The 57,671-nt window shown below is 44.5% G+C and carries 47 protein-coding genes and 3 tRNA genes (1 of these 50 running past the window's edge); 5 read left to right on the top strand and 45 right to left on the bottom strand.

Annotated features, from left to right (window positions below; genetic code table 11):
* The 25 genes from HED67_RS15585 to HED67_RS15460 form a co-directional block, all read right to left on the bottom strand.
* Positions 1 to 2,791: the 5' portion of an SNF2-related protein gene (locus tag HED67_RS15585; protein ID WP_330656595.1), read on the bottom strand. The gene continues 5,378 nt to the left of window position 1, outside the view; 2,791 of the gene's 8,169 nt are visible here — the first part of the coding sequence; it begins with the start codon at positions 2,789 to 2,791; its stop codon lies beyond the left edge, outside the window.
* A 19-nt stretch (positions 2,792 to 2,810) separates the two neighbouring features.
* Positions 2,811 to 4,901: a type IA DNA topoisomerase gene (locus HED67_RS15575; protein WP_173726139.1), complete on the bottom strand. Its 2,091-nt coding sequence runs from the start codon at positions 4,899 to 4,901 to the stop codon at positions 2,811 to 2,813.
* A 92-nt stretch (positions 4,902 to 4,993) separates the two neighbouring features.
* Positions 4,994 to 5,674, bottom strand: coding sequence for a CD1107 family mobile element protein (locus HED67_RS15570; protein ID WP_118198037.1), 681 nt, complete (start codon positions 5,672 to 5,674; stop codon positions 4,994 to 4,996).
* Positions 5,664 to 6,002, bottom strand: coding sequence for a DUF4315 family protein (locus HED67_RS15565; RefSeq protein ID WP_004612754.1), 339 nt, complete (start codon positions 6,000 to 6,002; stop codon positions 5,664 to 5,666). The genes HED67_RS15570 and HED67_RS15565 overlap by 11 nt, the downstream gene beginning before the upstream one ends.
* 17 nt (positions 6,003 to 6,019) lie before the next feature.
* A complete protein-coding gene (locus HED67_RS15560) occupies positions 6,020 to 8,491 on the bottom strand; it encodes a C40 family peptidase (protein WP_221718842.1) in 2,472 nt (823 codons plus the stop codon).
* A gap of 32 nt (positions 8,492 to 8,523) precedes the next feature.
* A complete protein-coding gene (locus HED67_RS15555) occupies positions 8,524 to 8,835 on the bottom strand; it encodes a hypothetical protein (protein ID WP_096241066.1) in 312 nt (103 codons plus the stop codon).
* Between the two features lie 95 nt (positions 8,836 to 8,930).
* Complete coding sequence (locus tag HED67_RS15550; RefSeq protein WP_118198038.1) at positions 8,931 to 11,750, bottom strand: VirB4-like conjugal transfer ATPase, CD1110 family; 2,820 nt, start codon at positions 11,748 to 11,750, stop codon at positions 8,931 to 8,933.
* Positions 11,728 to 12,102 (bottom strand): PrgI family protein, encoded by a 375-nt coding sequence (locus HED67_RS15545; protein WP_118198039.1) that lies wholly within the window; start codon positions 12,100 to 12,102, stop codon positions 11,728 to 11,730. Before HED67_RS15545 ends, HED67_RS15550 begins: the two co-directional genes overlap by 23 nt.
* A 17-nt stretch (positions 12,103 to 12,119) precedes the next feature.
* Complete coding sequence (locus tag HED67_RS15540; protein WP_004612759.1) at positions 12,120 to 12,989, bottom strand: VirB6/TrbL-like conjugal transfer protein, CD1112 family; 870 nt, start codon at positions 12,987 to 12,989, stop codon at positions 12,120 to 12,122.
* Positions 12,990 to 13,012: 23 nt separating this feature from the next.
* A complete protein-coding gene (locus tag HED67_RS15535; protein WP_005338487.1) occupies positions 13,013 to 13,228 on the bottom strand; it encodes a Maff2 family mobile element protein in 216 nt (71 codons plus the stop codon).
* Between the two features lie 140 nt (positions 13,229 to 13,368).
* Positions 13,369 to 15,264 carry a VirD4-like conjugal transfer protein, CD1115 family gene (locus HED67_RS15530; RefSeq protein ID WP_173700021.1) on the bottom strand — a complete coding sequence of 632 codons (1,896 nt, stop codon included), beginning with the start codon at positions 15,262 to 15,264 and terminating at the stop codon, positions 13,369 to 13,371.
* A complete protein-coding gene (locus HED67_RS15525) occupies positions 15,261 to 15,788 on the bottom strand; it encodes a PcfB family protein (protein WP_004612793.1) in 528 nt (175 codons plus the stop codon). Before HED67_RS15525 ends, HED67_RS15530 begins: the two co-directional genes overlap by 4 nt.
* Before the next feature lie 39 nt (positions 15,789 to 15,827).
* The gene (locus HED67_RS15520) at positions 15,828 to 15,980 is read right to left on the bottom strand and encodes a hypothetical protein (RefSeq protein ID WP_004612794.1); all 153 of its coding nucleotides are present in this window, start codon (positions 15,978 to 15,980) and stop codon (positions 15,828 to 15,830) included.
* 92 nt (positions 15,981 to 16,072) lie between these two features.
* On the bottom strand, positions 16,073 to 22,063 hold the full coding sequence (locus HED67_RS15515) for a SpaA isopeptide-forming pilin-related protein (RefSeq protein ID WP_096241079.1): 5,991 nt from the start codon (positions 22,061 to 22,063) through the stop codon (positions 16,073 to 16,075).
* 409 nt (positions 22,064 to 22,472) lie between these two features.
* A complete protein-coding gene (locus HED67_RS15510; protein ID WP_096241080.1) occupies positions 22,473 to 22,895 on the bottom strand; it encodes an RNA polymerase sigma factor in 423 nt (140 codons plus the stop codon).
* A gap of 3 nt (positions 22,896 to 22,898) precedes the next feature.
* A complete protein-coding gene (locus HED67_RS15505; RefSeq protein WP_096241081.1) occupies positions 22,899 to 23,534 on the bottom strand; it encodes a sigma-70 family RNA polymerase sigma factor in 636 nt (211 codons plus the stop codon).
* A 445-nt stretch (positions 23,535 to 23,979) separates the two neighbouring features.
* Positions 23,980 to 24,336, bottom strand: a complete 357-nt coding sequence (locus HED67_RS15500; protein ID WP_096241082.1) for a helix-turn-helix domain-containing protein — start codon at positions 24,334 to 24,336, stop codon at positions 23,980 to 23,982.
* A 109-nt stretch (positions 24,337 to 24,445) separates the two neighbouring features.
* Positions 24,446 to 24,784: a DUF6050 family protein gene (locus tag HED67_RS15495; RefSeq protein ID WP_096241083.1), complete on the bottom strand. Its 339-nt coding sequence runs from the start codon at positions 24,782 to 24,784 to the stop codon at positions 24,446 to 24,448.
* Positions 24,785 to 24,790: 6 nt separating this feature from the next.
* Positions 24,791 to 25,960: a DUF6017 domain-containing protein gene (locus HED67_RS15490; protein ID WP_221718841.1), complete on the bottom strand. Its 1,170-nt coding sequence runs from the start codon at positions 25,958 to 25,960 to the stop codon at positions 24,791 to 24,793.
* The gene (locus HED67_RS15485; RefSeq protein WP_221718840.1) at positions 25,941 to 26,846 is read right to left on the bottom strand and encodes a ParB/RepB/Spo0J family partition protein; all 906 of its coding nucleotides are present in this window, start codon (positions 26,844 to 26,846) and stop codon (positions 25,941 to 25,943) included. The genes HED67_RS15490 and HED67_RS15485 overlap by 20 nt, the downstream gene beginning before the upstream one ends.
* Positions 26,839 to 27,615: a ParA family protein gene (locus tag HED67_RS15480; RefSeq protein WP_055214041.1), complete on the bottom strand. Its 777-nt coding sequence runs from the start codon at positions 27,613 to 27,615 to the stop codon at positions 26,839 to 26,841. Before HED67_RS15480 ends, HED67_RS15485 begins: the two co-directional genes overlap by 8 nt.
* A 15-nt stretch (positions 27,616 to 27,630) precedes the next feature.
* On the bottom strand, positions 27,631 to 27,795 hold the full coding sequence (locus HED67_RS15475) for a hypothetical protein (RefSeq protein WP_004612805.1): 165 nt from the start codon (positions 27,793 to 27,795) through the stop codon (positions 27,631 to 27,633).
* Entirely contained in the window at positions 27,782 to 28,249 is a 468-nt protein-coding gene (locus HED67_RS15470; RefSeq protein ID WP_221718839.1) for a DUF6075 family protein, read from the bottom strand. Before HED67_RS15470 ends, HED67_RS15475 begins: the two co-directional genes overlap by 14 nt.
* 285 nt (positions 28,250 to 28,534) lie before the next feature.
* On the bottom strand, positions 28,535 to 29,911 hold the full coding sequence (gene rlmD / locus HED67_RS15465) for a 23S rRNA (uracil(1939)-C(5))-methyltransferase RlmD (protein WP_221718838.1): 1,377 nt from the start codon (positions 29,909 to 29,911) through the stop codon (positions 28,535 to 28,537).
* Positions 29,912 to 29,929: 18 nt separating this feature from the next.
* Positions 29,930 to 30,871: a 3'-5' exoribonuclease YhaM family protein gene (locus HED67_RS15460; protein ID WP_221718837.1), complete on the bottom strand. Its 942-nt coding sequence runs from the start codon at positions 30,869 to 30,871 to the stop codon at positions 29,930 to 29,932.
* A gap of 242 nt (positions 30,872 to 31,113) precedes the next feature.
* Between HED67_RS15460 and HED67_RS15455 the strand changes: the two genes are divergently transcribed.
* The gene (locus HED67_RS15455; protein WP_221718836.1) at positions 31,114 to 33,495 is read left to right on the top strand and encodes an endonuclease MutS2; all 2,382 of its coding nucleotides are present in this window, start codon (positions 31,114 to 31,116) and stop codon (positions 33,493 to 33,495) included.
* A 177-nt stretch (positions 33,496 to 33,672) separates the two neighbouring features.
* Positions 33,673 to 34,311 carry a uracil phosphoribosyltransferase gene (gene upp / locus HED67_RS15450; RefSeq protein WP_178438077.1) on the top strand — a complete coding sequence of 213 codons (639 nt, stop codon included), beginning with the start codon at positions 33,673 to 33,675 and terminating at the stop codon, positions 34,309 to 34,311.
* A 240-nt stretch (positions 34,312 to 34,551) separates the two neighbouring features.
* Here upp and uraA read toward each other — a convergent pair whose 3' ends face one another.
* The 17 genes from uraA to HED67_RS15365 form a co-directional block, all read right to left on the bottom strand.
* A complete protein-coding gene (uraA, locus tag HED67_RS15445; protein ID WP_215633512.1) occupies positions 34,552 to 35,811 on the bottom strand; it encodes a uracil permease in 1,260 nt (419 codons plus the stop codon).
* Between the two features lie 384 nt (positions 35,812 to 36,195).
* Positions 36,196 to 36,699 carry a tRNA (cytidine(34)-2'-O)-methyltransferase gene (locus tag HED67_RS15440; RefSeq protein WP_215633519.1) on the bottom strand — a complete coding sequence of 168 codons (504 nt, stop codon included), beginning with the start codon at positions 36,697 to 36,699 and terminating at the stop codon, positions 36,196 to 36,198.
* A 2-nt stretch (positions 36,700 to 36,701) separates the two neighbouring features.
* Complete coding sequence (locus tag HED67_RS15435; protein WP_178438073.1) at positions 36,702 to 37,883, bottom strand: aminotransferase class I/II-fold pyridoxal phosphate-dependent enzyme; 1,182 nt, start codon at positions 37,881 to 37,883, stop codon at positions 36,702 to 36,704.
* Complete coding sequence (locus HED67_RS15430; RefSeq protein ID WP_117526736.1) at positions 37,880 to 38,365, bottom strand: Lrp/AsnC family transcriptional regulator; 486 nt, start codon at positions 38,363 to 38,365, stop codon at positions 37,880 to 37,882. The genes HED67_RS15435 and HED67_RS15430 overlap by 4 nt, the downstream gene beginning before the upstream one ends.
* A 66-nt stretch (positions 38,366 to 38,431) precedes the next feature.
* The gene (locus HED67_RS15425) at positions 38,432 to 39,427 is read right to left on the bottom strand and encodes an AIR synthase-related protein (RefSeq protein WP_221718835.1); all 996 of its coding nucleotides are present in this window, start codon (positions 39,425 to 39,427) and stop codon (positions 38,432 to 38,434) included.
* 20 nt (positions 39,428 to 39,447) lie between these two features.
* Positions 39,448 to 41,133 carry a VanW family protein gene (locus HED67_RS15420; protein WP_221718834.1) on the bottom strand — a complete coding sequence of 562 codons (1,686 nt, stop codon included), beginning with the start codon at positions 41,131 to 41,133 and terminating at the stop codon, positions 39,448 to 39,450.
* A gap of 210 nt (positions 41,134 to 41,343) precedes the next feature.
* Positions 41,344 to 42,081, bottom strand: a complete 738-nt coding sequence (locus HED67_RS15415) for a 3'-5' exonuclease (RefSeq protein WP_178438067.1) — start codon at positions 42,079 to 42,081, stop codon at positions 41,344 to 41,346.
* Positions 42,082 to 42,362: 281 nt separating this feature from the next.
* Positions 42,363 to 42,956 (bottom strand): DUF4428 domain-containing protein, encoded by a 594-nt coding sequence (locus HED67_RS15410; protein ID WP_178438065.1) that lies wholly within the window; start codon positions 42,954 to 42,956, stop codon positions 42,363 to 42,365.
* 63 nt (positions 42,957 to 43,019) lie between these two features.
* Complete coding sequence (locus HED67_RS15405) at positions 43,020 to 43,766, bottom strand: hypothetical protein (RefSeq protein WP_178438063.1); 747 nt, start codon at positions 43,764 to 43,766, stop codon at positions 43,020 to 43,022.
* Between the two features lie 119 nt (positions 43,767 to 43,885).
* Positions 43,886 to 44,512: a response regulator transcription factor gene (locus tag HED67_RS15400; RefSeq protein WP_221718833.1), complete on the bottom strand. Its 627-nt coding sequence runs from the start codon at positions 44,510 to 44,512 to the stop codon at positions 43,886 to 43,888.
* Positions 44,513 to 44,582: 70 nt separating this feature from the next.
* Positions 44,583 to 45,875 carry a sensor histidine kinase gene (locus HED67_RS15395; RefSeq protein WP_221718832.1) on the bottom strand — a complete coding sequence of 431 codons (1,293 nt, stop codon included), beginning with the start codon at positions 45,873 to 45,875 and terminating at the stop codon, positions 44,583 to 44,585.
* Entirely contained in the window at positions 45,860 to 47,509 is a 1,650-nt protein-coding gene (locus HED67_RS15390) for a hypothetical protein (protein WP_221718831.1), read from the bottom strand. Before HED67_RS15390 ends, HED67_RS15395 begins: the two co-directional genes overlap by 16 nt.
* 223 nt (positions 47,510 to 47,732) lie before the next feature.
* A complete protein-coding gene (locus HED67_RS15385; RefSeq protein ID WP_221718830.1) occupies positions 47,733 to 50,045 on the bottom strand; it encodes a leucine-rich repeat domain-containing protein in 2,313 nt (770 codons plus the stop codon).
* A 20-nt stretch (positions 50,046 to 50,065) separates the two neighbouring features.
* Positions 50,066 to 50,887, bottom strand: coding sequence for a TPM domain-containing protein (locus HED67_RS15380; protein WP_221718829.1), 822 nt, complete (start codon positions 50,885 to 50,887; stop codon positions 50,066 to 50,068).
* Positions 50,888 to 50,902: 15 nt separating this feature from the next.
* A complete protein-coding gene (locus HED67_RS15375) occupies positions 50,903 to 51,997 on the bottom strand; it encodes a TFIIB-type zinc ribbon-containing protein (RefSeq protein ID WP_178438054.1) in 1,095 nt (364 codons plus the stop codon).
* 17 nt (positions 51,998 to 52,014) lie between these two features.
* The gene (locus tag HED67_RS15370) at positions 52,015 to 53,523 is read right to left on the bottom strand and encodes an SPFH domain-containing protein (protein WP_221718828.1); all 1,509 of its coding nucleotides are present in this window, start codon (positions 53,521 to 53,523) and stop codon (positions 52,015 to 52,017) included.
* A gap of 181 nt (positions 53,524 to 53,704) precedes the next feature.
* Complete coding sequence (locus HED67_RS15365; protein WP_221718827.1) at positions 53,705 to 54,700, bottom strand: hypothetical protein; 996 nt, start codon at positions 54,698 to 54,700, stop codon at positions 53,705 to 53,707.
* A gap of 159 nt (positions 54,701 to 54,859) precedes the next feature.
* Here HED67_RS15365 and HED67_RS15360 point away from each other — a divergent pair, with 159 nt between their 5' ends.
* From HED67_RS15360 to HED67_RS17695, 3 genes are all read left to right on the top strand, one after another.
* On the top strand, positions 54,860 to 55,693 hold the full coding sequence (locus HED67_RS15360; protein WP_246612271.1) for a hypothetical protein: 834 nt from the start codon (positions 54,860 to 54,862) through the stop codon (positions 55,691 to 55,693).
* 293 nt (positions 55,694 to 55,986) lie between these two features.
* Entirely contained in the window at positions 55,987 to 56,661 is a 675-nt protein-coding gene (locus HED67_RS15355) for a hydrogenase maturation nickel metallochaperone HypA (RefSeq protein WP_221718826.1), read from the top strand.
* A 300-nt stretch (positions 56,662 to 56,961) separates the two neighbouring features.
* Positions 56,962 to 57,108 (top strand): zinc ribbon domain-containing protein, encoded by a 147-nt coding sequence (locus HED67_RS17695; protein WP_408639824.1) that lies wholly within the window; start codon positions 56,962 to 56,964, stop codon positions 57,106 to 57,108.
* 133 nt (positions 57,109 to 57,241) lie between these two features.
* Here HED67_RS17695 and HED67_RS15345 read toward each other — a convergent pair.
* The 3 genes from HED67_RS15345 to HED67_RS15335 form a co-directional block, all read right to left on the bottom strand.
* Positions 57,242 to 57,313 (bottom strand) — tRNA-Cys (locus HED67_RS15345).
* A gap of 69 nt (positions 57,314 to 57,382) precedes the next feature.
* Positions 57,383 to 57,454, bottom strand: a tRNA-Glu gene (locus HED67_RS15340).
* Positions 57,455 to 57,459: 5 nt separating this feature from the next.
* Positions 57,460 to 57,531 (bottom strand) — tRNA-Asn (locus HED67_RS15335).
* Between the last annotated feature and the right edge of the window lie 140 nt (positions 57,532 to 57,671).

Genomic DNA, 57,671 nt, shown 5'->3' with positions numbered 1-57,671 from the left:
CATCTGACATATCGACTACGGTCGGTTCTGCCACTGCCTTCGTATCCAAGAAATCAAACATGGTCATCTGGTGCCCTGACGGTTCTGTAAAGAATGGTTCTGCTTCTGGTGTCGGGAATATCGTATAGGTTCCTTCTGCATACTGATGAAGTTCCGAAAGAAGTTCTGTTTTTTGCTGATAGTTTGTCCCATACGCTTCAAAATCCAATGGAAGAGCTGCCAATGCTGCATCCATATTCTGTAACAGTTCTTCTGTCTGCTCTGGATTCTCTAAAACTGCCATCATTTCTTTTCTTGGTTTTTCCCAGAAGAAGTCCTCCGTAAATGGTCTGTCCATCTCTTCCGGAAGACGGTCATAAAAACGGAGTACCTTATTTGCCATCTGCTCCCGTTCATATTCCGGCATACGAGCATAATCTTCTGCCTGCAAGAACTGGTCATTCTTTATCAGATAAGCTACTCTATTTGCAACTTTATTCCAGGATAATATAATTGACGTATATGGATTCCCATAAGCACCTCTTGCAAGAAATAATCCTTTTCCATCATAGTTTGCGTGTGAATCATCGGCACCAGACAGTGCATGACTGCTTCCACCGATTCCATACTGTTCCTTGATAAAACCTGTCCTCGATCTTTCATCTTCATGCAGCAGATAAAAGGAATACGTCCTAAGCCTGCCCTGCGAATACGCTCCACCTCCTGCAAGATAAGCATCAATCTCATCCTGTGTAATGAACATCGGATGTTCTTTCCAGGCAAAGCCATCCCTAGCCTGATAAGGAATCACCTCATCCGCAAACTTCTGAAACTGCTTTGAGATATTTATAGGATTATAATGATGGAAACGCATAATAGAATGATTTTCTTCATAGGCTTCTGCCAGTGCATCCAGTCTTTCATTCAGTTCCGAAAGCCACTGTGGATCTTCCAGCTTTTCTTCCAGATAATCCGTGATCTCCGGATAGATACTGTGAAGATGTGGTAAATCCTCCTCATCAAAAACAATCTCGGCTACCCCTTCTGCCATATCCCCTTTCATATAGGCAAGAGCCTGTGCATGTTCTTTTACTGCATTGTTTCTTGCTGCATCCAATACAGACTGCGGTGCATATTCACCCTGGTCTAAAAGCTGATGGATACGTCCGCTGACATCTTCCCATGATAAAAATGCCTTATCTAAAATCTGGTCTGTGACCGTATGCCCCACTACGATCTGCATCCCGGTTTCATCAAACCAGACCGAATATTCACTTCCATCAATCTGAAAGCCTTTTCCACCTTTGCGGTATTCACGCTTCACAAACTCCGTATATTCCTCCGGGGCCTGTTCGCTCATAAAATTATAGATGATACGAAGTTGACTGCCCGCCCGGTTTCCTCCTGTCCGTAAAATATCATCGACAACGCTTTCTGGAATCGGGATTTCTCCGGCATAAAGGGCTGCTGCTCTTTCCTCGATCTGCCGTCTTTGTTCATTTGCAGTTGGATATTCGGGCAAAGATAAAGCAGAGGCAATTTCTTCCTCTGCTTTACTCAGTCCATCTTCTCTTGTATCTTCAACTAGCTGTATACCAATTCCGTCAAGATGCTCTCTTCCGCTGTTGCCATCAGTGCGTTCATATGTGCTGTCCAGGCCATCGGGTCTGCTTCCTTGTCCGGTGCCGGATGGTTCTTCAGCAATTTCTCCATCTGGCTGTCCATCCTCTCCTGTGCTGCCTTCTCGATTTCTGCCAGATGGCTGTTCAGCTTTCCTGTCAGGAACAGGCTCTGATAAAGGCTGTTCTTGTGTTCCTTCAGGAATCTCCTCCGAAGCATCCCGTATTTCCCTATCGTCACTTCTTCCTCCTCTACGGTCAGATTCGGAAACAGGTAATCTCCCTTGCGATGATATGTCAGTTCCATAATCGGTTCCTCCTTCATTTTCAATATTTTCTTCTTTTTTCGTTTCTGCATCACGGTTTTTAGTTTTACGCATTAACGTGATAAAGTTATTATAATTCCTTTCATTGGAATTTTCAACCTCTTTTCTCGCTTCTTCCAGAGAAATTTTATGTACGGTCTTTCCAATATCAATCAAAATACTCTCACTGAGCTGGCTTGCCGCATTTCCAAGGAAGGCAAGAACAGACAGACGGTTATAATCTGTGATATGCATGAAGTCCTCTTCTTCCAGAAGTTCCATCGGGTCAAGCCCACATCGCCTGGAAAGCAGATAGTAAACACTGTCTGTTGCCAGCTGACGAAAATCACTGCGGATCGTCACCTCATCCAGATCTTCCAGATAAGTACCTTCTACAGCATATTCCAATCCGTCCAGGTATTCCTCCAGATTATCACTGACCATTTCCCTTGCGACTGCCATCAATGCATCCTGCAAAGTTGCTGTATCTTTTTCTTCCAGAGCATAGACCTCTGCCAGATGGGTGAGGATCTCTTCTCTCTGGTGTTCCTGCATCTGCCACAGATACGGGCTTCTGCCCCCGGCTACCATGTGGGTATCCGAAATATCAAACACATAACGGAGTCTGGTATGCTGCCCTGTTTCATCAAGCAGGGCGATTCCCCTTGCACCACGGTTCACCCATCGGAACATCTTTTCATTCCATAATTCCAGTGATGCACAGGCCGTTGCTTCCGGATGCTGTGCATGGATCAGAAGCTGGTCTGAAAAAGAATAACGGTATAACCTTGATGCTGTGTTCATATAATCCATCCAGTCTCTGGGGGAACCGCTCACTGATACAGCATGTTCCTGTGCCAGATCCCGGATGTCCTGTAATTTCGACATATCGCTTTACCTCCTTGTCTTATTTCTTCTTTGGGAATTCCAGATGGAATCTCGGCTTGCCATCCTCCAGTGTGAGTAACAGATCTGCATCAAATTTCATATCTTTCTTTTTAGAATACAGACCTTTTACATGGGTACAAGCCTTATCAAGAAGTTCTCTTGCCATCTTTTTATCCAGATTTTTCCCCATGCTTCCCAGGAAACGGTTTTCTTTCCAAAGGGCAAAATCACACTGACGGTTTGAACAGTAAAAATTCTGTTTCCCCTCGAAAACATCACAGCCACAGACCGGACATTTGCCGATCACTTCCCTCTCCGTCTGGAATCTCCTGCGTTCCTCTTCTGGTATCTCCCTGCATACCTCTAAAATCTTACTTACAAGAGAAGTAATCTCTCCCATAAACTGAGTATCTGTAATCTGTCCCTTTTCCATCATCAGCAGCTGGTTCTCCCATTCTGCAGTCATTACTGCTGATTTCAGATAAGCCGGCATGACATTCACCAGTTCCCTGCCCTCTGTGCTTGGCAAGATCTGCTTTCCTTTTCTGACTGCATAGCCGGAAGAAACCAGTTTTTCAATGATACCTGCCCTGGTTGCCGGAGTCCCCAGTCCTTTCTTCTCTGTCTCCGAATCAAAGTCTTTATTCCCTGCGGTTTCCATAGCGGCAAGGAGGGTATCTTCATTGAATGGTTTTGGCGGGGAAGTAAAATGCACTGTCTTTTCTGCCTTTACCGGAGAAAGCGTCATTCCTTCTTCATATCCATATGGGATGGAAGTTTCTTTTTCCGTTTCTTCTTCCGGCTTGGCTTTCACGCACTGGTTCTTAAAGGCATTCCCCGCCGCTTTAAATCCCATCTGCACCGGCACTTTTCCTCTGGCAGTAAAATCATGTCCCTGACATTTGACCATAATATCCGTCTGCTCATACTGATACTCTTCCCCTGTTGCCTGCACCAGCTGCTGGCAGACCAGCATCATCAGGTTCTTTTTGTCCGCTGTCAGATCAGAGATTCCTTTTTCTACGGCTTCTTTTGTTGGAAGAATCGCATGATGGTCGGATACTTTTGCATTGTTAATCACTCTGGTGATGTTATGTCCCAGCTGTCCATAATCCAAGAACGGAAGTAAGACTGGCATTTTCCCTACCAGTTCCTCTACGGTATCCCTCATATCCTCCGTCACGAACTGGCTGTCCGTTCTTGGATAAGTGACCAGCTTTTCTTCATATAATTCCTGCAGCATATCCAGTGTTTTCTTTGCCGTATAGCCAAAGTAACGGTTTGCTTCCCTTTGCAGACTGGTCAGATCATAAAGTTTGGGAGGAAACGCTTTCTTTTGTTCCCTCTTTATCTGTGTAATCACTGCTTCCGAATCCATACATAAGGAAGCAAGGAGATCGGCTGCTTCCTCATTTGCAATATTTTCAGAAACTACCGTAAGCCTTCCGTCTGTCAGTGCTACTTTATAAAAGGCTTCTTTCTGAAAATGCTCAATCTTATCCTGACGTTCCGCAAGCATGGCAAGCGTTGGCGTCTGCACTCTGCCCACAACCAGACGTTTAAAATAACAGGTCGTATATGCCCTAGTTCCGTTCATTCCGATCAGCCAGTCTGCCTGTGCCCTGCATACCGCAGCCATGCAGATATTCCGGTATTCCTCTGCTCCTTTCATTGTCTGAAAACCTGTCCGGATTGCCGTATCTTCCATGGAACTGATCCATAAACGCTTCACCGGTTTCCTGCAGCCGGCAAGGTCATACACTCTCTGGAAGATCAGTTCCCCTTCCCTTCCTGCATCACAGCCATTTACCAGATAGTCCACATCTGCCCGGTTCATCAGGCTTTTTAACACATCAAACTGTTTCTTTTTATCTCTGGAAACTTTCAACTTCCAGACCTGCGGGAGAATCGGAAGGTCATCAAACTGCCATTTCTCATATTTCGGGTCATATTCCTCCGGCTGTGCATACTCTGCCAGATGCCCAAGGCACCAGCTGACAATACAGCTCTCCCCTTCTAAATATCCGTCCTCTTTTTTATAAGCTGACAGGTTTTTGGCATAACTCTGTGCCACACTTGGTTTCTCTGCGATTACTAAAAATTTTGACATACGTTTTTCTGTCCTTTCTACTGAAAAAGGGCAGCCAAACTACTCTGGCTGCCCCCTGTCCTTATTTTGGTTGCTTCTTTGAAGATGGAAGTTTATTCTTCCTCATCCTCTTCTTCATTTACATACGGTCCATCAGAAAACTCCAGCTGTTCGCTTACATAGTCCTCCTCTTTGCCACGTCCATGCTTTTTATAAACGGCAATCCCTGCCACTCCAAGAATCACTGCAAGTACGATTGCTCCAAGTCCTTTTACATTCATTCCCGTCTTTTCTTCTTTCTTCACTTCGGTTTCCTCCTCTACTGCCGGGGTAGTTTCCGGTGTGGTTTCCGGAATCACTACGGTTGATTCTTCGGTTTCTTTGCTCTTTTCTGTCTCATCCAGAAATTCTGCCAGGTCATTCTCATCGACCAGGGACATCATGTACACGTTTTCTGTATTGCTGGAACGGTCAATGACCATATAAAATGTATTTCCCTTCTTGGTCTGGATGGTAAGGAACTGTTTCGTATCATCATTTTCCTTATCATCCACCAGCTGGGCATTTCCCGGAGTAGAAAAAGCCGAATTATCCCCTTCCCCGGTGACCCTTCCGATATCCTCTTTCTTCTCCGTATCTTCTGTTGATTCTGTTGCCGTTTCTTCTACTACCTGTGTCGTTGTCTCCTCCGCCGGTGGGTTTGCGTTTGCATAAACCGTAGCAATGGATGTCCCGGAGATCATGGTGACTGCCATGGCAATCATAAGCAGTTTCTTTACCACTTTATTCCTCATCGTCTAAAACCTCTCTTTCTGTCATCTGACCAACAGGTGGTCTGTGAACTTCTTCGTTGTTTTCCTTTTTCTGCGGAGCTTTTGCATCCTCCACCGTGATACCGCCGTCCTCATCCATCTGAATCGTAACGGTTCCTTTCTGAATCCCGTCAAGCAGGACAAGCAGGCTGCGGCTGTCCAGCTTCATGGAACGGAACGACTTAACGATCTCTATATCTTCCATCTGCTGTCTCAATGTATTCTGCCGCTTCAGGTGTTCCTGTAATTCAGCGATCTTATCCTCTGTTTTCTGAATATCATTCAGAAGTTTTTTCAATTTCATGTTCATCTGCCCTGTCACCTCCTCTAATGCAGACGACCAAACGCCATAAAATGTTCCTGCCAGTAAGCACTTGCAATGCTGGTATACTGGACAGGCTTGCCACAGTGAATCATCATGTTATTGCCGACATAGATTCCCACATGGCTTGCTCCCGGTGTGTCATAGGTTCCCTGGAAGAAGATCAGATCTCCCGGTTTTGCCTCCGATGGTGATACCTGCGAACAGTGTGACCGCAGCTCATCGGCAGTACATCTTCCGACATTCCATCCATTTCCACAGTTATTGATAACCCAGCTTACAAAGCCGGAACAGTCAAAACCACTTGGGGAATAACCGCCCCATACATATGGAACACCCAGATATTTTTCTGCTTCCTGTATCATTTTTGCAAACTGTGGATCAGATAAAGCATCTGCCGGTATGTCGTAACCAAATCCACTGCTTCCGGTGGGTATGCTGTTTAGATCAAACAGATAATCACGGTTGCCATAATATTTGTTATACGCATCGTAGCGTTCCTGTTCTTCCTCTGTCATACGGCTCCTTAACACGGCATCCAGGCTGTGGTTTGTCATCGTCACATCCAGACGGTTCACCTCTTTTGTAGTCGTGACCTGCACTTCCTGGTTTCCATTGCTGTCTGCTATGTAGGCTTCCCATGTCTGGTGTCCATGTGCGGATGCCGCCGCATGATTGTCATAGTAAACATCGAACTGTACCCCATATCTTGCGAACGCTCCGGTATCTTCTACTACATATTCCACACCGTTCATGACTACATGGGTTCCGATCGGCACAAATGGATTCGCCGCATCCACGGCAATCGTATGGTTTGCTGTCGGCATTGCCCCACTGGCTGTCGGTCCGCCACTCCACTGGCCACAGCAGATCGGGCAGTTACAGTACCCACTTGTCACAACCAGTCCCAAGGACTCCCCTACCCGGACAGTCTTGGTTTCTGTAACTGTTTCTCTGGTAGAGTCTGTGGTGATTCCATACTGCTGTCGGAAGATCTCCTTAATCTCCTCTGCCACTTCATCGTAAGTGAAGCCGCCGTATTTTACCGTAAGATAAGAGATCAACTGATATGGGTTATGACCGATCTCATCAATCTGGTACCGGTATTCGTCATAATCCGGATGGGTGGATTCCATCTGATTGATCTGTGTATTCAGTGCTTCTTCCAAGGCACGGTACGCATTTTCAGCGGCATAAATATCTTCATCCGTACTGGAATAGCTGGTAGAGATGATTGCTGAAGAAGCTCCCTGCAAAGATGCCGTACAGCTGGTAAAACTGGCTGCGATCAGCACAAAGATCAGAGCAAAGACAGCTACCGTGGCAAAAATCCCCCGGTTCTGTGCCGCCACCATCTTGACGGCATCTTTCGCTTTTTCCGTAAACTTCTGTGCGGAAGTGATCGCTGCATCCTTTACTTTTTTACTCTGTCTGGCTGCCTGATACTGCTTCTGGTAACGCTTCTTCTGAAAGAGTTTCTGCAGGGCAGATTTCTTTTTCTTCTCTGCTTCTCTTTTCACTGCGTCCTTCGCTTCATTTCCATAGGCAGTCTCAAATATCAGCCTGCTCCTTTCTGCTTCATCCAGGACGCTTTCTTTTAATCTCCGAGATTCTTCCCTTCGCCCTTTCAGCCGTTCCCGCATGTAGATGGATTTCCTTGCAAGACTTTCCCCGACAAGCTCTGCCCGGTGTGCCCCTTCCACTGCCGCATTTTCATCCTCTTCTTCGTGCGTTTTCCAGTGTGCTGCTGTGACTGCCGCATCTTTGACTGCCGATGCCGGATTCCGGATACCGATCCCGGCACCATGTACCATGCCGTCACCCTCATCACCAAAAGACAGACGGGAAACTTTTTTCCGCTGTTCCTTCAGCACCCGTTCCCTTTTGGACTTGCCTTTGATCTCCTCGTGGAACTTATCCAGGGAATCTTCCATCACTTCGGAAGTTTCCCGGTAACGGGCAGATTCTCTTTTGGCTGCTTTTTCTTCTCTGGAAGTCTCCTTTTCCTTCCTTCTTTCCTTTGCAGCATAATCCCTGACCATCTTTTTCTTCCGAAGATCCCGGCTGTCTGCAACTGTCTCCAGATATGCCCGTTCCCCTCTTGGCTGTCCACGGATACTCTCTGTGCGAAAGGCAGATTTGGGATTTTCTCCATTTTCAACGGAAATATCTCCCTCTATTTCTACCTCTTCACCCATATCTGAGTTTATATCCTGGTCGGATACATGTTCCCTGCTATATCTGGGTTTTCTGGAACTCTGCTCTGGCTGCTCCATCTCCCGTTCTTCTTTCAGCCGTTCCTGTCTGCGTTTACTGAAATCCAGTTCCTCTTTCTTCTCACTGCGGGAAATCTCGGTATCCGTATCCCGTCCGGTGATCCTTTTTTCTTCCTTGTTCCGGAGGTTTTCTTCCCGCAGACCATCCCGGCTCATCTTCTGGACGGTTTTATCTCTCGCCTTATACTCATGCTCCTGCAACTTTGACCATCCCCTTTACTGTTTTGTACCGGTTATTCTGTCTTATCCTGATAGTCCTCCCATTTTTCCAACACTTCATCTGCCATCCCTGCAATGGAATCCGTCAGCTTGTCTGTCATTCGCTCACTTAAAGTCCCCCTTACAGCCAGACAAGATACAATTCCCGTAAAGTCAATCAGTTCTGCCAGATAGATAAGGTCATCCACCATCTCATCAGCCATTACTTTTTCCTTTCTGTCCTTTTCCATTTTCAAAATCTCCTTTTCATTGTCTGCACAGATTCTTTCTGCAAATACGCAGCAAGGCTCACCGCTGCATCTCTCCATGTTTCTGTAATCTTCCATCTTGTAATCCTCCATGATTTCCGGGCAGAAAAATTACCGGAAGTATTCCCCCCGGCTCATCCTCTACTCTGTTTTATTTTGTTTCGTTTATTTCTTTAATCGTCCCGTTCTCCGATACCAAGTTTCTTCCGTTTCTCCACCTCGTCCGGCTTGGAAGTCATCAGGGCATACAACATCAGGGAATTATCAAACTTATCCTTGAACGGGATAATGGTGCTGCCATAAAAGACCAGTCCCTCACCTTCCCCGCTGTTCGTTACATAAGAAAGCTGGTGTGGGGAAATGTTGAGCTGTTTTGCAAGGATCTGTCTGTCACCGGATGCCTGGTTGAGCATCAGGATAAAGTCAGAGTTTTCAAAGATGTTCTCAATCTCCCGGCTGGCTAACAGGTCTTTTACGTTCTGCGTGATACCCGTAGGGATACCACCCCATTTACGGAATCGCTTCCAGATCTCCACGCTGTATGCTGCTGTCTGCTCCTCTTTTAAGAGCAGATGGAACTCATCAATATAATATCTGGTACTCTTATTCGCAGAACGGTTGATCGTTACCCTGTTCCACACCTGGTCCTGCACGATCAGCATACCCAGTTTTTTCAGCTGTTTTCCCAGATCCTTAATGTCAAAACATACGATACGGTTACTCAGTTCCACGTTGGTTCTATGGTTAAACACTTTTAAGGAACCATTGACGTAGATCTCAAGTGCCGTTGCCAGACGCTGTGCTTCCTGCTCTTTCTGATTACGGAGAAGATTATATAAATCCTCTAAGATCGGCATTTTTTCCGGTACCGGGTCAGAAAGGAAATCCTGATAGACCAGCCTTACGCATCGGTCAATGACGGTCTTTTCAACCGGCTCCAGTCCGTTCTTTCCGCCAACTACCAGCTCACAAAGGGACAGGATGAAGTCCGATTTTAAGGAAAGCGGGTCATCATCGTCAGCGTAATCCAGGTTAATATCCATCGGATTGATATAATCGTGGCTGGTCGGGGAAATACGGATCACCTGTCCATGAAATGCCCGGACTAACGGATAATACTCCCCTTCCGGGTCACATACGATAATGTCATCTTTCGTCACGATAAATGCGTTTGCAATCTCTCGTTTTGACGCAAACGATTTACCGGAACCCGGTGTACCAAGAATCAGTCCGTTCGGGTTCTTCAGCTTCTTCCTGTCTGCCATGATAAGGTTATTGGACAGGGCATTTAATCCATAATAAATGGACTCCCCACTCATAAATAATTCCTGTGTGGTAAACGGGACAAAAATCGCCGTGGATGTCGTTGTCAGTGCCCGCTTGATCGGTACGAAATTCATCGCAAGCGGCAGACAGCTCATCAGTCCCGGCTCCTGCTGGTAATCCAGCCGTTTCAATGCACAGTTATATTTCTGTGCAATACCTGCAGTCTGGAACACCACATTTTCCAGTTCCTGTTTGGTCGGTGCGGTATTTAAGAACAATGCTGTCACAAGGAACATTCGCTCATTTCTGGACTGCAGATCTTCCAGAAGCCTTTTTGCCTCCCCACCGTATGTATTTAAATCCGAAGGGATAATGTCCATGTCATAGCCTGCCCGGACTGCTTTTTTCTGTTCCTCGATCTTCATACGGTTAATATCCGTCACCTTGCTTTTTACCAGTTTGATCGCCTTCATCTGGTCGATGGACTGGATATGGAAATTCACCATCAGGTTGCTGTCCATCTCCAGAAACTCTGCCAGCATCTTGTCGGTAAGTTCCGGTGCAAGGATCTGTAAATAGGAAACAGCTCCCATCGTGCCGCCCATCTCAAAATCTTTTCCATTCTTAAATACAAAACTGGTCGGTGCGACATAATCCTTGGTACTAAGCCCTGTCCGAAGTACATCGTCATAAGAGAAATGGAACGGAACTTTGCTGTCCTGGTTAAAGGTTTCATACATGATCTGTAACCGTTCCTCTCCGTTCAGCGGATAGGCAGATACCCCAAGGATCTTAAAGTTATTCAGAATATCCGACTCGATACGTTCCAGTTTTGGCCGTGCTTCCCGGATATTCTCCGCTTCAATCCCAAATGTGATATATTTGGTACGCATCAGCCCGTTATTTCCTTTTGCCAGCTGGTTATTGAGCATCTGGGCAAACTCCATACGTAGGTCATCAAATTCATCCTCCTGCGGATTGATATGGATGACCTTCTCATACTCTGCCATGTTGCTGTGCTGGTTGATAAAAGACAGCTGAAAATGAATTGTGCTGTCAAAGTAATTCAGGAAATCACACCAGTTTTCAAAGATGGCGTTCTTATCTTCATTCTGTGCCAGCTGATAGTTGATGTCATAAAAACGGATCGTCTTGGAATAAAACTTGTCCTGCACCCGGCAGATACCGTCCCTTCCCATCTCATGGTATGGAATCGACTGCTGTGCAGTGATCCTCTTATCTCTGGCACTATCCGGTGTTTTCTTTCCTGTCCCACTGCCTTTCGTTCCGGAAACCACTTTTCCTGCCGGACGCTGCCCCGACGGTGCTGCGACAGATCTGCTCTTTTTCTTTTTTGCGTTTTTCTTTGCGTCACGCACTGCCTGCTTTTCTGCTCTGGCTGCCAGCTTTGCTTCCCTTTTTGCATTTTTCTTATCCGCTTTTTCATGTTCCTTATGCAGTTTTTCTTCATATTTCTGTGCCCTTTTGAGGGCTTTCTTTTCCCTGCGTGTCAGTTTCCGGTTCGGTCTGCGGACACCTCTTTGGCGTTCCAGTGCTTCATACCCTGTTACCATTGGCTCATCGTGCAGCCTGCCGTTTACTGGTTTTCTTTTCATTGCGGGGTCTGGAAGTTCTTCTTCTCCATCCTCCTCATCCAGCCAGTAATCATCCGGATATAATTCGTCTAAACTCTGTGGCGGCTGTCTATCGTTTTTTCTTTTTAACACTCTTCGTTCCCCCTTTCTTCTTTCTGACCACGGTATACTTTTTCTCGTACATATTTTCCATCTGGTACTTGCGTACCGGAGGACGGATAAATTTTACGGTAATCATATTTTTTAAGACCTTTTCTAACGGGAGTCCATCCTTCTCATACATGGCAAACAAAAATGCCGGAAGCATCAGAAGGCACATCCCGGTCGCTGCGTTACTGGAACCAATGATTCCCCTGCTTAAGAAATAAAACGGAAGCCCTACCACCGCCGCAACCCCAAAGCAGATCAGCTGCCGTTTCGTCAGATTGAAAATGATCTTATTCTTAACCTTGGTTAAGTCTTTAGGCACAGATACAAATGCCATTGCCAGTTCCTCCTTTCTTAGTGGGCGTTAAAGATACTGCGGGCAAAGTTTCCTGTTTTCATCAGACTGAAACACAGGATCACCGTGTATGCCATCACGCCGAACAATGCAGAATGTATGTTATCTGACATCTGGATGTTTGCGACCAGAACCGCATAGATTCCCACGCAGACCATCATAAAAAATCCCTGGAATGCCAGTGCAAACAATCCACGAAGATAGTTGTTCCCGATCTGCCCCCATTCCCGGTTGGACATGGTTGCGAACGGGATCGCTCCAACGGACGAATAGAGATAAATCTCAATCATACGTCCATACAAAATCACTGTAATAAAGACTGAGATAATCTTCATACACAGGCTTACAAGCATCGTTTCCAGTGCCAGTATGACAAGTTCACCAATCTCCATAGATTCCATCGCTGTCTCCATCGTGGAGATCATCGTATCTATATTGATCGCTGTATCAGAACTGATAACCCCAGCTGCCCGGCTGACTACGGACTGCCCGACATCAAATACCGCCATCGTGATCGTAAAGGTATGGCTGACGATCCAGACTGCCACCCACATCTTGAAAAAGTATTTAAAGAACATCCAGGTGTCAATGTCGTGCATGTTGTTCTTTTCCGTCAACATGGAGATCAGCTCATAACAAAGTACAAATGTGATAATCATACCGGCAATCGGTACAATGACCGACTCGGAAAGATTCTGTATCATGCTGTAAATGCTGCCATTCCAGCCCTGCGGTGTCTGCCCAACCTGAGCAGCAATCTGACCGGTCTTTTCATTGACATCGGTATACATTGTTGTCAGGTTGGAACTTACCATGCCTGTCAGAAGATTCCTCATCCATTCTTCAATCGCTTCAAATATCCGATCCATGAGTCATCTCCCTCCTAAGTTTCTCAGCTAAACAAACCGGAAAGTAACGGTACAAGCTGGGTGCCGATCAAAACAACACCACCTCCCGCCATCAGCTGCTTAATCCCCTGGGATTTTGCACCCGGATTGTCGTTTCCGTAACCTTCCAGCAGGTTGATAACACCCCATACTGCAAGACCAGCTCCGATCGCTACTACAAGAGTCTGTAAAATATTAATTGCCTGATTAAAAAACGCCATAGTCGTTGTCTCCTTTCAAATCATTGCTTTTTCTCGGTTTCTATCTATGTTTTAAGAAGTCTCTTCCGGCTCTGCCCTTATGGGCGGCCTTTCATGATCTCTCAAATCCATCACCTCCCTATAAGGGCAAAGAAAAAGAGCTATGTGTCCGAATCTTTCACATGCTCTGCTTCCTTGTTTTCTGTATTTAATTCTTCTGCCAGACTTTCCTCTGAAAAGGCATACAGGTCAAATTCCTGTGTCCTTGTCAGCTTCACTTCCATCCGATGCCGCATATACGCTTCCACATCAAATTCCTTTTTCTTATCATAGTCCGACAATTCCTTGTATCGTTTATGCTTGGTAATATCAAACTTGTCACTGAAAAATGGTCTGACACCTCTCAGCTGAAGGATACATTTACTGCCATCCATGACCGCAAGCTCGTCCCGGCTCATCAATTCCTTTCCTGTTTTCTGGTAATTCATCCCATAAGAACGGCTCTGTCCACGGGTATCAGAAGTGTTGTATAAATCAATCGTTTCCTTTCCCAGTGTCTCGGAAATCTCCTTTAATGTGGAACTTTCCTTTCCGCCAAGGAACAACATCGTATCGCAGTTACCTAAAATGGTTTCAGCAGCATCTTTATAGATGGTCTTGAGCTGTGACTGCGACTGGAGGATAATGGATGCTGAAATCTCACGGCTACGAATAGTTGCGATCAGCTTATCAAATTTCGGAATCTGTCCGATATTCGCAAATTCATCAGCTAATATTCTGACATGATAAGGCAATCGTCCATGGTGTACATCGTCTGCTCTGTCACATAACAGGTTAAATAACTGGCTGTACATCATTGCCACAACAAAGTTAAACGTATCATCGGTATCTGAAATAATGATAAACAATGCTGTCCTCTGATCCCCTACCATATCCAGTTCCATTTCATCATAACTCATGATCTCACGAAGCTCCGCAATATCAAATGGTGCCAGCCTTGCTCCACAGCTGATCAAAATCGACTTTGCCGTTTTGCCGGCGGCTAATTTATATTTTTTATACTGACGTACTGCAAAGTGTTCCGGTTCTTCTTTCTCCAGTTCCTCAAACAGCATATCTACTGCATTTTTAAATGTCTCATCATCTTCCCTTGTTTCCGATGCATTGATAAATTCAAGCAGTGTCGCAAAGTTCTGTTCCTCCTCCGGTGCTTCATACCAGATATAGCCAATCAATGCACAGTACAGAAGCCTTTCTGCCTTCGTCCAGAAATCCTCACTGGACTTCTCCCCTTCTCCTTTGGTGTTTACCATGATAGTATTCACCAGTTTCAGAATATCTTTTTCTGAATGGATATAGTGGAACGGGTTATAATGCATACTCTTGGAAAAATTGATCGTATTCAATACTTTCACTTTATATCCATGGCGTACCAGCATCTTTCCGCACTCAATGATGATCGTTCCCTTGGGGTCCGTGACCACATAGCTGATATATTTTCCCATCTGCATTAGATTTGGTTTTACATAAAACCGGGTCTTTCCGGAACCAGATCCGCCAATTACAATCACGTTCTTGTTCCTTGCAAATTTCGGATTCTTTGGTCTGCCATTCATGGTCAGCCGTTCCGTCATGGTCAGCAGGATATTGTTTTCAAATACCGGGTCGATAAAGGGTGCAATGTCTTTTGCCGTCCCCCATCTTGCCGAACCATACTCCACTCCCTGCCGGAACTTTTTGGCATTTTTTCCTTTCATGTAGACCATGAGCTTCACTGCCACGGCTCCAGTAATCCCAACCAGCAATTCATTTTTATGCATACTTGGGAGAATCCTGCTAAATGCCATCTGGAAATTTAAGATCAGTACCATCAGTCTTTCTATCATGGAATCACCTACACAGTATTGATATAACCATGCCAGCTTATTTCCCACATAAAAGATCACGATATATGTAAGATTCATCAGAACAATCCGAAGCAGCTTATGTACATCCACCGGCGGTAATCTCTCCAGGTATCCTTTTCCTACACCAAGCAACTTCTGTAATCTGCTCATAATGACGGCTCCTTCTCCTTTCCTTTTGTTTTCTCCAGTTCCCTGTGCTTTGCAAGCGATTTGGTGATTGCCTGCTGTAACTTCTTCCTCACAGATGGTTTTTTGTCCTTATTCAGAGACTTGCCCGTGTATTCCTTAAAAGCGGCAGTCATCACATCAGCATCCCTTGCCTTAAAGAACACATAGTATCTTGGCGGGTCCGCAGTCACATCTTTTTTCAGGCTGAAATCAATGCTGTACTTCTTTGCTACCCGTTCAAAAGACTTGATGTTTCCATCTGTGATCTCAATGTTGGACAGCTGTACATTCTGCTTCATCAGCTTATCAAGGCTCTGTTTTCCCTTGTAGGTCTTATCCTCCTTTTCCTTCTGGGGCTGCTTCTGGTTTGTTTTCTGTCCCTGCTGTTTTTTCTCCTGCTCCATCTTTGCAAGAGCCTTTACCATGGCAGCTTTCAGCAAGTTGGCAGTGACCTTGCCACAGCGGATACAAAGTGAGACTGTTTTCTCATTCACTTCATCCTGCAATCACACCACGCCCTTTCTTCTCTCACTGCTGTCTTATCCTCATTTATCACATTGCTGCTCCTTTCCTCTCTTTTCTGCCAGTTTCATATATTCTTTTTCTGATTCCGCCCCCACTTTGATACAGCACCAAAGGACAAATCCATATACCAGAAATACTGCAGCCGCAGCAACGATCAATACTGTTTTTGTCATCTTCTTTTCTCCCTTCACATCTCTTGAAATTTTTCAAAAGGGCATCTATGAATCCTGTGTCCATAAATGCCCTCATCCATTACTGAAAAATCCTATGATCTCTTATTTTTTCTTTTGCGAAGAATCACTGTGCCACCAAGACCAGCCATTCCAGCCCCTGCAAGCAGAATCCAGAACAGAATCGGAGTATTATCTCCTGTCTTTGGTGAAGTCGATTTCTTTGTTTCTTCTGTGGTTTTCGTCTCCGGCGTTGGTGTGGTTTCTGGTGTTTCCGTCGGTGTCTCTGTTGGAGTTTCCTCCGGTTTCGCCTCATCCTTCATCACAACCTTCTGGATTTCTCCAGTATCTTTGACCGTAAACTTTACATCCTCTGCAACCAGATAACCGTCCGGTGCAGTTTCTTCACGAAGGGTATATTCCCCGATTGGAAGCATCTCAATATAGTGTGGTTTTTCTTCAGATGTCCAGCTTTCTACGGTCTTTCCATCTTTGTCAAGGATTGTCAGTTTCGCTCCTGGCAGCTCCTTACCAGAAATATCGGTCTTGGAAATCTGCACTTTTGTCACATCATCCTTCATTTCCACTTTCTGTACTTCACTGGTATCTTCCACCGTAAAAGTGATGCTCTCTGCTGTCACATAACCGTCCGCAGGAAGTGTTTCTGTCATGGTGTACTTCTTGCCAGCGGTCAGTTCTTTGATGATATGTGCTTCTTTACCGGAAGTCCATTCATCCACAGTGTTTCCACTCTCATCTGTGACTTTTAGTTTTGCTCCCTCAATCTCCTTTCCGTCTGTCAGGGATGTTTTGGTAAACTCTACGGTTGTCGGCTCATCTTCAAAAGTGAACGCATAAGACAGTGTTTCCTTATCTGCCCCACCATATTCAAAAGTAAATTCCTGTACCTGGTCTGTTGTCGCAAATCCCGGTGCCGGGGAAGTTTCTTTCACATAGTAGGTATAGCCAAGTGGCAGATCTGCCGTAAAGGTCAGTTTTCCTTCCTTATCCGTAGCCTGCTCCTCAATAACCGTATTTGCTTTCAGGATCACATCGCCTTTTGCATTGACAATATCTTCTTTATTGCACAGGGCAAATACAGCCCCTTCCAGTACACGGTCGGAATCTTTTTCTTTCTTTAGCACGTTCACTTCTGCCTTCTGACGTTTGTTCTGCCAGTCAGCGGAATAAGTAACAACTGCGGTATTCTGGTCACGGTAAGTCAAATCTACTTCACGAGTTTCTCCATCCAAGACATATCCACTTGCTGTCTCTTTCTCTTTGACATAGTATTTGCCAAGAGGAAGGTCTGTCAGTTTTGCCACGCCTGTTTCATCCGTCGTGATCGTTGCTACCAGTGCATCTTTCTTGTAGTAATCTTCACTCTCGCCATCCGCTGCTTTTATATCTTCTAAGGCATAAACCTCAAAAGTAACCTCTTTCAGGGAACCGGAAAGATATTCAAACAGATGCTTCATCCATCCGCCAATGGAATCCAGTGCAGATACTTTCTCCAGGAACTCACCTTTTTTATTGATGATAAGTGTTCCGGTTGGCACTGCATCTTTCATCTCTACCTTCTGGATCTCGGCAGTATCGTCCACAGTAAAAGAAACTTCTTCCGCCATCAGATAGCCATAAGGAGCCATTTCTTCACGAAGGGTATACGTCTCCCCGGCTGTGAGTCTTTCAATCAGATGTTCCTCACCCTTTACAGACTTCCATGTATCTACCACATTTCCATCCTTATCAAGCACCGTAAGCGTTGCCCCGGAAAGTTCCACGCCTGTCGTAATATCGGACTTCGTAAAGGTTACTTTTGTCGGCTGGTTCTTAAATACAGATTCCAGCTCTACCACTTTCACATCCTGTCCCTGATATTTGGCAGTCACTTCCAAAGTCTCAAAAGAAGAGACATACCCTGCCGGAGCTGCAAGTTCTTTGATATAGTAAGTACCAAATGGAAGGTCAACGTCAAATACTGCCCTTCCATCTTCCCCACTGACTGCTTTTCCAAGTAAGGTATCTGCCTTCACAATCACTTCTTCATGTGTCAGAATATCTTCTTTTGCATAGATGCCAAACTCTGCACCTGCCACAACCGTTTCTGTCTCTGCATCCTGTTTTACTACGGACACTTCCACTTTCTGACGGTCATTCTCAAAAGTTGCTGTCTGCTCGATGACTGGTGTTTTCTGGTCTTTGTATTCAAATGTTACTGTCTGTGCTTCTTCGTTTAACACAAAGCCCTCTGGTGCTGTCTTTTCAACAATCTTATAGGTTCCAAGTGGAAGGTCGGTGATCTGTGCCTTTCCATCCTTATCCGTGGTAACAGTTCCTACCAGTTCCCCGGAAGCATACTCCAGGATACGGTTTCCGTTATCATCTTTCTGGAAGTCTGCTGTATAAATATCTTCTGCAGCATACATCTCAAAGACTGCTCCCTCCAGAGTTTCTTTCTGATAAGTAAAGTCATCTTTATAACCATTTAAGACCTTACCCTGTTTTACGATGTTCAGTTCTCCCTTAACCGGATGATTCTCGTATACAATCTCGATGATCACATCGCCGGAAGTTCCGTCCATCTGATATGCTGTATTGGAATCTACATTCACCTCATAGTAATTCTCATTGAGCGTATATCCATAAGGTGCGTTCACTTCCTCAATACGGTAATGTCCAATTTTCAGATTCTGTGGAAGGATTAAGTATCCCTGCTCATCTGTAAAATAAGATTTGTGTTTTACCGTCGTCGGATAGGTTGTTACCTGTTCCACATACTTTTCTGTATCCAGGTTAAAAATCTTAAACTCTGTATTCTTCTGAAGCACTGCTTTCTTTGTCTCATCGTCCTGTTTGATGATCTTCAGCTTTGCTTCAAACTCTTTGTCAAGCAGCACTCTCCATACCTGCGGTGTAGTCGGATGATTTTCCGTAATCTGCACGATGAAATCATTGACCGGAGTGTAATTATGTGGCGTGGTTGTTTCACGGACGATGTAAGTTCCATAAGGAAGTGCAATACTGCGGGCATACCCTTTCTCATCCGTAAAGATCTCTGTTGCACCATTTTCCCCTATCACTACCGGCTTGACAGAATCAAAGTCATAGCTGCCATCTTCTTTTACTGTCAGGGATGATACCAGATAAGCGGTAAATCCTGCACCTTTCAGTAAATCGGCATCTGTCTTTCCGTTGTTCGCTGCCTTGATAATCTCAAATGGCTGCTTCATCACCTGTTCCAGAGACAGACAGTCACGCTTCACTTCCGCTACAAGATCACCATCGTAGTTGCAGACCAGATCATGTTCTTCTTCATCTGCCAGGTAACCCGTTGGCGGAGTAATCTCTTTTACATAGTAATTACCAAGGTATAATCCATCTACGGAAGCCTGTCCATTCTTATCTGTTGTGAGAGTGGCAACCTGCTCGCCTGCTTTGTAGATCACACCAGTTGCTCCATCCGGATGGACAATATCCTCACGGGCATACAGTCCATAGACTGCCTTTTCTAAAGTAGCATCTCCCTGTGGAACAGCCTTCTTTGTTTCTTTATCCTGCTTCTGTAAGGAAATCTTTGCTATCACACGCTCGTTTCTGAAGGTATGCTTAAATGTCAGTTTCGCTTCCTTATCGTTTGTATAAGAAAAAGTAAACGTATAGACATCATCCGCATTTCTCAGATAGCCTTCCGGAGCCTGTACTTCCTTTACATCATAGGAAAATCCCAGCGGCAGGTCTGCGGTAAACTTCGCCATTCCATCATTTCCAGTTGTCACTTTCTCAATCAGAGTGCCTTTCTTTACAACAACCGTTCCATCTGCATTTTTAATGTCACTGGCTGCATAAAGTCCAAAAATTCCTCCATCCAGAGGATTTTCTGTATCCTTATCCTGCTTTGTCACAATCACTTCTGCTTTCTGTCTGTCATTCGTAAAGGTTGTCTCAGAAAAAACAACATCTACATTCTGTCCTGCATAAGAAAGAGTGACAGACTTTTCTTCCCCGGCATTATAAAATCCGGTCGGAGCCTGTTTTTCTTTGACGATATATGTACCAAGATGCAGGTTTTTCAGAATGACTGCCCCATTCGAGTCTGTTGTCAGATTCTCTTTGACCAGATCACCCTTGCTGTAAACCTTGGCACCATAAGCAGTTTTAATATCTGCCCCGGCATACACATCATAAATCGCACCTTTCTGTCTGCGTTTCTCATACTTAAATGTTGTTCCATTCTCGGTGACATCTGCACCTGTCAGAACCTGACCTTCTTTATAAACAGTCAGCTGGCCCATCTGTTCTTCATCCGGAACAGTCACAGTTGCTGTTTTGCTGACTTCCAGTTTTACGTTGTAGGCAGTTGCATTGATACGGTATCCTGTCGGAGCTGTAATCTCTTTCAGATATACGGTATTCTGTGTCTTAATGATCTGTACGGACGCTTCCCCATTCGCATCAGTTGCCGGTAACTTTGTGATCAAATTTGTACAGTTTGCATCACTGTATAAACCAAACACGGCACCTGCCAGCTTTGCGTCTGCTTTTGCATCTCTTTTAATCACCTTAACACTTGCGTACTGTACCCATGTTACTTTGAAGTCCACATATTTTTCATCATCAACACCTTCACCAAATACCAGTGCCAGGTCCTGTGAACCAGATCCGGTACTGATCTTATACGCAGAATAATCTTTTGTTACACTGCCTTTCATCGTTGCAGACCAGTTTCCTGCGACATCCTGTACCTGTGTAAGAGGTGCAGATAAGTAAAACTTGGTTCCACCACTGATTTCCACTGCTTCGCCAGCTTTGCTTGTCTTTCCGGTTGTCACGTTATGGAGTTTCACACCACTTGGGAGTTTCATTGTGATACTCTGCAGTTCATCTGCTTTAAAAGTGATTTCCTTTGTTCTCTGGCTGTTGCCATCTACATAAGCTGTCACATCTGCATCTGAAAAAGACATTGCCACATCCGGAATATCTGGCTGAGAAATACAATAATTATAAAGTTTTTTCGCAAGATTCTGTGCAGTAGTGTTTGCACCAGAAAAAGCATCGGAACTGCCATTCGCATATGACGCAGCAAGATGTACCAGAATAAATCTGGCTCCTGCACTCAGGTTTCCATAGCCATTTTCTTCTGTAAAAAATCCATCATCGCCAGAGGCTTTTGTGCCATAGTAGCATACTTTAGCCAGTGCTTTGCCATCCCCAACCTTATTGATTGTATATGTTCCCGTACCAGGTCCCGGTTTGGACGGCTGTACACAATAAGCTGTGGCGGACACATTACCGAATTTTACGGTATACTGATACGTCAGATAAGTTCCATAACCATAATCCGCATATCGGTATTCGGCACCTCTTGTCACTGAAACCTGTTGTGAACTTCTTGCATTTCCTGCTGCCGCCATAAATGTCACTGTTTCACCCGGCTCCATCTCATACAAGTCAATTCCTTCATTTTCTGCCTGATCCATTACTTCTGAAACAGTCAGACCAGATTCTTCATCTGTTGTTACTTCCTGTCCATCTGTAAGATCAGTCACAATCTCTTTTGCCCTGTCCGAATCAGCATCTTCCTCCGCATTACCGGAATCTTCTGTTTCACCGGCATTTCCTTCACCAACTGTATTTTCAGAAGAACTCTTTGTCTGTTCTTCTGTTTCTGGCTCTTTTACCGTAATGTTTCTGCTTACTCTGTAAGCTGGGTGACCGCTGACTGGCTCTACTGCATAGACAGCTTTGTAGGTATCCGGTGTATGTGCGTCAAAATCTGTACCGGCTTCACTCTTTGCTTCATGGAATAAAACTTTCACCTTTTTTTCATTCACGCCCTCTATACCGGACAGATCGACTTCCACCTCAAATTCTTCTCCATAGGGAATCTCAATATCCTTTGCTTCCACAATTTCATCTTTATCAAGAGTATCCTGCACATCCTGCAGTTCCGGATATTGCTGTTCAAATGAAGTTGGCTCTGGTTCTAATTCAGAAGCAGAAACCGTGACTGGTTGAACGATAACAGACGCCAAAGTTGCAACTGCCATAAATCCTGACAAGAATCTTTTAAATCGCATTTTCATTTTGACTGAGTCCTCTCTTTCTTCGATAATTTACTCCACTTTCGTTCAGGCTTACACCTGCATGAATCAATCATAGGAACCACCTCCCTTATGTCTTGGATTGACTTTTAAATAAAAACAGGATTGAGCTATTTAAGCCGCAAGAGGTAATTCGTAATCATTCCTGCCAAGGGTGCCTCTCATCCATTGCCCTTCACGTTGTCACCGAATGCCCGCCGCCAGATGCGTAGCTGGGAAATTCAGGTATCCTCTTGCTGCTGATATGAAATTGTCAAGGTTCACTTTTAGGGGGGAATTTATTGTTTTGAATTAAAATAGACATTTGCCCCTCCACTAACCGCATGTGTGAAAGGGCAAAAATTAACCTGTTTGAAATTTTTTTATAAAATTTTTTTGAAACAGCAAAAACTTACAAAGTTTCCAGCCTGTCTTTTAGTTTCTGCAATACTTTGTTTTTCCTGTTTCTGATTGTCTTTGTACAACACCCGAAATACTGTGCTGTTTTTTTAACTGTGTACTCTTCAAAAAATAATAATCTTATCAATTCCATTTCTTCTTCAGACAAATATTTCAGTGCTTCCTGCAGCTCTTGTATTTCTGACACCCTGATGACTATTTCTTCTGGTGATAATATATGCAAATAACTGTTGTAACTCGTTTCCCCTACTTTTTCTATTCCGCACACACCATTTTTCTGCATTTTTTCAAGCTGGTATCTTTCTTTTCTTCTTGACTGGTACCATGCCAGATATACGTCTCTGGTAACTTCTATGAGAGTTTCATTTACACGCAGCACATACCGTTGTCTTTCCTTTGGTTTTTTACCACGCATCTTTTATTCTCCCTTCTGAAGCACTCCGATCAGTCTGCCTGCATTTCTTCTCATTTTCTGCTTTGCCTGTGAAATACATTTTGATACTGCCGGTTCTGTAATTCCAAACACCCGTGACACTTCTCTTTGTGTACGCTGCTGAAAATAAATTTGATGGATTACCTGTCTCTGCCGGTCAGTCAGCAGATCCATGAATTCTCCAATAGCTTCTTCTATGATCAGTTTTTCAAGTACATTCTGCCTTTTATCCACCAATTCACACCAGCCTTCTGAAATATGGCTGTATGAAATGCAATTATTATGTTCTCGTACCTCCCTGTTCCTGCACAGCCGATCTTCACCTTCTAATATCAACCGCACATACCAGGGCTGATTATCAAAAAAATCTTCCTTAACAACTGTTATTTTTCTTCCTGCTTCATATACATAATCTCGACAGGTAAATAAAGGAAAAACCGTTCCATAATCACCCACGCAATAGAAAACATATCCTGTCTGATACGCAATAATTTCCGCACCATCTATCAGTCTCTGCTTTACAACTGCCACATCGTTTTCTCTTAAATACCTGGCGGACGGAACCTTTCTTCTTTCTTCCCTGTTACCTACAACCTGTTTCAATTCCTGCAATGTCAGCATGATTACCACCCTTCTGCCTGCTGGCAACAGGTGCCCATCAGCAGAAAGGATAGGATTATTGCTGATCTACTGGCAAAAGGGCAGTAAAAAACAGCTTCCGGCACACCCGTTTTTTTTAACGAGAGCCTGAAACTTCCTTACTGCCCTTTCTGCTAATTTACAGCATCCTCTATTTTATTTTCCGTCTGATGTCCCGGTCAGACTTCTTTGCATTTCTTTCCGTTTTTATGTTCTTTTCATTTTCCATTAAAACAGAATAGTCTCCCATTGCATCATAGGGACACTGCTTCCGATAGATTAAATTTTCTTGTCTGGTCATCAATCCTATCTCCCTTCCTTGTTTCTGTCTCTTTCTCTCTGTTTGCTATTTTAACAGCACAAAAAACTATTATCCTTAGCATATATGGGGAGTTTTTTTGTTTTACACCCCATATATGGTGAAATTTCACCTGTACTCATTAAAACTTTCTATCAGTGAATCTATTGTCTGCATGATAATTTTCTGCTCTTTCCATTCCATCTTCTGAATACGATAAAATACTTCCTCAAACTGCTTTCTTTTTTCTGCATCGTCCCCCTCTTTTCCCATCAGGATATTGGCATCTGTTTCCAGGATCTCAATCATCTTCCTGAAAATCTCAACAGACATTGCCGTTTGCCCTCCTTCTATCCTGCTGACCGTATTGACACTGATACCTGCTTTTTCCGCAAAAGATTCCTGTGACAACTTCATTTCCTGCCTGCGTTTTCTGATCCGTTCTCCCAATTCAATAAGTTCTGTGGAAATTGCACGATTGCTCAATACGGTGTCTCCTTTCCTGCAATTTATCCCAGCTTTACGACATTGTGTCGCAAAGTTTCCAGAAAAAAAGCAGCTAATTTTGTCTTAGCTGCTTTTCAAAAGATCTATTTCATTTTATTCTCGGTATTTTATGTATTCCTGTAATAACTGTGAGCAGGAAAACACTAAGATAAATGATTGCCTGTCCAACCATTGCCAGAAGAACGACACTTCCTATCAATCCTCCGATCAGAAAATTCATTGTCCATACTGCCAGTGTTCCTCCAAGGTCAAACCCTCTTGGAACCATCCAGACACACATTTTTCCAATTCCGAATGGTATCCCCATCAGTAGCAACAGCAATAAATAATTGCACTTCCCATCCTGGATACAAAGCGGTCTCAACACTGCAAACAATACAACAATCACCAGTGCTGGAACAATAACTTTTTTTATCATATTTCTCATGTTCCTTTATCCTCCATACATATCGTGATTAACCTCTGCCTGATAATAGCTGTTTATCGTTGCCGGGGCATTATACAGGGCAGTCAAAAGATATGCTTTAATGTTTCCAACCTTGGTCGTATTTCGATTCAGACAAAACAGCACATATTCGATATGTGAATAATTCAGCTTCATAAACCTGTTTTTCACCAAAGCAACTGGCTTTTCTGTCCCTGCGATTCGAATCATACTATTCTCCGGCATCATCATAACTTCAATCATCAGTTCTACCAGTTCATCCACATCTTCTTTGGCATGATATTGATAATCTATGTTTTCATGAATCACTTCACGATATGCCCGCATCTCCTCCATCACATCTCTTTTCTTTTTCAGATTACCTGATGATATGATTGGATAGGATTGATTTATCTCAGTTTCACTAATATCAGTCTTGTTAATATCAGTATTATTAGATTGTGATTTCGGATATTCTGGTTTTGTGATTTCCACTATTCTTGAATGATGATTTTCACCATTTTGGAATTGTGATTCTGGAAATTCTTGATTTGTGGTTTTCATCATTCCTGAATTGTGATTTTCACCATTCTGTAATTGTGATTCCACACAATCCTGAATTGTGGATTTCACTACTCCTGAATGATGATTTTCACCATTCAGAAAAGTGCCTGGTTTTTCCCCTTTTTCAGCTTCCGATTGCAAATTTGCACATTCTTCATGGTTTCTCTGCTCAGATTGCAGATCTGCACATTTTTTATGCTCTGGTTGCAAATCTGCACAGCTATCCGTCGACTTCTGATCTGGCACTTCTCTGATCATAAAATTTTTCACATAAATAACATTAGGCATTCCCAGTCCCAGACGTTTTTTCTCAATCAGTCCAATCCCATTATTACTGTCCAGCTCTTTTACCAGCTTCACTGCCTTTTGGGTTCCACAGTTCATCAGCTCTGCGATTTCTTCCACCGTGAAAATAATATATACCTTGTCCTCTGAATCCAGCCATCGGTTCTTAATGCTCAGGCTCATACGGTCCAGCATCAGACCGTATAATACCTTTGCTTCACAAGAAAGAGCTTTAAAGCATGGTTCTGTAAACAGCACTTTCGGGACACGGTAAAAGCTGTATTGTTCCGCTTCCATTCCCGTAAAATAATCAAACTGTATCTTCTGCATCTGCTACTCCTTCTCTGTTTTGTTTCCATTTATCCAAAAGCATAAAAATAACTTCTTCTATCTGTTCTTTAGAATATGTCTCTGGAAAATAATTGCCGATTTTTTTTGCCGGAATCGTCACATTGATTTTACTGTTTTCTTTTTTCAATAAAACGGCATAGATATAACCCTGATTTAATTTTCCATTTGCACTGCATTCCTTTAATTGTTCTGCCTGTTGTTTTGACGGAAAGATATTACTGTTGACAATTCCTTCCAGAAGCCATTCCTGTTCCTGTGGTTTCAGATAAGACAATTTTTCTCCCACTATCATAGGGATTTTATTATCGTCCACATATTCCAATAATCCATCTGATAATGAAGCCAGACGGATATATCTCTGCACGGTTCTTCCACTGTCCCCGGCTGTTTCACCAACCATATCTGCCGTATATTTTTCACCTTTACTTCCTTGGTGCTTCATTGCATCATATTTCATCTTATAGGCATGGGCTTTTTCACTTGGCAGTAGATTTTCACGCTGAATATTGGAATCAACCATAATAATGACTGCTTCATCATCCGTATAATTTCGGACAAGAGCTGGCATGGTCGTCTTTCCACATAGTTCACAGCCTCTTTTTCTTCTATGGCCGGAAATCATCTCGTATCCACCCTCTGATCGAGGTCTTACCAGTGCAGGAGTCAAAACACCGTAAGTTTTAATACTCTCTACGGTTTCAGCCATTTTTTCATCATCGTTTACATGAAACGGATGATTTTTAAAGGGATAGAGCTTTTCCAGATCTATTTCCACAACCTGGTTCATACTCTTTTCCGGTGATTCTTCCAATCCCAGTAACTCATCATAAGAGGTAAGCTGAATCTCTTTTTTCGGTCTACGCATGTTTCAACACCTCCTGAACCAGTTCTCGATAACTGTCTGCACCTTTGCTTTTTCCATCATAAGAAAAGATACTTACACCCTCCGATGCTGTTTCTGCAAGGCTTTCCGTTCTCGGAATCGTCTGCTCAAAAATCTTAATGTCATTTCCGTATGTAGTTTTAATTGCCTGTTTGTTTCTCTTTGCATTATTGTAACGGCAATTATCCATTGTGAACAAAATACCTTCTATCTGCAATTCCGGATTAAACCTCTGATGGATTCCTTTTACCACTTTCAGTAATTCCATAAGTCCATCTGCCGCATAATATTGTGGCTGTACCGGAATCAGAACGCTGTCCGCTGCACTCAACGCATTGATTGTCAGCATTCCCAATGATGGCATACAGTCAATCAAAATATAATCATATTCATCTTTCAACAGTTCCAGATACTCTTTCAGTACTTTTTCCCTATCTTCAACAGTAAATAAGGACATGTCCATTCCGGCAAGCAATTTATTGGACGGAATCAGATCCATCCCTTCTTCATGGTGCAAGACTGCTTCCTTTGGGTCAAACTCCAGTCCCATGATGATATTTTCCATCATACTCTTTAAAGTCACTTTGAGATTTTTGGGAAATCCCAGTCCCATTGTCAGATGTCCCTGTGGATCTGCATCTACCAGCACTACTTTTTTCCCATTCTTTGTCAGTCCGGCTCCCAGATTGATGGTTGTCGTTGTTTTGGCTACTCCGCCCTTCTGATTTGCAATAGCAATTACTTTACACATATACTTTCCTCCGATTTACTGTTTTTCTTCTACTTCTACATAAACACGAAAATATTTACTTGTTCCTTTATTTGCGTAAGCATCAGATACTTCCAGGACATCCAATTCCTTATGCTTTTCCAAAATACGGCGAAACCATTGAATGTCCTTTAAAGTACCCTGTAATCTAATTTTCAGCATATATATCCTCCCAGTCTTTGTAAAAGCAATACTCTGGATAACGGATTTTAATGGCTTCCCAAAAATACCGGGCATATCCGCAGCAAAACAGATCTTCTACGGTATAATACTGACACTCTTTTAACTGATCTTCCTCTGCCTCATAATCTCCGACACTTGGTGTTCCATTACAGTAAAGGTTAAATGCCATACGGACAATCCGTAAACTTCCACTAGTCTGCCATCCTTCCAGCAGGCATTCCGTTTTTACACATCCAGTTTTAAAATTATAGATTTTATTCACATTATTTCTTGTGTCTCTGTCGATACCCAGGCAATAAACCAAAGCCCGATGGTAGACATCCTGATATCTGCATTTTTTCAGATATTCCTCATAAAATTTTTCGTGTTCCCTGCTCTTGAAAGTAATTGTGCGAGAATTGCTATTCTCTGCTCTTAACGCTGTGTTTGTCATTTTCATTTTCCTCCTGAATTTTTAATATTTAGGTATAAAAAGACACTCCATTTCTGGAATGCCCCATAAAAAATAGGGACACCCGCTTTTAACAAGTATCCCTATAATCTATCAAATATCTGATAGTCCACTATTCACTTTCATATTCAGGATTTTTTGTGTTCCCCGTACCGAGGTCTAAGGCAACCACAACGGTGACTCTCTGCACAAGCAACTTTTCCTTGTGATTTTCACCGATTTTGTTGAAACTGAAAAACTCTACAAAGTGCGTAAATTCAAGGATTTCTAGATATCTTTCCTTTGTAGTCCCACCACAGTCTCCACATGAACCGAGTGCCCGAACATATCAACACACTGAACCTCTTTGACCTTATAATCCCTTTCTTCCAGATATCTCAGATCTCTGGCCAGTGTGGCCGGATCGCAGCTGACATAGACCACCCGCTTTGGCTGCATCTGTGTGATACATACCAGCAGGCTCTCGTCACAGCCCTTTCTCGGCGGGTCCACCACAATGATATCCGCATGAATATGGTCACGTTCATAAGCCTGCGGCAGTACTTCTTCTGCCTTTCCCACATAAAATTCAGCATTGTGTATATCATTGATTGTAGCATTGCGCTTGGCATCATCAATAGCTTGGGGAACAATTTCAACCCCATAGACCTGTTTGGCTTTCTTGGCCATAAAGAGTGAAATGGTACCGATACCGCAATATAAGTCCCAAATGACATCATTTGGTCCCGGATTGGCAAACTGAAGGGCCGCTCCGTAGAGTTTCTCTGTCTGCACCGGATTCACCTGATAGAAAGATAACGGTGAAATCTGATAACGGACATCACCGATATAGTCCGTAATATAATCCTGTCCCCAGAGTGTCACCACTTTGCTTCCCAGGATCACATTGGTCTTTTCCTGATTGATATTATAAGAAATACTTGTCATACCCGGGATTTTTCTCAAGGCTTCCACCAGGTTCTCACTGTGCGGCAGTTTTGTGCCGTTGATAATGAGACAGACCATAATTTCCTTCGTCTTAAAACCGACTCTTGTTAGAATATGTCGAACCAGACCTTTATGACTTGTCTCATCATAAGGCGCAATATCATGCTCTGTCATCCACTGTTTCACAATGGCAAGAAGCTGTTCATTAACCGGTGCCTGAATACAGCAATGGGCAGAATCTACGATGACATGGCTGTGCCCGGCATAAAATCCTGTAACGATTTGTCCGTCTTTGCCAAGTCCCACCGGGAACTGTGCCTTATTGCGGTAATAATAAGGTTTTTCCATTCCGATGATCGGATGCATCACATAATCTTCTACATGTCCCACACGGCTCAGCAGGTTCCTGACCTTGTTCTCCTTGAAAGCCAGCTGACGTTCATAGGACAAATGCTGGATCTGACAGCCGCCGCAGCTGCGGGCGTGAGGACATGGTGCCTCCACCCGATCCGGTGAAGGTGTAATAATGCGCATCAGACGGCCGTAACCGTAATTCTTCTTCGTCTTGATGACTTTGACTTCTGCCGTGTCACCGATCAACGCATCTTTCACAAAAAGTGTATAACCATCAATCTTGCCGATGCCGGAACCGTCTGTACTCAGATCTTCAATCTCAATCGTATAAATATCATTCTTCTTGATTGTCTTTTTCTCCATCCCTGACTCCATTCCGTATTATTTGGATGTTCTTCTGATATTGGATTCGAAAATGCGGTTAAAACCAAGCCATTCCAGATTATCTTCTGAACGGTCGAAAATCTCTGTCATTGTCTCCATACGTGCGTCTGTGTTGTCTGCCAGGTTCAACGCCATAGCCTCCATCAGTGCCGGTTTCTTCGGTGAACCGTATTCCAGCTCACCGTGATGAGCCACGATACAATGCTTCAACTCATTGGCCAATACAACAGGGAATCCCGGAATCTCACGGATGGCGTCATGGATCATCTCCACACCTGTCACAATATGGCCGATGAGCTGTCCCTCATCTGTATAATCATTGGACGGGAATAAAGATAATTCCTTTGTCTTGCCGATATCATGACAGATAGCTGCTGTGATCAGCAGATCATGGTTCAGATGTACATAGCGTGTTGTATAAAAATCACAAAGTTTTGTCACGCTGAGAGTATGCTCCAGAAGTCCTCCTACAAAACCGTGATGAATGCTCTTTGCTGCAGAATGTTCTTTAAAAGATTTGATAAATGCTGTATTCTTTACAAAAAATAATTCCAGCAATTCATGCAGATGCGGTTCTTTGACGCTGTCTACATATCCCATCAGCTCTTTGTACATATCTTCTATATTATAACGGCTGCATGGCATATAATCTGCCGGAATATATTCACCCTCTTTGGCACGGCGGATCCGGCGAAGGTTCAACTGCAGTGCTCCCTGGAAAGATGTCACCTGACCTTCCACCTTAATAAAATCCATCGGCTCAAAATATTCAATACCCGGTGTCAGCTCCCAGACTTTGGCATCCACTGTACCGGTCTTGTCCTGAAGCATCATGGAATAATAGCTCTTACCGGCTTTTGTCTTTAATGTTTGCTTAGACTTACACAGATAAATATCTGATACCATGTCTCCTGATTTCAATTCATGAATATATCTCATTCTCTCACTCTGCCCGCTCTCGGCGGGTTTCTGCCTTTCTACTCTTACCGTAACTGTTCCTCTTTCTCACAATTACATTTCATTAATATTCCTTTTATTATGCTGCTGCATAAGCTTTCTCCGCATTCACTGCGATCAGCAGCTTCAATATTATAGTATAGCAGACTTTTACCCTCCCGAGAAGACGAAAAGTTTGACAACAAGGCCTTTATGCTTTACTATTATTTTGGAGGTTTTTACTTATGAACGAAAAAGCATTGCGTATTCTTGAATACCCTAAAATTATAGATATGCTTACCGGCTATGCCAGCTCCCCTATGGGCAAGGATCTGTGCCGCAATCTGATGCCTTCCTCTGATATTTCTGAGATTCTTCAGGGACAGATGGAGACCAGTGATGCCCTGACCCGTGTCATGAAAAAGGGCAGTCTCTCCTTCTCCGGCATCCGTGATATCCGCGGCTCTCTGCTTCGACTGAAGGTTGGCAGTACCGTCGGTATGACTGAACTGTTGAATATCGCTGCCACCCTGGATGTGGCACTGCGTGCGAAATCCTACGGACGCCGTGAAGCCGATGATGAAGATCAGGATTCACTGGATAGCCTTTTTGCCCAGATTGAACCACTGTCGAATCTGAACCACGAAATCCGTCGATGCATTATCGATGAAGAAACCATGGCCGATGATGCCAGTCCGACATTGAAATCCATTCGTCGCCAGATCAAGCTGACCAACGAACGCATCCACTCACAGCTGGCTTCTATGGTTTCTTCCCAGAATATCGGTTCCAAACTGCAGGACAACCTGGTCACTATGCGAAACGGCCGTTATTGTCTGCCTGTCAAGGCTGAATACCGTTCACAGGTGCAGGGTATGATCCACGATCAGTCCTCCACTGGCTCCACACTGTTCATTGAACCCATGGCTGTCGTCAAGCTGAACAACGATCTGCGTGAACTCGGCAGCAAGGAAAAGGAAGAGATTGAACATATTCTGGATACTTTAAGTGAACTGGCAGGTGAATCCGCTGTTATGCTGGAACAGGACATTGCAGTTCTGACACGTCTGGACTTTATTTTTGCCAAAGCTTCCCTGTCCCGTACCTACAATGGCAGCGAACCTGTTTTTAATGAGAATGGTTATATTCACATCAAGAAAGGCCGCCATCCCCTTCTGGACAAGAAGAAGGTTGTTCCCATCGACCTGATCCTCGGCAAGGATTACCGGATGCTTATTGTTACCGGACCAAATACCGGCGGTAAGACCGTTTCTCTGAAAACAGTCGGTCTTTTCACACTGATGGGTCAGGCCGGTCTTCATATTCCTGCCTTTGACCATTCAGAACTGGCGATTTTTGACGACGTTTTTGCTGATATCGGTGATGAGCAGAGCATTGAACAGAGCCTTAGTACTTTCTCATCTCATATGACGAATATTGTCAAAATACTGAATGCAGCTGATGCCAAGACACTGGTTCTCTTCGATGAGCTTTGTGCCGGTACAGACCCGACAGAGGGTGCGGCTCTGGCCATTGCCATTTTGAAAACATTACTGAACCGACATGTCACCACCATGGCTACCACCCATTACAGTGAACTGAAAGTGTTTGCCCTGACAACGGATCAGGTCTGCAATGCCTGCTGCGAATTTGACGTGGCAACCCTCAGTCCGACATACCGTCTGCTCATCGGCATTCCCGGCAAGAGCAACGCCTTTGCCATCTCCGGCAAACTCGGCCTTCCGGCTCATATTATTGAGGAAGCCAAGAAGAATATTGATGTTCAGGAACAGAATTTTGAAGAATTGATCGCTGACCTTGAGACAAGCCGTGCCACTATTGAGAAAGAGCAGGAAGAATTATCCGCTTACAAGGCTCAGGTGGAATCCCTGAAAAAACGTCTGGAAGAAAAGCATGACAATATTGCCAAACAGAAAGAACGAATTCTCAACGAAGCCAATGAAAAAGCCCAGAATATTCTTCAGGATGCCAAGGATTATGCCGATCATACCATCCGTACCATGAATAAACTGTCGAAATCCGGCGGTGTGGATATGAAGGCCCTTGAACAGGAGCGAAGCCGTGTCCGTGACAAGCTGAATCAATCCAACAACCGCAAGAAAGCTGCGCCTGCTGCCAAAAAGGCCAAGGTCTATGCAGCTTCTGATTTCAAGCAGGGGGATTCCGTCCATGTTCGCAGCCTTGACTTAAAAGGCACCGTTGTCTCCCAGCCAAACAGCAAAGGTGAACTGTCGATCCAGATGGGCATTCTCAAATCCCGTATTCACTTCAGTGATCTGGAGCCAATTGACGAAGAAGTCATCAACACACCGATGATCAATAAGACCGGCTCCGGCAAGATCAAGATGAATAAAGCTGCCCATGTCAACACTTCCATCAATCTGATCGGTGAAACCGTTGATGAAGCCATGATTGATCTGGACAAATATCTCGATGATGCTTATCTGGCCCACATCCCGAATGTCACCATCATCCACGGCCGTGGCACAGGCGCCCTGCGAAAAGCTGTCCACGAAAAACTGCGCAAGAGCAAATATGTCAAGAGTTATCGTCTTGGAACATTTGGCGAGGGTGAGACCGGCGTTACCATCGTCGAATTTAAGTAATTGGCAGCCCATTGTGCATGCCGACTCCAAACAGGTGTAAAAAATAAAAATTGTCATGATTTATCATTGAAAAAATGTACATTTTCACGTACACTAGCATTGGAATAATTTTGCCTGAAGGAATGGCAAATGAATAACATAAAACTATAAGAGAAATGTTGATTAAAGGAGAGCATTATGGAAAAATTCGAAAACGTTACTTATTTTAACCATCCACTGATCCAGCACAAAATTTCTATCCTCAGGAAGAAAGAAACCGGAACAAACGAATTTCGTCATCTGGTAGAAGAGATTGCTATGCTGGAAGGTTTTGAAGCCCTCAATGACCTGCCTCTGGAAGAAGTTGAAATCGAAACACCGATTGAAAAATGCAAGACACCAATGATCGCAGGCCGTAAGCTGGCTATCGTTCCGATTCTGCGCGCAGGCCTCGGTATGGTTGAAGGTATCCTTGCTCTCGTTCCATCTGCAAAAATCGGCCATATCGGTCTCTACCGTGACGAAGAAACCTTCGAGCCTCATGAATACTACTGCAAACTGCCTAGCCCGATCGAAGAACGTACCATCGTTGTCTGCGACCCAATGCTGGCAACAGGCGGTTCTGCTATTGATGCCATCACCATGATCAAGAAACATGGCGGCAGAAACATCAAATTCATGTGTATTATCGCTGCTCCTGAAGGTGTCAAAGCTCTTCACGAGGCACATCCGGACGTTCAGATCTACATCGGTCATCTGGATCGCTGCCTGAACGAACATGCTTATATCTGCCCTGGACTTGGCGATGCGGGCGATAGAATTTTTGGTACGAAATAGTTTATAGTTTCTTGGTTTCAATATCATAGTCTTTGAACAATTTGGACGGAGAATTTGATTTGCCTCTCGCTGTCGATCTCGAATGTTGGGATAAATATGATGACGAAACGCTCATTTTCTAGGATAGAACATAAAAAATAGCAGTTCAGAACAGGCCGCTCTCGCTGCCGGTTCTGAACTGCTATTTCTTTATGTTCTTCTAAGAACCAACTTGTGTTTCGCACGTTTTATTCGCGCATTTTATTCGTCTCTGTCGTTTGTCAGTTTCAGTTTGTCCAGAATGTAGAATGCCAGACCCATGATCATACCAACGACACAGGCCAGTACCATACCTGTCAGCTGAATGCTTCCGAGCTGTACGGAAATACCTGAGAGACCTGTAACGAATACAACGGCTGTCATAGCCTGATTACGGGATTTGCCGTAATCTACCTGTGCATCTACAAGGATACGGATACCGGACGCACCGATCATACCGTAAAGCAGGAATGAGATACCGCCGATAACAGGACCAGGTATGGTACTGATAAGTGTTGTCATCTTGCCGATAAAGGAACAGATGATGGATAATACCGCTGCACCGCCGATAACGTAAACGCTGTAAACTTTTGTCATGGCCATAACACCGATGTTCTCACCATAAGTTGTTGTCGGAACAGAACCGATGAAACCGGAGATCATCGTTGAAAAGTTATCTGCAAATAAAGAACGGTGCAGACCAGGATCCTTCAGCAAGTCTCTTCCCACAATCTTGCTTGTAACGATCTGATGTCCGATATGCTCGGAGGTGATAACTAACAGAACAGGAAGTACAATGGCAATAGCCTGCATATTAAACTTCGGTGTCTGGAAGTTCGGAAGGGCAAACAACGGTGCCGCTGCCACTTCTGAAAAATCAACAATACCACATGCCAGAGAAGCCACGTAACCGGCAATAATAGCGATCAGAATCGGAATAACGGACAAAAATCCACGGAATACGACAGAACCGATAACGGCTGTCAAAAGTGTTACAAGAAAAACGATGATATTAGCCGGAAGAAGGACTTCATCCTTCAGACCTGCATTAGATGCTGCTGTGCCTGCCAGTTCGAGACCAATAAGGGCTACAACAGGACCCATTGCTGCCGGAGGCAGGACCACATTGATCCACTCAGAACCGAACTTGTAAATAATCAATGCCAGAACACAGCCGCAGAAGCCGACGGCCACAAAACACCCTAGGGCATAATCATAGCCCCATTTGCTGATAACGATACCTGCCGGTGCCAGAAATGCAAAACTGGAGCCCAGATAAGCCGGTGCACGTCCCTTTGTGATTAAAATAAACAGCAGCGTACCGAGACCATTCATAAATAAAACGATCGCCGGATTAATACCAAACACGAACGGAACAAGCACAGATGCTCCGAACATGGCGAACATGTGCTGAATACTGAGCGGAATCAGCAGCTTTACAGGGACTTTCTCATCAACCTGTATAATTCTTTTGTTTTCCATAAAGGTTCTCCTCTTCTCTATAGCGTCTCAAGATTCTTCACTATTATATACGAAAGACATCAAATAGAAAAGCCCTAATTCATATTACCAACAAATTTAAGCACCATTTAAGCACTTCTGCCCGTCCAAAATAAAACCAGACAGAAAATATCAAATCCTTCTGAAAAGAGCCCACGCCCCTTCTAACTCTGTTGGTAAACATTTAGCTGATTCTCGCAGTTTTGCGCGCATAGCGACAGCTTTGAAGCGATGTCTGAAGCCCGTAAGGGCAAGTTTCGCGTAAAAGCTGTCAATAGGCGGCACAGCAAAACTGTGAAAATCAGCGTGTTTGCCAATAGAATTAGAAGGGGCGTGGGCTCTTTCGAAGTATTTGGCGTTTTCGCCTTATTCTTCGTGCCAATGCAGTCTGTGCAGATGCCCCTGCAGTTCCATCTGCGCAAACTGATGCTGTCTGAGGGCCTCATACAGCACAATGGCCACTGAATTGCTCAAGTTCAATGAACGTATGTTGTATTCCATCGGGATACGCATACAATAATCTTCGTATTTCACAAGAATTTCTTCCGGGATACCGGCACTTTCCTTGCCGAACATCAGATAACCGTCCGGCTCATAGGCCACTTCCGTGTAAATATGTCTGGCCTTGGTGGTGGCCATATAAAGCTTGCCCGCACAATCCGGATTCTTCTCCAGAAAATCCTCAAAATTCTCATAAACTTCATAATTCAGATGCGGCCAATAGTCCAGTCCCGCACGTTTAACCATCTTGTCCGTAATTTCAAAGCCCAGAGGCTTAATCAGATGCAGTTTGGTACCGGTGGCCACACAGGTTCGTCCGATGTTGCCTGTGTTGGCAGGCATCTCCGGTTCCAGCAAAACAATATTCATACTCATAGATTTTTCTCTTTTCTCACCCAGCTGACAAAACGTGCCATACGATCTGTCGCTTCTTTTAATTCTTCAAGAGAATAGGCATAGGAAATTCTCAGGAAACCCTCGCCGCTGTCTCCGAATGCTGTACCCGGAACAACTGCTACTTTTTCCTTCTTCAATAATTCTTCCGCAAATTCATCTGAGGTCATGCCCAGGCTCTTGATGCTTGGGAAAATATAAAAAGCGCCGAATGGTTCAAAGCAGTCCAGTCCCATCTCCCTGAATGTATGTACAAGGAAACGTCGGCGCTGATTGTAGGATTCACGCATCATGGCTACATCATCATTACCATTGCGAAGAGCCTCCACAGCCGCATACTGGCTGGTTGTCGGTGCACACATAATGGCGAACTGATGAATTTTCAGCATCTGATGCAGAATCACATCCGGTGCGCAGGCATAACCGAGACGCCATCCTGTCATGGCATAAGCCTTTGAAAAACCGTTGATAAGAACCGTTCTCTCCTTCATGCCAGGCAGGGATGCAATGGATGTATGCGGATATTCATAAGTCAGTTCACTGTAAATTTCATCACTGATAACGAAAATATCATGCTTCACGCACAGTTCGGCAATGGGCTTTAGGTCTTCCTCCGTCATAATGGAGCCTGTCGGATTGTTCGGGAAAGGCAGCACCAGAATCTTTGTCTTTGGTGTAATCGCAGCTTCCAGTTCTTCTGCTGTCAGTTTAAATTCATTTTTTTCCTGAAGATTAATAATCACAGGCACACCATCCGCCAGTACAACGCAGGGCTGATAAGAAACATAACTTGGCTGCGGAATAATGACCTCTTCACCGGGATTGAGCATGGCACGCATGGCAATATCGATGGCTTCAGAACCGCCCACTGTCACCATAATTTCGTTCGCAGGGTCATATTCAACATGGCATTTGCGTTCCAGATAAGCGCTGATTTCTTCCTTCAGTTCCTTCAATCCGGCATTGGATGTATAAAATGTACGGCCTTTTTCCAGAGAATAGATACCTTCCTCACGGATATGCCACGGTGTATCAAAATCCGGTTCACCCACACCAAGAGAAATGACATTCGGGTCATTCATTTCCACGACAAGATCAAAAAACTTACGGATGCCGGAAGGTTTAATGTCTATGACTTTATCGGATAATGGGTTTCTCATGGTGTGATCAGCTGCCTTTCTTTCTTATTTGTCTCAGAAACCATGATTGTACCGTGGTCTTTGTATTTCTTCAGTACAAAATGGGTTGCTGTGCTTGTCACGGATTCCAGTGTGGAAAGTTTTTCGGAAACAAATGCAGACACCTGTTTCAAAGTCTTGCCTTCCAGCATCACACAGAAATCATAAGCACCGGACATCAGATAGACAGTATCCACTTCAGGGAAGTTGTAAATACGCTCAGCAATGTGGTCAAATCCATGACCTCTCTGAGGTGTTACACGCACTTCGATTAATGCCACCACTTTTTCTCTGTTGGTCTTATCCCAGTTGATGATTGTATGATAGCCGCAAATTGTCTTGTCGGATTCCATCTCATAAATGGCTTTTGCCACTTCTTCTTCCGGTTCCCCAAGAACAATCGCCAGATCTTTAATGCTGATCTTGCTGTTTTTTTCTATGACGGATAAAATCTTCTCTTTCATTTCATTCATTCTCTCATACCCCTTTTCTATGATTGCTATAGCTGCTCAAAGCCAGCTGCCTTATTTCTATGATTCAGATTTCGCCTGATTCAGACTTTCATATCGAAATGGCTCCAGAAAGCGCACTTCTTCTTCGTTTAAAACAACCCGGTCATTATCATCTGTCAGATGTCCGATGATAACTGCCGGGATGCCCGCGGCAGCCAACTCCGCCAGTACTTTCTGGCCATGGGTGGCCGTCAGAAGCACTGCGCCTACCGACAGCAGCTGATAAGGACTGATATTAAAATAATCACAGATTTCAACCGTTTCCTGCTTCAATGGCACTTTCTTCAGCTGAATGCGTGCCCCAAGCCCTGCATTCTCCGCCAGCTCCCATACTGCCGAATAAACACCGCCTTCACCACAGGCATACATCGTTCTTACGCCTGCTGCTGCCGCTGCCTCCACAGCCTTCACCGTTGAAATAGCATCCCCCGTATAATCCGCCTCAAGAATCGGGCTCAAAAATACCGAATTAAAATGATTCTCCAATTCCGCCTCATTGGCAAAAGTCAATTTTGCCGCACCGTATCCGCCGGTATAACCTACCATAATGATGTCCTGATCCGCACAGGCTTTCTCTGACTCAAAAAGGCTGCCTGACTCACCGGATGCCATAACAGTTATCATCGGTTCCTTCAGACCTGCTGCCGCTGTCACATCTGCCTGCACGGAAGCGATCTGAAGCTTCTCGCAACTTTCAGCCGCTGCTCCCACCAGTTCTTTGATGGATTTCTCCGAAAGATCCTCCGGCACAATGATCTGTATATTGACCAAAGACGGACGGCTTCCTACTGTCGCCAGACGATTTACCGCCAGATGAACTGCACCTGCTGATGCGAGATTATCTCCGGACAGTACTGCTGTCGCTGCTGCGATCGGATTGCCCGACTTACTCTTAAAATGACTGATATCCCGGATAGCGTCACCCTGGCTCACAGCCCCGGACACTTTTCTCTCTATTACTTTTCGGACAGAACGTTTATAAATCGTATCTGTCACCTTGCCGCAATCCAGCATATTTTTATACCTCTGTTTGATTAATTTTCTTCACTCTTCTTGTTATTACTGTCATCTTTTTTACTGTCAGAATTGTCCTTCTTTGTACCAACAGTAATATATCTCGGTGATGCACTGTAATAACTTGTATTGATCCAAACTGTATCCTGCAGACTTCCGTCTACATAAATCTTCTTATAAAAGGACGCCACATACCCATTATGGGCACTCTGTGTCACTTCCTGCCAGCCATCTGGCTGTGTATCATCCTTCGTAATGACATCCTCACCGGGTTCAATGGTCTTGTCTGTCACACTGTAAAACTCAATGCTTCTGTTGGATGAACGGGTTTCATGTCCGTATATATTGACATAGATTTCACCGCCATAAGTATAGGCTTCTATATAAATCGGTGCATCCAGATTATTTCTGAACCTGAAATCCACACTGCCCTCAGCAACTGTCGCATCCGCACCAAGCGGTACATATCCCACTGTCAGGCCATGATTGGAACGCTCGACAACCTCCAATTCCGCCCGCAAAACTGCATTATACATGGTGGAAGACACCTGACAGATACCGCCGCCAATACTTGGTACAACACGTCCCGCTGAATAGCCGGTGGCCTCATAATAACCGTTGGAAGCCGTAAATGGTGTCACATGATTTAAAAATGAAAATGTATCCCCGGGATACACAACCGTCTCATCAATCAGTGAAGCACCATTGGCAATATTGGCAATTCTGTTGTCACTGGAAGAAGAATAATCCGTGGAATAACCGCCCAGAAGATCAGTTACCTGCTTCAGCTCATCGCTGGTATGATCCGCCTTCACATCTTCCACAGTTGCATCCAGTTTCTGACTGGAACCATCCCAGCCATCACCCAATGCTTCTTCCACAGCCTTCGTTGTGGCATCTATATCAACCTTCATCCCTGTTACATCATCTGTGATGATAAATTCTCCGGAATGACGGACCAAGGAAGCATTCTGTGCATCTTTATTATATTCAGCTGTATCCTCATCCACTAGCTCTTTTAATTTGTCATGATCATATTCAAAATTAAGTGTATATTCTGCTTTATTATTCTTGACATCTGACAGTTCCTTGTATCGTTTGATCAGATTGCCGTTCACACCAATCTGGCAAATATCCTGAATCACCGTACTGTCCGCCACATGCATATCAAAATCTTTATACGAAATCGTCACTTCATCGCCATTAACGGACAAAGTCACTGCACCGCCGCAGACCTCATCCACATACTGCTGGAGTTTCTCCTCCGCAGCCTTAACTGTCATGCCGCCAAGCTCCATTCCATTGACCGTAACGCCTTCAGGTACCTCATGATCCTCAGAAATTTCCTCACTGTGTCCATGTTCATTTTCATTTTTATTTTCAGAAGACTTCTTATCCTTACCGACATCTGCTGTATCTTCGGATTCTTTATCTTTCTCAGTTTCTGCGGCCTTCTCAGTATCCGCAGTCTCTCCTGATTCTGCCTTTTCCGCAACATCCGCTGCCTTCCCGGATTCTATATTCTTCGCAGTCTCTGCTGCCTTCTCCGACTCATTGTCTTTATCAGCAGCTCTGGTCTCAATCACAATTCCTGATGACGTCTTCTCTGACTGAGCTCCGGTCTGTGCAAACGTATACCGGCCTCCCGCCACGGTCAGTGAAAATACTGCCGCCAGGCCAAGTATTCCCTTTAATGTTCTTCTCATCGTATGTCCCCCACGGGCTATCTCTATTAAATTCCGTCAATCGTCAGTTTCCATACATCTCATGTTACGCTTATTGCAGAAAGCACTGTGATTCCGTCACGCCTTCAACGATGTTTCCATACATACTATACAAACTGAATGACCATGCTTAAAACCATAGAAATCACGATCAAAGCTACAATAATGGTTGAAATAATCTTTGTTGTCTTCTTATTCATCAAAATCACTCCTATTAAAACGCTTCATACGCCCGTACTGCAGAATCGTCTTGTCAATCCATCGGGACGCTTCGCTCATTGTCATTTGTTCCATTGCATCGTTAAACTCTATTTTATGATATTTACATAAATCCTTCAAGTAGGCTTTTTGTTTTTTTGTCATAGGCTGCTGCTTTTTCACCTTGACAAACATCTTCTCTGGCACAAAAAGCTTCGGTTCTGATGATTCAAAATAATGTGCCAGTGTCTGATACAGCTTCGCCGTTGCCAAAGCATCATGATAAGCACGATGAGCCGAACTGTTGATAATACCATAATGTTCACACAATGCGCCCAGACTTCTCGACGGCAGATCCTTATGTACAGTTTTCGCAATCTTCAGCGTATCAATACCTTCATGTTCAAAAGGCAGTCGAAATTTTTCAGCAGCCATTTTTGTAAAACGATAATCAAATCCCAGATTATGTCCAACCACTACATAATCCTCACAGAAATCAACAAAATCACTGACAACCGCCTGCAAATCTCTGGCTCCTGCAAGCATTTCATCAGTGATACCCGTCAATTCCGAAATCTGCTCCGTCAGTTTCTGATGGGGATTAATGAACTCCGAAAAACGATCCGCCACCTTTCCCTGAATCACCTTCAGCGCACCAATCTCTATCATCGTATCCTTCTCCGGAGACAAACCCGTCGTCTCCAGATCAAAGACTACATAATCTTTTAGCATATATATCTCCTGTCCACGATAATTGCAAAACTTTATTTCCTGTAAACAAAAAACACCTGGCAGTTCACAGCAGGTGTTTTTGTTTTTCATGGTAATTGCCTTTTGCAATTATCTGTTTATTGAATATCACCTTTATATACAAACCGCAAAGAATATTATATTCCTTGTTTAATATATATAGTATATGCCGTTCATACATTTTTCGCAATGGGTTTGGCTATAGTTAGTATTTTAACTATCTGCCGATAACTATGAGAAACACGCTCCGCGAGTTTCTCAAGTTATCGCGGCTGTCCTGTCAGGGCTGACATGATCTCATAGCCTGCGCTCTCAATCTCCATGATTTCCGCTCTGTCATCCTGCTCAATTGAGAAATTGTGTAAACGAAAATCCATATCATCGAACCATGGTGATCGGACCTGAATCTTCATCCGGTACTGATATTCATACTTATAAACCGGCGGATCATAGCTGACCGTTTTGCCATCTTTTATATAGGTCTCTTCTTTGCGATCCTGCTCAATATCCATCTTACACTGAAGCACTGCAGACAACGGCACAATATCAGGATTCTCTTTCACGTCCAGCTTATGTGCAATCGTAAAATTTCCCTGTGTATCATCAATAAAGACATTGTACGTTTTGGTTGAAATCTGACGTGTCACATTAAACTTCTGTACCATCTCTTTGTTCTGCTCCCGGTACGCCAGCTGACACCGGATCTCTTCTACCGTACTGTGCCTGCGTTCCTCAAACCATGGTGATAATTTTTTGGCACATTCCTTACACAGGTTGCCATTATCCAGTTTGCGGTTGCTAAGTAATCTGATTTTCTCCCCACAAATATCACAGTATTTTTTATCAAATAGTCCCATTCTGCTCCCTCATGCCTGTCAGAACTGCGCAATCAACAATTGCGCAGTTCTGAAAAAATGTTCCTACTTCGCATCGTCTTTGACACATTTGAAAGTCAGAAAGTCCTCATCATCACTGTAATCGACATTTAGAGAACCATCTTCATTCGTCGCTACATAAACACTTGGATTTTCAGATTCAACATTACAAAGGCCATAAACAAGAGACCATTTGAATGTGCCCATTTCCTGGCCTTTATAAACCACCTTTACCGTATAATCTTTTGCAAAGGTCAGACGCAGTGCATCGTTGATATTGTCGACGCCATCCATTGTTGTCTGCGGACCATCTCCCAGCAGTTCTTCCACTGTCTCAGAATGCCAGTCGCCAATAAGTGCCAGTTCATCCTCTGTCAGGTAATTCTCCGGATTTGTTGCATCTGTCCCTTCTTTACCGAAGATGACTTTCAGGCCCATGTCCATCAGGTCATCAAAAGTAAATGTGTTCTCACCGACATCCGCAACCATCTCTTCACCCTGGATGGTGATGGTCAGCTTGTTATCCGCCACGGCCCACTTGCCATTTCCTGTTTCCTCGTCAGCATGAAAGACAACTTTGCCACCGCTGTTCAATTCGAAAGATAAATCTCCTTCAAAACATTCTTCGATGGGCAGCTGAACCCCCATCGCTTCTGCCACGACTGCAACCCATTTGCCTTCATACGGATTTGCTTCAGACTTTGTTGTGCCGCCTCCGCCGCCGCATCCGCTTAAAGATAGCATGCTCACAAAAACTGCCACCACTAACAAATAACTCAGACGTTTTCTCATATCCCCTTCCTCCTCTGTGTATAATATTTTTATATTCACATTATACAAAGGAAAATAGGCTTATTCACTATCACTTCTGATAGTAACAGTAAAATTGTCTGATTTTGTTCCACAGCAGGTCATTTCAGGGTTGTCACAATCAGTTTGCTTTCCAGAGCAGCCGCAATCAGATCCTCCTTACAACTATAACCCGCTTTCATTATCATTTCCTGAAAATTCCATCTGACGCCTGCAGTTGAACAGTTCATTTCCCTTGCAATCTCCGAATAGGAAAAACCACAGATATAGAGTCTCAGCATTTCCAATTGTCTCGGGCTGATCTCACCGCTTGTGATCCAGTTCAGCTCTACCCCAGGCGATACATCCGGAAAAACATGCTCCCCATTTACTGTCCGTCGAATCACATCTTTGATTTCTTCCTCGCCATGATCTTTGTACCAGAGACTGTCTGCACATCCGCTTTTGGCTCTTTCAAGCACCTTCGGATCAATCAGTGATGTCACGATCAGAATCTTCGTATGCGGGCAGGCTTCTCTGATAGCCTTGCCTGCTTTTAAGCCATCATGATTATGAAAAGTCTGAACGTCCATTAAAACAATATCGATGGCAGAATAACTGCAGATTCCGACCGCCTCCTCCGCATCGGCAACTGTCTGAACATGCTTAAATTCCGATTCCTGCGAAAGCATATATTCAAAATACTTCTGCATGATTTTCTGATCCTCCACAACAAGAACACGAATCATACAACTTCCTCCTTTCTGAAAGGTTTCTCTTCTGTTTTTCGCCTGATGATACCACTCATTTGCCTGAATATCACTCCGATTGCCGCTTAGGCATACGCATCATCAGACAAAAGGCCGGTTCAAACACCGTCACCATCGTACATCCTTCTGCCTCTAACGCCCTCCGAAGGGAGGACAGCCCTCCGCCCTCTCTGGCCTTTGGCTTCGGAAGCTCCCCATTATTTGTTATCCGGATGTTATATGCTTCCGGGTCCTCCTCTATCGACACATTCACTTCACTTCCATGGGCATGTCTGGCACAATTTGTCACACATTCACGGATAACACGATCTAATAACAGTCTATAAGTCGAATTCTTCGGGCCTTCTCCTTCCAGATGAATCTCTATGCCGAGTTTCCTTGCATGCTTGCCTGTATTCTGATACAGATCTTCCAGATTTTCAACTGTCATATTGGTGAGAATATACACCTGCTCCTTTAATACATCCAGCTGTTTATTCATATGACTCATATTTTCTTTGTTCTCCAGTATTCTCCGGATTGTCAGAAGACTTCGCCCCAAATTATCATGCACCTGCAGTTTCATCGCCAATATTTCCTGCTCCCGTATCCTCTCACCGATTTTCTCATACATCTCTTCCAGTTTTCTGTTGAGGCTCTGCAGTCTTTCATTATTGGCTTTGATTTTTTCATTATTGTAATAAAACTCTGAAACATCAATGGCAATCGCCTGTTTGTAGCCCTCCAATGCCGGATCCTTTAGCAGATATTCCTGAAACATCCAGATTTTCCCATTCGGAAAACAAAATACACTGTCCTCACTACTCATGGATACAACACCTTCTGCGATGCGTCCCGTATGCTGTAACGCCTGATGCAGGACATCATAATCCTGCAGTTTCTCCCCCATCAGCATCCGGCTCACTTCCCACATCATTGAATTGCAGAGCACAATCCGGCCGAATGTATCTGCAAAACATACACCGCATGGTGCATTATCAACCGCATCATTCACAGCCCATTGGGAAAACAGTGTTTTCTCCCGTCTTCTTTCTCCAAAAAGATTCCAGATCAGATACAGCATCAGTCCCGTGACCGCACACACAATCAGTACCATCGGTATATCCGGCAGCATGACGTGTTGATTCATCCGCTTTCCTACACTGTAGCTATGGTCATTCTGAAAGGCAGCCATAATAAAAAATGAACCGGCAAAAAGCGTCACGGTTAATGTAATTCTTTTCAGCCCCTCAAAACGCGTCACACTCAAAAGAATGAGCATCATTTCAAATGCCAGGCAGATTTCCATCATGATCATCACAAAATTCTGTATTCCCACACTGCTCTCTACGAAATTCGACATCTAACCAGCCACTCTTTCTCATCTTCCTTCTGCACTTTTGTCCCTGATCGTCCTGACAATAACGTCTGGAGATCATACTCGGAATCAATATGTACAGATAACATCAAATGTCCTTCCATCACAACAACACGGAAAAACAACGTCTGCATCTTCCCAAACAATTGCTCCGTCAGCCACTCGAAATAATCATAGCATTGCAGAATCTCTGCGTCATGCAAAATAAGCGGACGGACATTGACATAGTACAACGCCCGAATCTGACAAAGTTTTAAAGCCGAACAGGATTCTGCCAGACTCTGTCTCAGATCTTCTTCTGTCAAGCCCTCCTGACTGTCATTGTTCATCGTCAGAAGCAGGTTCTTGCGCCGCTTCAGATACGTTCCGATCACAATCATCTGGGCAAGCAGACGTTCGTAGACTGCTTTGGATTCGGTGACTTCCAGCTCTTCCATAAAATGCGTCATCAATTCCAGCTGTCCGGTCGTCTGACTCTGGATCAGATTCAGAAGTCTGTTCTGTTCCTCCGCTTTTCGCCTTTTGGCTTCCTGCTGATACGTCTTTTGTAAAAGCCGGTTTCTCGCCTTTAATTCTTCCTGCTGATCCTTAATATCCTCATACTGATCGGTCAGCAATGAAAGATCCTCTGTCCAGAACAAATGTCCCCCCTGCACTAAAAGATGATTGATGCGAATGCCATCCCGCATCACGAGCGGTGCCGTCAAAAGGCCCTGCCGTACTTCCTGTGTCAGATTCGGAAAAGTTCCGGACTGATAGTGGCGTTCAAAATTCGCATCCGTTATTTCTGCATTGAGACCACCCGCCGCCTGAAACAGTTCAATATATCTGTTGTTCGTCTGAATGAGTCCGCATGCAATACAGCCCTGATAAATCGCCGCCATCAGCAGACAGCAGGCCGCCGTCATATCTCCCGCAATCACTTTGATCATCGGCAAACGGAGCATCGTGCAGACATTCCATACAAGCAGCAGAAATCCCGGAACAAGCGGAAACCAAAACCATGTCTTACCCGGAATCCGGCTCTTCCAGACCAACACAACCTCCATCATGATCATGCAGAACAGCATCCATCCCTGAATGATGAAAAACACAATCCTATAATGATAAATCTCATTTGACACCTCAAAGCCTTCCGGAAAATAAAAAACTCTTTGGTGAAAATCATTCGTCAGCACTGCCAGAATCATGATAATCGCAGGAATCAGCAGGCAGGTCGTCTGTTTCTCCGTTTTCACTTCATCCCCCTTATCCATCAATAAGGCCGCAATCAACCCCAGCGTCGGAATCAGCACCATCGGGATATAATATAGATACCAGCAGACACGGCTTCCAAACGGATCGACGATAATAAGATATTTAATCGTTCGTACCAGAAACCAGAAAACCATCAGACAACCGATCCGGGTCAGGCACTTGCGCATTTTCGTTTCCACGACATGTTTATTCAGATAAACGACCCATGCACAGTACAAGCCAATATAAATACTGCTTCGACATTGTTCAAACAGGTGACTCACGTACATATTCTCTGACTGCTCATGCCGGCATAAGCTCGCAATCAGGACAAGACATGCAACCGCCACATAGGACAGCGCTCTTTTCTTCTTGTAGGACATCGCTTATTCCTTTCTTGATCCGGCAGCAATGTGCATACCCATGATATGTTTCATTATACTATAGTAACTGTTCAGAGCCAACCTCCAAAATGCTACGCATTTTATACCTGTTTTTGAAATTTTACTTGGCTTTGAACAGTTACATACTATAAACTCTGTGCAAATCCTATAGACAAAAAAGAATGTGCCGCAGCACATTCTTTTTTGTCCATCGACGCTCTGTTTATTCAAGAGATTGTGATGACCAGTAAGCTTTTTGGCCATTCGGATACCAGCAGCAATCTTTTGCATTCGTATTCATAAAATACGCATCCAGTTCATCACCGTACGCATCGATTGTTTCCTTTGTAAAATAAATCTGATGAATGCCCGCAAGCTTATCCTCCACAAAGGTCGGATCAAAAGACGGGAGTGCATCCGGACTTGTACACCACTCCATGTAAATGCCATCCACGTACGCACCATAGAAAACATTCGCACCCACTCGCTTTAATGTCGACGGCAAATATACATTCACAAAGCCGGCCTTCTCATCTTCCTGATAGACATAAGCTTTGTTTTTTTCATACTCTTCATCTGTCAGATACGTCACGTATTCCCCTTCAGAGCCATTGCCGTTACCTGCAAAGCTAAATGCTTCATCTCCGATTGCTTCCACGCCTTCTGATACCCGGATGGTCTTCAGCTGTATGCAGCTATCAAAAGCTGCACCGACCTCTTTGACTGTGCCCGGAATCAGAAGCTCCCTCAATCCGGTGTAGGAAAAAGCGTCTTCTCCAATGACTTCAACATTTTTCAGATCAATTTCTGTCAAACCTTCCCGCTGTGAAAAAGCGCCGTCACCAATCTCTTTTAAGCTCTCCGGCAATGATACCGTCAATGGTGTTGTCTCTCCAAAATCTGTTGAGGCAAAGTTGGAACCGAGCACTTCTGTTCCTTCACCGATTGTCAGATTTTCAACCTTAGCATAAGCTAAAACAGCATCAATCGACAGATCACAGTTGCCAAGGAACTGAACCGTCTTAAAACCGGATTCCGCAAGCGCCCATGTATCAAACACAGCATTGCCTTTACAGATAAATGTAGCGCCGTCCATAGATGTATTCCTGAATGCATAAGCGCCTACAGCCACCGTACTGGATGGCAGCGTGATGTCGCCAAGTGCCGTACACCCATCAAATGCATAGGCAGCAATTCCTGTCAGACCTTCGTTGAAAACAACTTCTTTCAGTGCCGTACAGCCCTCAAACGCATACGTGCTGATATACGTCACAGACGATGCGATCTCAACACGTTCAAGTGAAGTACAATCTTTAAACGCTTCTCTGCTGATGACTTCATAGCCTTCCGGGATAATGACAGATTTAATTTCTGTATGACCTTTAAACAGCGCATTCTCCATATCACTGATCGTCACATCACTGATCGTCACATCACCGATCGTCTGCGGAAGTATCACTTCTTCTGCTGTTCCTGTATACTCCGTAATGTAGCCAATTTCATTACATTTAAACCCGTCGGCATTCGTATATTTTAATTCCGGATCCTTAAAACCGGATGGATCAAGTTTGATACTGTTTAAGATATTGCTGATATTCTCATCATCCAATAATTCCCACAGTTCATCTCCCACCAGTCCTCTGGAAGCCATTTCAACACATACAGCGTAGTCATCGGTAAACTTTGTATACAGGCGCAGATGTTCACTGGCATCCTCACCGTCCCCAAATGTTTTCACCGTCACATAATAATGCAGTCCGCCAAAATCCATTTCCTCTATATCATCCTGGCATAACGCTGCCGCTTCCTCTGGATCTGCCGGTTTCACGGCTGTGACAGACAGATAACCAAGTCTGTCTCCCTGGAAATTGGTACAAATACCGGTCTCTTTTATTGTATTGTTCCATCGTGCCGGGAATTCTGCACTGATTCCCACATTCTCTGTCAGACCGCCGCCTTCTGTCACCTGAAAGCTCAGATGATCCCAGATACAGCGCACAAGTGAATCTGCAAGTATGTCCTGAATCTGTGTTTCTTTGTTAAGCCCCGTCAGTTCCAGCTTCAGACCGCCCCACTGACCGACCAGCGTATCACCATAATCGATCACCTGAAACGCCTTCGGTTCATTGTAGTACATACTCATCCCGCCCGGGTTGTCCATATTGAAATTCAGACTCCAGAAATGTGCCGCAAAATCCTGATACGGATCTTCATTTTCCTGAACATCTTTAAAATAAGCATGCTCCGGTGTGATCTGACTATCTAAATTACTGATTTCCATCTTTGTATTCTGCACATCCAGTGGCTTCAGTTCCAGTGTCCAGAGATTCTCCGGATCCGTAAAAAGTAAAGAAGTCCCTTTGTCTTCCGGATCATCTGCATCCTCCGGCAGCTGGATATTCAGATTACCGTATGCATACTCGTATGTACGGTACATAGCTTCTGTCTGTCTTGGCACATCCGGTCCTGTTTTACCACAGGCTGCCGATGAAAGTGCCAATATCGCGCATAAAAGAACAACTGCTGACCTTTTCATTTGATTTCCCCCTTTGAACATCAGAATTTGAAGCCGCCACCTCCATGAGTACTGCCGGAGGACGAAGTATGTGTACTGCTTCCGCCTGACGACTTATCGTTATCTTTCGGTTTCTCTGTTTTGACAATGTTCTGGTAAAGGAACCATTCCTGATTATCCACAATATTCATGCTGCCGGCTTTGACATAATCATCCGCTTTGGCCTGGAAACGCACCGTTTTGAGCTGTTTCTTCATGCCACCGACAATCACAAAAGCAATGATAAAACCAATGACAATGGCGATAGGAATCCAGATCAGGGACAACGGTTCCTTAGGAAGCGTGTCCACATCATACGGCTGACCGTTTCGTGCCTGGGTGATAAAATCATCACACAGTGTGGCAAATGTGCGAAAGGCACCCGCAAAATCACCGTCCGCCAGCTCCGGCCGCATCTGCTGACCGACATATTGAATACCGGCATCCGTGAAAACTGTAATACCATATCCTTTTGTGGACATATAACACTCGCTGGACTTTAAATCGACAACAAGGAGCACACCGTCTCTTGTCTCTCCATACCCCATATCCGCTCCGTCATAAATATCATCTGCATATTCTTGCACTGACGGAATATCTTCCTCTGAAACAGTCAAAATGGCAATATCAAACTTCTGCCTCGTCCGGATCTCATCAATCATCGTTTCCAGTTCTGTGACTTCCCGCTCATTCAGCACACCGGCCATATCTGCCATGCAGATATGATCACTGGCAAAACCATCTGTTGTTTCGGCTGCTGCCGGCATGACAAGACCGAGGCACAACACAAGGACGAGTAAAAGCATGCGTAATGTTTTCTTCATTCTGTTACCCTCCTCTTATAATACTCCAAATAGATGCAACAGCCAGATGACGCCGTAGGACACAGCACTCATCAGCATCGTCAGGCCAATCAGCCATTTTGTTGCCGCAGACTGATCTATCGGAAGATCACCGACAAAACGTCCGGTCTGACCATTCATCGCAAACAGATACTGATTGCCGTTCCAGGTCGTATTCAGCAGCCAGACAGGGTAAAGCGCATACTGGGCTTTGCCGCCCCTGAACTGAATACTGCTGTTTTCCACATTCACCGAATCATAGCCTTTGACCGTCTCCGCAAATGCTTCCTCCGTTGAACGTTTGACACGGGCATTGACTCTGTCTATACTCTCCTCAGCCGTGACATCATATTTGTTGGCCAGATAACCGGCAAGATACGCCGTCTGAAAATCCACCGCTTCTGAAATGTCAAACGGCTCAATGGATTCCATCAGATCATCCGGCATCTTAGATGATCCGTCAACCGGAATATATTCAAATCCAATGCTGCCGCCACGGTTGACAAGGAAATATCTGGTCTCTGTATAAATGTAACGACTGTCACTCCATGTCCGGATATTCGCCGCCTTGTAACTCACCTGTGCATCTGCATCGGTATCAAAAAGCCAGAATGGCACATAGACACCTTTAATCTCATCAATATGATTCTGATCTTTGAAAACCTTCGGTAAAAGACGTTTTCCGGAAATATGTTTCATCAGTCCTTCTTTGGCGGCTTTCTTGTCCAGCTTGAATGGGATAACCAGATCCGGTCTGAGCACACCCGCAAATTTTCCCGTGAAAACAACCGGATTGTCACAAAACGGACACTTAGTTGCCGCCATCGTTGCATCTCCGACGATTTCTCCACCGCAGGACTGGCAGACATAGGTACTTAGTCCATCTGTCTCGCCTTCCTGCCATTCTCCGCCAGCTTTGGTTTCCCACTCCATGCTGTCGCTTTTGCCTTCCTTCAGTTGTTCATCCATCGCCTTCAATGTTTCCATCTCAAATTCTGAATCACAATACGGGCACTTCATCTTCTGAATCGTACTGTCAAAAGCGATTGCGCCGCCGCAGCATGGGCATTTATATTCCTGCATATTCTGCATACAATCACTCCTATCTATTATGACTGAATATCTGCATCATTGAACGGATCACCGCATTCCGGACAGAATTTCGGCGGATGTTTCGGATCTTCCGGCTCCCAGCCACATTTATCACAGCGGTACAATGGTTCTTCTGTCGGCTTCTTTGCACCGCATTCAGAACAGAACTTGCCTTTATTGAGTGCACCACAGCTGCAAATCCAGCCTGTCGGCTTCTCCGGTCTCTTCGCACCACATTCCGGACAGAACTTGCCTGTTGCGACATAACCACAACTGCATGTCCAGCTAGCACCTTCCGGCCCAAGCTTTGGTTCCGGTTTCTTTGCACCGCATTCCGGACAGAATTTGCCTGTCACAATCTGCCCACAGCTGCATGTCCAACTGTCTGCACCCTGCTGCTGAACCGGCGCTGCTGCCATCTGTTGCTGCTGCATAGCCTCCTGACGTCTCATTTCTTCCTGCTGTCTTGCATCTTCCTGGCGTTTCATTTCCTCCTGGCGTCTTGCTTCCTCCTGCTGGGCACCCATTGCAAACAGATTCTGCGCATTCATGCCACCGCCTGCATTCATGGCCATACCCATACCGATAAAACCATTCATGGCACCACTCTCATTGGCTGCCGCCGCTTTCATTGCATCAGCCTGTGCGCCAACCATCGTTGCTGCCGCCATCGTCGGATTCTGCAGCATCGCTGTACGCTGAGCCTGCTTGATCATCTCTGCATCTTCATCCGGAAGTGTCACCGAACCGAGCGCAATGCTGACGACCTTCAGTCCACGCAGTTCACCCCATTTGGCAGACAGCGTTTCATTCATCGCATTCTCCAAGTCTGTATTGTGTGTCACAATCTGGTTCGGACGCAGTTCCAGTTCAGAAAGCCTGCCAAAAGCCGGTTGAAGTGCACTGATAAATTCTGTCTTCAGCTGTCTGTCCAGCTCGTCTCTCGTGTATTCGTTCTCCACATTTCCACACACATTCGTATAGAACAGCAGCGGATTGCTGATCCGATAAGAATAAACACCCGAGCAGCGGACAGACACATCAATATCCAGGCCGATCTTGGAATCCACAACGCGGAAAGGAATCGGATTCGGTGTGCCAAACTTGTTGTCAATCAGCTCCTTTGTATTGAAATAGTAGATTCGCTGATCCTTACCTGTATCGCCGCCAAATGTAAAACGCTTACCGACTGTCGCAAATGTCGCCTTGATGCTGTCTCCAAGACTTCCTGAAAAAATACTCGGCTCTGTCGATGTATCATAGGTAAATTGTCCAGGCTCTGCACATACCTCGACCACCTTTCCCTGTTCCACGATCATCATACACTGACCATCCGCAACAGCAATGCCGCTTCCGTTAGAGATAATATTGTCATTGCCATGGACATTCGATGATCGGGCGCCGGTTCTCTTCTGACCTTTCTTCATCATCACACTCTTATCCATTGCGTCACAATAGAAAAACTCCTTCCACTGATCCGCCAATGTCCCTTCTGCTGCTCCCACAAATGCTTTAATTAATCCCATATGCTTTATCCCCTTTCATCATTCCCGGTTTTTCATGCCGTTGGTTCAATTTCATTTCTTTCTACTTTCAGTATAAGAAAATATCGCTGTTTTTTCACTAACACTTTTGATAGTAATCACGTCTGCTCACAATCTGATGCTCCTTTCAGACAGCCGGACATCAAATGCTTAAAACGATATACTAGTTCCTATCTGGAATCAGCCAGCAATCATCGATGACATCATACACATACACAAGGTTATCTGACACGGCATAGTACTGCTCCCGGACAAACTGACCGTCATGATTCGTCCCCAATACAAATACGCGACACGGACGACCATCTATTTCTTCCATTTCACATGTGTCCATGATCTGCATGCCATTCGCGATGGCTTCTCGTACTCCCGGCACTTCGTTCAGTATTTCATAGGCGATATCCCCGTTTTGTCCGTCAAACGGTCCTATCTCACCCCCGGCATCCGGGAGTGGTTCATACACTGAAAAATCATAACAGCCTTCTTCTGCTGCCAGATGACCGTCCCTCAGGGAAATCATCGGACGGAACAGATGCATCGTTCTGCCATCAGAGACAATCAGCAGCACATCTGGAAAAATCTCACTGACATTGCATCGAAGAAGAATCGGTTCCCCTTTTTTTCCTTCATAAAGCGATGTCTCCAACTTGTCATCGTACTCTCCCATCTCTGACATTTCCACGCGATAGACAGAAACTGACATCCCCTCGCGCGGCACGATGGCATAAACTTCTTCGCCCCCGCAGTCCACCAGATCTGCCTTCTCAGGAAAATCATACTGTACACATGCTTCCTGGCTGGCATATTGACGAATCTTCACCTCATCCGCCTCATAACTGATATACCCAAGGAAAGCCATCGCAATATTGCAATCATTCTCATGCATCTTGCCCTGAAGCTCATCCCATGCGGTCACTTCTGTCTCTGTCATCGATTCCGTTGACTGCATGTCCGCCGTTTCCGACGCATCCGTCTCTGTCAAAAGCTGTGTTGTCTCACTGCTCTGATTCGTCTCTTTTTTCAAAAATGCCTCCACTTTTGATGATACATCTTCCGACTCCCCATTTTTTTTCTGCATTTCCTGCTCACTGCCTTTACATCCGGTCAGCAACAAGAGTGCGAAAACAAAAATAACGAGACATTGCACATTTTTCTTCATACAAATCCCCCTATCTTACTACCAGAATATAAAAGAAGGAAGCCAATGTCACTATCTTAAGTGCTAGTGACCAAAAAAATGAACCATGTCATAATACAATCGGAATCATTGCGCCAACCGGCGCTGATCAAGCTGTCAAAGGAAAGGAAGGTTGATAAAATGTTAAAAAAAATAGCAGGTGTTCTTCTTCTTGTCATCGGATTGTTTTTTGCCGTCTCCTCATTAAAGATGATCTTTGTGGATACACCGAAAATGAAAAGTGCACTGAAAGATGCCGTTTATGTTGGCCAGGGCGCGATCAATGATGCCAATGACGGCAAAATCGTCATCGTATGTGGGCCGTTTGAGCTGACAACCCCATCCTATGATGATGAACTTGGATTAACCATCGACAGCATCCGCACTTCACGTTCCAAACAGACAATGAAGCTGAACAAAACAGCGAAAGCGACAAAAGCGAATGCAGAAACGCTGACTGAGGAAGAAAAACGTAACGGTGTTCTTGAATGGAGTACGGCCTATCGCGACAAGACATTGACCGGAGAGGGCAAAATCGGCAATTATACGCTTTCACAGGATTTTATCGATGCTATCGTACTCAATGGCACATGGCATGATTATGACCGTTCTGAATTAGAAGCCAGCGGTTATGTCTGGGTCACTGATGCCAATTATTCACAAAAGGATTTCATAGAACCGCTGAGTCAGACACAGAGAAACTATAAAGAAAATGATTATCGCTATTTTTATGATGGTGCGAATTTTAAAACAGGTCAGACCGTGACTGCCATCGGTATTCAGAATGGCGATACGCTCAATGCAGTCGCCGGCATCACAAATAATCTGATGGAAAACGAACTTGACCGTGAAACTGCCATTGCACAAGGTGGGGTGCCAGGTTTTGGAACATCTGTTTTTTCCATTATTTTTTCACTCATCCCGCTGTTGGCCGGTGTTGTTTTACTATTCACTTCAGGCACACGTAAACCTTGATGGACCAGTCTTATCAGTATTAACTGGCATAGACATCTGACTTGTCCATCTATCCAAAAGAAAACAGAGGTGAACCAATGACTGTTACATGGACAGACGCAATTGTCTTTGCATTCGCATGGTCATGCATATGGGGCTCGTTGCTGGTCTCCCACGTCCTGGATTGGAAATTCGAATGGATGCAGCCAAAACTATGGTTTCTTTACGTTAAAAGGAAACTTGCTCATTCAAAGGAAATCTTCTTTAAGAATTCAGAGCTTCCAAATAAAATTTGCAAACCATTAGAAGAATTGATGAACGTATTTGAGACCGGGAATCTTCAGTCACCGGATTTGCGAATGGATCAGTCCTTTCGCCGGAAATTTGAGCATGAACTTCATCTGCTGAAAAAGAATAACATTCGCCGTGAGATGCGTATGGCCTATCTCAAACTCCCGGAAGAGTATACCAAAAAGAACGATTACAAGCACTGGAGCGATGCCGGCCGGGAATGGCGGGAAGTCGTCCTGCAAGGCTCTATCCTGAACAGATATCTGGACAGAAAAAACAATCGAATCCTTTACGAAGATTTTTTTGCTCATGGTGCGGTCTTGCTCCGACAATCCCGGCATATCCGCCACAATGAGGTCGGCAGCAAAAACAGAAATGATGAGCAGATTTTTTATTCACAGTATACGAACGTCATCTGTCCAAGCTGTGGGGCCACTGTCACACTGACAAGCGACGAAGATCACTGTCCTTATTGCGGCGGCTATATTAAGAGTGATTTCTTTGACTGGCAGACGGAAGAATTTTTGATCTACCGGGATTATAACCCGAATACGAGAAATTTTAAATTAACCGCAGCAACCATGATTGCTTTCTTCATTCCTGCGATCCCGTGTTTTCGGTTTATTCTGCCTCACAGCTACTTTCTGGCCCTCGGCAGCGCATTTGTTATCACTGCCCTGCTTGCTTTTTTACTCTAGCTGCGGATTCTCCGGAAAACGGATAATATCGAAGATTTAAAGAAACAAATTGTTCGTTATGATGAGAAAGTACTGCATTCCGATCTAAATGAAGCCCTCTATGAAAAAACCGTTTCATCGGAGCTTTTGTATTACAGTGTCGACCAGCTGCAACTGCAGGCTGTAGAAAATACAGATACGCGCACACAGATCACGCTGCATGCCATTTTACACCAGCTGATACTGAGCCCGAATCATCAGATATCCGCCAGCAATCAGCCCGTTGATCTGAAATTATACAGAGCCCGCTATCCGCAGCGCATGAAGTCCAAAGGCCAGGCTGTTTATGCTGAAAAAGAATGTCCGCGCTGTGGGGCCAATTTTGTCCCTGACCAAGACGGGTGCTGCTCCTATTGCGGCTATCGTCTCCCTATTGACAACTCAAAATGGCGGATTCTCGAACAATAGCACAAAGTGTGCGTCAATCGCACAAAAAATATGCCGACAGCACTGTTTTGACACAGACTGTCGGCATCATCATTTCCGATCGTTTCTTAAGAAACAAAAAAACCTGAAAAGTTCTTCTTCAGGTTTGTAAAAGAGGCGCAGACCGGATTTGAACCGGTGGATACTGGTGTTGCAGACCATTGCCTTACCACTTGGCTACTGCGCCATAAATATTAAATTCACATGACTCAATTAGTATATCATGCTGCAAACTATTCGTCAAGAATAATTCAAATGACCTCGACGGGATTCGAACCCGTGTTACCGCCGTGAAAGGGCGGTGTCTTAACCGCTTGACCACGAGGCCATCAACTCCCCGAGCGGGGCTCGAACCTGCAACAACTCGGTTAACAGCCGAGTGCTCTACCATTGAGCTATCGAGGAAAGTTGAAAGGTTTGCACCTTCAAAACTGCATATCAACTAAACACATTCTTTAGAACCATTTTGGTCAAGCCCTCGACCGATTAGTAACAGTCAGCTCCGGACATTACTGCCCTTCCACCCCTGCCCTATCTACCTCGTC

The sequence above is a fragment of the Pseudocoprococcus catus genome (genome assembly GCF_019734885.1).
Taxonomy (GTDB): Bacteria; Bacillota; Clostridia; order Lachnospirales; family Lachnospiraceae; genus Coprococcus_A; species Coprococcus_A catus.
This window is presented reverse-complemented; position numbering and strand designations above follow the sequence as displayed.

What these genes read in the sequence shown, in the direction of transcription:
- HED67_RS15575 (WP_173726139.1), bottom strand. Translation starts at nt 4,901, where the DNA reads ATGTCAAAATTTTTAGTAATCGCAGAGAAACCAAGTGTGGCACAGAGT.
- HED67_RS15570 (WP_118198037.1), bottom strand. Translation starts at nt 5,674, where the DNA reads ATGAGGAATAAAGTGGTAAAGAAACTGCTTATGATTGCCATGGCAGTC.
- HED67_RS15565 (WP_004612754.1), bottom strand. Translation starts at nt 6,002, where the DNA reads ATGAACATGAAATTGAAAAAACTTCTGAATGATATTCAGAAAACAGAG.
- HED67_RS15555 (WP_096241066.1), bottom strand. Translation starts at nt 8,835, where the DNA reads ATGGAAGATTACAGAAACATGGAGAGATGCAGCGGTGAGCCTTGCTGC.
- HED67_RS15545 (WP_118198039.1), bottom strand. Translation starts at nt 12,102, where the DNA reads ATGGCATTTGTATCTGTGCCTAAAGACTTAACCAAGGTTAAGAATAAG.
- HED67_RS15540 (WP_004612759.1), bottom strand. Translation starts at nt 12,989, where the DNA reads ATGGATCGGATATTTGAAGCGATTGAAGAATGGATGAGGAATCTTCTG.
- HED67_RS15535 (WP_005338487.1), bottom strand. Translation starts at nt 13,228, where the DNA reads ATGGCGTTTTTTAATCAGGCAATTAATATTTTACAGACTCTTGTAGTA.
- HED67_RS15530 (WP_173700021.1), bottom strand. Translation starts at nt 15,264, where the DNA reads ATGAGCAGATTACAGAAGTTGCTTGGTGTAGGAAAAGGATACCTGGAG.
- HED67_RS15520 (WP_004612794.1), bottom strand. Translation starts at nt 15,980, where the DNA reads ATGACAAAAACAGTATTGATCGTTGCTGCGGCTGCAGTATTTCTGGTA.
- HED67_RS15515 (WP_096241079.1), bottom strand. Translation starts at nt 22,063, where the DNA reads ATGAAAATGCGATTTAAAAGATTCTTGTCAGGATTTATGGCAGTTGCA.
- HED67_RS15510 (WP_096241080.1), bottom strand. Translation starts at nt 22,895, where the DNA reads ATGCGTGGTAAAAAACCAAAGGAAAGACAACGGTATGTGCTGCGTGTA.
- HED67_RS15505 (WP_096241081.1), bottom strand. Translation starts at nt 23,534, where the DNA reads ATGCTGACATTGCAGGAATTGAAACAGGTTGTAGGTAACAGGGAAGAA.
- HED67_RS15495 (WP_096241083.1), bottom strand. Translation starts at nt 24,784, where the DNA reads ATGAGAAATATGATAAAAAAAGTTATTGTTCCAGCACTGGTGATTGTT.
- HED67_RS15490 (WP_221718841.1), bottom strand. Translation starts at nt 25,960, where the DNA reads ATGCAGAAGATACAGTTTGATTATTTTACGGGAATGGAAGCGGAACAA.
- HED67_RS15485 (WP_221718840.1), bottom strand. Translation starts at nt 26,846, where the DNA reads ATGCGTAGACCGAAAAAAGAGATTCAGCTTACCTCTTATGATGAGTTA.
- HED67_RS15480 (WP_055214041.1), bottom strand. Translation starts at nt 27,615, where the DNA reads ATGTGTAAAGTAATTGCTATTGCAAATCAGAAGGGCGGAGTAGCCAAA.
- HED67_RS15475 (WP_004612805.1), bottom strand. Translation starts at nt 27,795, where the DNA reads ATGCTGAAAATTAGATTACAGGGTACTTTAAAGGACATTCAATGGTTT.
- HED67_RS15470 (WP_221718839.1), bottom strand. Translation starts at nt 28,249, where the DNA reads ATGACAAACACAGCGTTAAGAGCAGAGAATAGCAATTCTCGCACAATT.
- rlmD (WP_221718838.1), bottom strand. Translation starts at nt 29,911, where the DNA reads ATGGAGAAAAAGACAATCAAGAAGAATGATATTTATACGATTGAGATT.
- HED67_RS15460 (WP_221718837.1), bottom strand. Translation starts at nt 30,871, where the DNA reads ATGAGATATATTCATGAATTGAAATCAGGAGACATGGTATCAGATATT.
- HED67_RS15455 (WP_221718836.1), top strand. Translation starts at nt 31,114, where the DNA reads ATGAACGAAAAAGCATTGCGTATTCTTGAATACCCTAAAATTATAGAT.
- upp (WP_178438077.1), top strand. Translation starts at nt 33,673, where the DNA reads ATGGAAAAATTCGAAAACGTTACTTATTTTAACCATCCACTGATCCAG.
- uraA (WP_215633512.1), bottom strand. Translation starts at nt 35,811, where the DNA reads ATGGAAAACAAAAGAATTATACAGGTTGATGAGAAAGTCCCTGTAAAG.
- HED67_RS15440 (WP_215633519.1), bottom strand. Translation starts at nt 36,699, where the DNA reads ATGAATATTGTTTTGCTGGAACCGGAGATGCCTGCCAACACAGGCAAC.
- HED67_RS15435 (WP_178438073.1), bottom strand. Translation starts at nt 37,883, where the DNA reads ATGAGAAACCCATTATCCGATAAAGTCATAGACATTAAACCTTCCGGC.
- HED67_RS15430 (WP_117526736.1), bottom strand. Translation starts at nt 38,365, where the DNA reads ATGAAAGAGAAGATTTTATCCGTCATAGAAAAAAACAGCAAGATCAGC.
- HED67_RS15425 (WP_221718835.1), bottom strand. Translation starts at nt 39,427, where the DNA reads ATGCTGGATTGCGGCAAGGTGACAGATACGATTTATAAACGTTCTGTC.
- HED67_RS15420 (WP_221718834.1), bottom strand. Translation starts at nt 41,133, where the DNA reads ATGAGAAGAACATTAAAGGGAATACTTGGCCTGGCGGCAGTATTTTCA.
- HED67_RS15415 (WP_178438067.1), bottom strand. Translation starts at nt 42,081, where the DNA reads ATGCTAAAAGATTATGTAGTCTTTGATCTGGAGACGACGGGTTTGTCT.
- HED67_RS15410 (WP_178438065.1), bottom strand. Translation starts at nt 42,956, where the DNA reads ATGGGACTATTTGATAAAAAATACTGTGATATTTGTGGGGAGAAAATC.
- HED67_RS15405 (WP_178438063.1), bottom strand. Translation starts at nt 43,766, where the DNA reads ATGAGAAAACGTCTGAGTTATTTGTTAGTGGTGGCAGTTTTTGTGAGC.
- HED67_RS15400 (WP_221718833.1), bottom strand. Translation starts at nt 44,512, where the DNA reads ATGATTCGTGTTCTTGTTGTGGAGGATCAGAAAATCATGCAGAAGTAT.
- HED67_RS15395 (WP_221718832.1), bottom strand. Translation starts at nt 45,875, where the DNA reads ATGTCGAATTTCGTAGAGAGCAGTGTGGGAATACAGAATTTTGTGATG.
- HED67_RS15390 (WP_221718831.1), bottom strand. Translation starts at nt 47,509, where the DNA reads ATGTCCTACAAGAAGAAAAGAGCGCTGTCCTATGTGGCGGTTGCATGT.
- HED67_RS15385 (WP_221718830.1), bottom strand. Translation starts at nt 50,045, where the DNA reads ATGAAAAGGTCAGCAGTTGTTCTTTTATGCGCGATATTGGCACTTTCA.
- HED67_RS15380 (WP_221718829.1), bottom strand. Translation starts at nt 50,887, where the DNA reads ATGAAGAAAACATTACGCATGCTTTTACTCGTCCTTGTGTTGTGCCTC.
- HED67_RS15375 (WP_178438054.1), bottom strand. Translation starts at nt 51,997, where the DNA reads ATGCAGAATATGCAGGAATATAAATGCCCATGCTGCGGCGGCGCAATC.
- HED67_RS15370 (WP_221718828.1), bottom strand. Translation starts at nt 53,523, where the DNA reads ATGGGATTAATTAAAGCATTTGTGGGAGCAGCAGAAGGGACATTGGCG.
- HED67_RS15365 (WP_221718827.1), bottom strand. Translation starts at nt 54,700, where the DNA reads ATGAAGAAAAATGTGCAATGTCTCGTTATTTTTGTTTTCGCACTCTTG.
- HED67_RS15360 (WP_246612271.1), top strand. Translation starts at nt 54,860, where the DNA reads ATGTTAAAAAAAATAGCAGGTGTTCTTCTTCTTGTCATCGGATTGTTT.
- HED67_RS15355 (WP_221718826.1), top strand. Translation starts at nt 55,987, where the DNA reads ATGAACGTATTTGAGACCGGGAATCTTCAGTCACCGGATTTGCGAATG.
- HED67_RS17695 (WP_408639824.1), top strand. Translation starts at nt 56,962, where the DNA reads ATGAAGTCCAAAGGCCAGGCTGTTTATGCTGAAAAAGAATGTCCGCGC.